Source organism: Caenibacillus caldisaponilyticus, from assembly GCF_002003465.1.
Lineage (GTDB): Bacteria > Bacillota > Bacilli > Bacillales > Sporolactobacillaceae > Caenibacillus > Caenibacillus caldisaponilyticus.
In genome coordinates, this window is the sequence record NZ_BDDQ01000032.1 from 1 (window position 1) to 49,561 (window position 49,561).

General features: G+C 54.8%; 40 protein-coding genes and 1 pseudogene. 1 reads left to right on the plus strand and 40 read right to left on the minus strand.

From position 1 onward, the window contains the following. Positions 1-441: 441 nt before the first annotated feature. The 40 genes and pseudogenes from glnA to dpaA form a co-directional block, all read right to left on the minus strand. Positions 442-1,776, minus strand: coding sequence for a type I glutamate--ammonia ligase (glnA, locus tag CCB157_RS10150; RefSeq protein ID WP_077615789.1), 1,335 nt, complete (start codon positions 1,774-1,776; stop codon positions 442-444). A 43-nt stretch (positions 1,777-1,819) separates the two neighbouring features. Beyond that, positions 1,820-2,248, minus strand: a complete 429-nt coding sequence (locus tag CCB157_RS10155; RefSeq protein WP_077615790.1) for a MerR family transcriptional regulator — start codon at positions 2,246-2,248, stop codon at positions 1,820-1,822. 206 nt (positions 2,249-2,454) lie between these two features. Next, positions 2,455-3,735 carry a methionine gamma-lyase family protein gene (locus tag CCB157_RS10160; RefSeq protein ID WP_077615791.1) on the minus strand — a complete coding sequence of 427 codons (1,281 nt, stop codon included), beginning with the start codon at positions 3,733-3,735 and terminating at the stop codon, positions 2,455-2,457. Next, on the minus strand, positions 3,728-4,978 hold the full coding sequence (hflX, locus tag CCB157_RS10165) for a GTPase HflX (protein ID WP_077615792.1): 1,251 nt from the start codon (positions 4,976-4,978) through the stop codon (positions 3,728-3,730). Before hflX ends, CCB157_RS10160 begins: the two co-directional genes overlap by 8 nt. An 85-nt stretch (positions 4,979-5,063) precedes the next feature. Further along, on the minus strand, positions 5,064-6,047 hold the full coding sequence (gene spoVK / locus CCB157_RS10170) for a stage V sporulation protein K (RefSeq protein ID WP_077615793.1): 984 nt from the start codon (positions 6,045-6,047) through the stop codon (positions 5,064-5,066). 797 nt (positions 6,048-6,844) lie between these two features. Continuing rightward, positions 6,845-7,075 carry an RNA chaperone Hfq gene (gene hfq, locus CCB157_RS10185; protein WP_077615796.1) on the minus strand — a complete coding sequence of 77 codons (231 nt, stop codon included), beginning with the start codon at positions 7,073-7,075 and terminating at the stop codon, positions 6,845-6,847. 2 nt (positions 7,076-7,077) lie between these two features. Beyond that, on the minus strand, positions 7,078-8,040 hold the full coding sequence (miaA, locus tag CCB157_RS10190; protein ID WP_077615797.1) for a tRNA (adenosine(37)-N6)-dimethylallyltransferase MiaA: 963 nt from the start codon (positions 8,038-8,040) through the stop codon (positions 7,078-7,080). Between the two features lie 284 nt (positions 8,041-8,324). Beyond that, a complete protein-coding gene (mutL, locus tag CCB157_RS10195) occupies positions 8,325-10,556 on the minus strand; it encodes a DNA mismatch repair endonuclease MutL (protein ID WP_077615828.1) in 2,232 nt (743 codons plus the stop codon). Between the two features lie 164 nt (positions 10,557-10,720). Next, the gene (mutS, locus tag CCB157_RS10200) at positions 10,721-13,477 is read right to left on the minus strand and encodes a DNA mismatch repair protein MutS (RefSeq protein ID WP_077615798.1); all 2,757 of its coding nucleotides are present in this window, start codon (positions 13,475-13,477) and stop codon (positions 10,721-10,723) included. 152 nt (positions 13,478-13,629) lie between these two features. Continuing rightward, complete coding sequence (cotE, locus tag CCB157_RS10205; RefSeq protein ID WP_077615799.1) at positions 13,630-14,175, minus strand: outer spore coat protein CotE; 546 nt, start codon at positions 14,173-14,175, stop codon at positions 13,630-13,632. A gap of 303 nt (positions 14,176-14,478) precedes the next feature. Beyond that, entirely contained in the window at positions 14,479-15,528 is a 1,050-nt protein-coding gene (locus CCB157_RS10210) for a M42 family metallopeptidase (RefSeq protein ID WP_439951318.1), read from the minus strand. A 303-nt stretch (positions 15,529-15,831) separates the two neighbouring features. Then, positions 15,832-16,239 carry a YlbF/YmcA family competence regulator gene (locus CCB157_RS10220; protein WP_077615802.1) on the minus strand — a complete coding sequence of 136 codons (408 nt, stop codon included), beginning with the start codon at positions 16,237-16,239 and terminating at the stop codon, positions 15,832-15,834. Next, entirely contained in the window at positions 16,236-17,738 is a 1,503-nt protein-coding gene (gene miaB, locus CCB157_RS10225; RefSeq protein WP_238594662.1) for a tRNA (N6-isopentenyl adenosine(37)-C2)-methylthiotransferase MiaB, read from the minus strand. The genes CCB157_RS10220 and miaB overlap by 4 nt, the downstream gene beginning before the upstream one ends. 174 nt (positions 17,739-17,912) lie before the next feature. Beyond that, positions 17,913-19,091 carry a glycine C-acetyltransferase gene (locus CCB157_RS10230; protein ID WP_077615803.1) on the minus strand — a complete coding sequence of 393 codons (1,179 nt, stop codon included), beginning with the start codon at positions 19,089-19,091 and terminating at the stop codon, positions 17,913-17,915. A 217-nt stretch (positions 19,092-19,308) separates the two neighbouring features. Beyond that, positions 19,309-20,232: a dipeptidase gene (locus CCB157_RS10235; RefSeq protein WP_077615804.1), complete on the minus strand. Its 924-nt coding sequence runs from the start codon at positions 20,230-20,232 to the stop codon at positions 19,309-19,311. A gap of 133 nt (positions 20,233-20,365) precedes the next feature. Continuing rightward, entirely contained in the window at positions 20,366-20,626 is a 261-nt protein-coding gene (locus CCB157_RS10240; protein ID WP_077615805.1) for a stage V sporulation protein S, read from the minus strand. Positions 20,627-20,724: 98 nt separating this feature from the next. Further along, complete coding sequence (locus CCB157_RS10245) at positions 20,725-21,537, minus strand: TIGR00282 family metallophosphoesterase (protein ID WP_077615806.1); 813 nt, start codon at positions 21,535-21,537, stop codon at positions 20,725-20,727. A 401-nt stretch (positions 21,538-21,938) separates the two neighbouring features. Further along, a complete protein-coding gene (gene rny, locus CCB157_RS10250; protein ID WP_077615807.1) occupies positions 21,939-23,498 on the minus strand; it encodes a ribonuclease Y in 1,560 nt (519 codons plus the stop codon). Between the two features lie 271 nt (positions 23,499-23,769). Next, the gene (gene recA, locus CCB157_RS10255) at positions 23,770-24,822 is read right to left on the minus strand and encodes a recombinase RecA (protein ID WP_077615808.1); all 1,053 of its coding nucleotides are present in this window, start codon (positions 24,820-24,822) and stop codon (positions 23,770-23,772) included. An 87-nt stretch (positions 24,823-24,909) separates the two neighbouring features. After that, a pseudogene (locus CCB157_RS10260) lies at positions 24,910-26,167 on the minus strand (competence/damage-inducible protein A). Positions 26,168-26,236: 69 nt separating this feature from the next. Beyond that, positions 26,237-26,815, minus strand: a complete 579-nt coding sequence (gene pgsA / locus CCB157_RS10265) for a CDP-diacylglycerol--glycerol-3-phosphate 3-phosphatidyltransferase (protein ID WP_077615809.1) — start codon at positions 26,813-26,815, stop codon at positions 26,237-26,239. 320 nt (positions 26,816-27,135) lie between these two features. Further along, positions 27,136-28,032 (minus strand): helix-turn-helix domain-containing protein, encoded by an 897-nt coding sequence (locus tag CCB157_RS10270; protein WP_158077280.1) that lies wholly within the window; start codon positions 28,030-28,032, stop codon positions 27,136-27,138. 17 nt (positions 28,033-28,049) lie between these two features. Continuing rightward, positions 28,050-28,826 (minus strand): DUF3388 domain-containing protein, encoded by a 777-nt coding sequence (locus CCB157_RS10275; protein ID WP_077615811.1) that lies wholly within the window; start codon positions 28,824-28,826, stop codon positions 28,050-28,052. A gap of 537 nt (positions 28,827-29,363) precedes the next feature. Then, positions 29,364-29,633: a DUF3243 domain-containing protein gene (locus CCB157_RS10280; RefSeq protein ID WP_077615812.1), complete on the minus strand. Its 270-nt coding sequence runs from the start codon at positions 29,631-29,633 to the stop codon at positions 29,364-29,366. 144 nt (positions 29,634-29,777) lie between these two features. Further along, entirely contained in the window at positions 29,778-30,518 is a 741-nt protein-coding gene (gene ymfI / locus CCB157_RS10285; RefSeq protein WP_238594663.1) for an elongation factor P 5-aminopentanone reductase, read from the minus strand. Next, entirely contained in the window at positions 30,515-31,804 is a 1,290-nt protein-coding gene (yfmH, locus tag CCB157_RS10290; RefSeq protein ID WP_077615814.1) for an EF-P 5-aminopentanol modification-associated protein YfmH, read from the minus strand. The genes ymfI and yfmH overlap by 4 nt, the downstream gene beginning before the upstream one ends. Further along, on the minus strand, positions 31,785-33,077 hold the full coding sequence (yfmF, locus tag CCB157_RS10295) for an EF-P 5-aminopentanol modification-associated protein YfmF (protein WP_238594664.1): 1,293 nt from the start codon (positions 33,075-33,077) through the stop codon (positions 31,785-31,787). The genes yfmH and yfmF overlap by 20 nt, the downstream gene beginning before the upstream one ends. Positions 33,078-33,286: 209 nt before the next feature. Next, complete coding sequence (locus CCB157_RS10300; RefSeq protein ID WP_077615816.1) at positions 33,287-34,252, minus strand: ABC transporter permease; 966 nt, start codon at positions 34,250-34,252, stop codon at positions 33,287-33,289. Continuing rightward, complete coding sequence (locus CCB157_RS10305; protein WP_077615817.1) at positions 34,249-35,310, minus strand: ABC transporter permease; 1,062 nt, start codon at positions 35,308-35,310, stop codon at positions 34,249-34,251. The genes CCB157_RS10300 and CCB157_RS10305 overlap by 4 nt, the downstream gene beginning before the upstream one ends. Then, the gene (locus CCB157_RS10310) at positions 35,288-36,832 is read right to left on the minus strand and encodes an ABC transporter ATP-binding protein (RefSeq protein WP_077615818.1); all 1,545 of its coding nucleotides are present in this window, start codon (positions 36,830-36,832) and stop codon (positions 35,288-35,290) included. Before CCB157_RS10310 ends, CCB157_RS10305 begins: the two co-directional genes overlap by 23 nt. A 173-nt stretch (positions 36,833-37,005) precedes the next feature. Continuing rightward, positions 37,006-38,070, minus strand: a complete 1,065-nt coding sequence (locus tag CCB157_RS10320) for a BMP family lipoprotein (RefSeq protein ID WP_274519632.1) — start codon at positions 38,068-38,070, stop codon at positions 37,006-37,008. A gap of 109 nt (positions 38,071-38,179) precedes the next feature. Next, positions 38,180-40,477 (minus strand): DNA translocase FtsK, encoded by a 2,298-nt coding sequence (locus tag CCB157_RS10325; protein ID WP_077615820.1) that lies wholly within the window; start codon positions 40,475-40,477, stop codon positions 38,180-38,182. Positions 40,478-40,729: 252 nt separating this feature from the next. Then, positions 40,730-40,975 carry a YlzJ-like family protein gene (locus tag CCB157_RS10330; protein WP_077615821.1) on the minus strand — a complete coding sequence of 82 codons (246 nt, stop codon included), beginning with the start codon at positions 40,973-40,975 and terminating at the stop codon, positions 40,730-40,732. Next, positions 40,975-41,703, minus strand: coding sequence for a ClpP family protease (locus CCB157_RS10335; protein WP_077615822.1), 729 nt, complete (start codon positions 41,701-41,703; stop codon positions 40,975-40,977). Before CCB157_RS10335 ends, CCB157_RS10330 begins: the two co-directional genes overlap by 1 nt. A 383-nt stretch (positions 41,704-42,086) precedes the next feature. Then, positions 42,087-43,751 (minus strand): ribonuclease J, encoded by a 1,665-nt coding sequence (locus tag CCB157_RS10345; RefSeq protein ID WP_077615831.1) that lies wholly within the window; start codon positions 43,749-43,751, stop codon positions 42,087-42,089. A 400-nt stretch (positions 43,752-44,151) separates the two neighbouring features. Further along, positions 44,152-45,024, minus strand: a complete 873-nt coding sequence (gene dapA, locus CCB157_RS10350; RefSeq protein ID WP_193432286.1) for a 4-hydroxy-tetrahydrodipicolinate synthase — start codon at positions 45,022-45,024, stop codon at positions 44,152-44,154. 20 nt (positions 45,025-45,044) lie between these two features. Then, on the minus strand, positions 45,045-46,283 hold the full coding sequence (gene dapG, locus CCB157_RS10355; RefSeq protein ID WP_077615824.1) for an aspartate kinase: 1,239 nt from the start codon (positions 46,281-46,283) through the stop codon (positions 45,045-45,047). Between the two features lie 16 nt (positions 46,284-46,299). After that, complete coding sequence (locus CCB157_RS10360) at positions 46,300-47,355, minus strand: aspartate-semialdehyde dehydrogenase (RefSeq protein ID WP_077615825.1); 1,056 nt, start codon at positions 47,353-47,355, stop codon at positions 46,300-46,302. A 116-nt stretch (positions 47,356-47,471) separates the two neighbouring features. After that, positions 47,472-48,065 (minus strand): dipicolinate synthase subunit B, encoded by a 594-nt coding sequence (gene dpaB, locus CCB157_RS10365; RefSeq protein WP_077615826.1) that lies wholly within the window; start codon positions 48,063-48,065, stop codon positions 47,472-47,474. Beyond that, the gene (gene dpaA, locus CCB157_RS10370) at positions 48,062-48,961 is read right to left on the minus strand and encodes a dipicolinic acid synthetase subunit A (protein ID WP_077615827.1); all 900 of its coding nucleotides are present in this window, start codon (positions 48,959-48,961) and stop codon (positions 48,062-48,064) included. Before dpaA ends, dpaB begins: the two co-directional genes overlap by 4 nt. A 391-nt stretch (positions 48,962-49,352) precedes the next feature. On the opposite strand from dpaA, the gene CCB157_RS10375 reads away from it, so the two are divergent. Continuing rightward, on the plus strand, positions 49,353-49,561 hold a 209-nt coding region (locus CCB157_RS10375), incomplete at its 3' end, for a transposase (RefSeq protein ID WP_143287006.1).

Genomic DNA, 49,561 nt, shown 5'->3' on the forward strand with positions numbered 1-49,561 from the left:
GACGAAAAATGGATATCGGGACGCAAATACCTGGATATGTCCGACTATTGGCAGTGGCGGAAAACGAAAGAGTTAGGCGTTCAAACGATGAATCAGGAAGTTTCGGCGATCAAGAAAGTGGGATAATTTCTTCGACGTGTCAAGGAGAACGTGAAATACCTCGGAAGCGAGGAGTTGCCGCGAAAGCGCCTTGACACACCTGTACTTTGACAACAATGATCATTAGTCCGGGAAGGCGACCGGCAGGGAGACTTGCCGGACTTACCTGCCATACGTCAGGTCATCAGGTCCATCTTTCTATCAAAGGGAAATTTACACAATAAAATGGACTTGACCTTTTTTTGGGCAAATTTTGGGCAAAAGCGTCGATGAACCATCTTTGATGATTTTGCCCAAAAAACGGAAACCCCTCGATGCCTTGTGCATCAAGGGGTTTAGCTCTTAATACATCATCAAATATTGATCGCGTTCCCATTGGTGAACTTGTGTGCGGAACATATCCCATTCGATTTCCTTCGCCTCAATAAAGTGGCTCAGCGCGTGGGAACCGAGGGCGTCGGTGATCACCTTGTCGGTTTTCATGACGTTTAAGGCTTCGTACAACGTCGCCGGCAAGTCCGGGATACCGGCCGCTTCGCGATCCGCTTTATCCATGACGTAGATGTTGCGGTCGATCGGAGCCGGCGGCTTCAAACCGCGGCGAACGCCGTCCAAACCGGCCGCCAGCATGACCGCCATGGCGAGATACGGGTTGGCGGAAGGATCGACGCTGCGCACTTCAATGCGCGTGCTCATGCCCCGTTTCGCCGGCACGCGGATGAGCGGGCTGCGGTTCCGGAGCGACCAAGCGACATAGCAAGGCGCTTCATAGCCCGGGACGAGCCTCTTGTAGGAGTTGACCGTCGGGTTCGTGATCGCCGTAAAGGCGCGGGCGTGTTCCAAAATGCCGGCGATAAACTGCATGGCGGTTTCGCTCAACATATGTTCGCCGTTCGGATCGTAAAACGCGTTTTCGTTGCCTTTAAAGAGTGACATGTTCGAGTGCATGCCGGAACCGTTCACGCCATAGAGCGGTTTGGGCATGAACGTCGCGTGCAGCCCGTGTTGGCGCGCGATCGTTTTGACGACAAGTTTGAACGTTTGGATGTTGTCGCACGTCGTGACGGCATCCGCGTACTTAAAGTCGATTTCGTGTTGACCGGGCGCGACTTCGTGGTGGGACGCTTCCACTTCAAAGCCCATGTCTTCGAGTTCGAGAACGATGTCGCGGCGACAATTTTCGCCGAGATCGGTCGGTGCAAGGTCAAAATAACCGCCGTTGTCGTTCAACTCGAGCGTCGCTTCGCCTTTTTCGTTCATTTTGAACAAGAAAAATTCCGGTTCGGGACCGATGTTAAAGCTCGTAAAGCCGAGCTTCCGCATCTCTTCCAGCTGCCGCTTCAATATCCGGCGCGGATCGCCTTCAAACGGGGTCCCGTCCGGATTGTAGATGTCGCAGATGAGCCGGGCGACTTTTCCTTTGCCCGACGTCCACGGGAAGACCACCCAGGTGTCGAGGTCGGGATAGAGGTACATATCGGATTCTTCGATGCGCACGAAGCCTTCGATCGAAGAACCGTCGAACATCACTTCATTATTTAAGGCTTTCGGCAACACGTCGACGGGAATTTCGACGTTTTTGATGATGCCGAGCAAATCGGTGAACTGCAGCCTTACAAATTTGACGTTTTCTTCTTCAGCTAAGCGGAGGATGTCCTCTTTTGAATATTTCCCCATCTGATCCTAAGCCTCCCATGATTTGGCGGAACGGGGAAGCGCCTCAATGGAAGAACCGCGAAAGTTCTCCTTGGATGAGTGTCGTCCGGCCGTGCCTTCCCGCCATCGTCAGCTCTTGTTTCAACAGCTTTAACAATTCCTCGTCGGTTAATTCCGGTTTATCTTCCGAGAAGAGCGGCTGGCTGTTCATGTCCGGTCGTTCCACTTCATTCCGACGGGCATCCAACAGCCCTTTTTCGCTCAGGACGTGCTTGATGCCGGCGAGATTCATGCCTTTATCAAGCAGCGCTTTAATCTCAAGCAACCGCTCGACGTCGTTAAACGAAAACAAGCGGCGGTTGCCCTTCGTCCGTTCGGGAAAAATCAGGCCTTGCTCTTCATAATAGCGAATTTGCCGGGCCGATAAACCGGTCAATTTACCGACGATGCTCATGGAAAAAAGCGGGGTATTGCGACGGATGCCATCATCCACGGACGCTCCCTCCTCCCTTTTTAACTTGATTATATGCAACCGTCATTTTTCTGTCAACACATGTTAGGTTTTATTACATAAAAAGAAATATCACATGACGTTACGAGAGGCACGCGGTTTTTATTGTATTCAGTTCGATGGGATTGCGGCGAATTTTCGTTGCATCCATATCGGTGATCAAATTTTCGAGGACGGTGATTCATCGGTCAAATCGTTTCCCCCGTCTGAGCGATCCAGCCCTTTTCAAAGAAAGCGTCGAGAGCGGTGAGAATGGCGATTTTCACATGGGCATACGTCAAACCGCCTTGCACATAGGCGATATAAGGCGCGCGCAGCGGGCCGTCGGCCGACAGCTCAATGCTGGAGCCTTGTACGAACGTCCCCGCCGCCATGATGACGTCGTCCTCGTACCCCGGCATCGGGCTCGGATACGGCACGACATGGGCATTGACCGGTGAAGCCGCTTGGATCGCCTGGCAAAAAGCGACCATCTTGTCGGGATCGCGGAAAATGACGGACTGAACGAGGTCGGTTCGTTCGGCATTCCATACCGGATCCGCTTCAAGCCCGACCTTCTCGAGGATGTTAGCCGTAAAAATCGCGCCTTTTAAAGCCTCGGCCGTGACGTGCGGGGCGAGAAACAGCCCTTGATACATCGGGGCGAGCGCCCCTTGCGTCGGCCCGACTTCCCGGCCGAGGCCGGGCGCCGTCAAGCGCTCGGCGGCTTGCTCGACGAGGTCCACGCGCCCGACGATATAACCTCCCGAAGCGACGAGGCCGGCCCCCGGGTTTTTGATCAGCGAACCGCAGACCAAGTCCGCGCCGACGTGGCACGGTTCCCGGTCTTCGACGAATTCGCCGTAACAGTTGTCGACGAACACGATGATCTCCGGAAAACGGGCTTTGATCGCCTGGATCGCCGCCCCGATGGCTTCGATGTTCAACGACGGCCGTTCATCGTAGCCGCGCGAACGTTGGATGGCGACCATCTTCGTCCGCGGGCCGATCGCCTGAATCACCCGATCGATGTCGATGCCGCCATCTTTCAACGGAACAACCCGGCAATCGATGCCGAAATCCTTCAAAGTGCCGCTGCCGCCGGCGCGCAGCCCGATGACCGCCTCCAGCGTATCGTACGGTTTCCCGGATATGTACAACAGTTCGTCGCCGGGGCGCAGCACGCCGAAGAGCGCGATCGTGATCGCGTGCGTGCCCGAAACGATCTGCGGGCGGACGAGGCCGGCATCCGCGCCGAACACATCTGCGAAAACGGCCTCCAACGTCTCCCGCCCGAAATCGTCATAACCGTAGCCCGTCGACCCATGGAAATGGGCATCGCTGACGCGACGGTCGCGAAAACTTTTTAAAACCCGCATTTGATTTTTTTGCGCCGTTGCCTCGATTTGCTCAAAAAGAGACCGCACGTCTTGTTCCGAGCGGTCTGCCAATTGTTTTAACGCATGGCCGTGCTTAAACCATTCATACATTGCCTGCTGGATCTCCTTTACCTCTTAGCTGTATATAAAGCGGCGAAGCGGGCCACACATACCCGCTGTATAAAAACGCTTGTTCCTCGTCTTGCCACGTTTTCGAAGCGACGATCGTCCCGGTTTCGAGCCGCGCCATCAACCCTCCTTCCGCCGCGGGAACGACGGTCCGATACGGCCGGCACTCCGCAACGATCGCGTCTTCAATCATCCGTTTAATCCGGTCGATATCGGCCTCGTCCAAGGCCGAAACCGCACGGTCGCCTTCGACGGCGCCATACGGATCAGAGCAAAGATCCCTTTTATTAAAAATCATCAGCTTGGGGATCGCCCCGGCGCCGAGATCGCCAAGCAGCTCGTCCACCGTCCGGATGTGCTGATTGCGATTGGGATGGGAAAGGTCGACGACGTGAACGAGCAAATCGGCCTCTTTGACTTCTTCCAGCGTGGAGCGGAACGCCGCGATCAGCCCGGTGGGCAGCTGCTGAATAAATCCGACGGTGTCCGTCATCAGCGTGGTAAAACCACTGGGCGTGCGAAACCGGCGGGTCAGGGGGTCCAGGGTGGCGAACAGCAAATCTTCCTCATAGGCATCCGCCGATGTCAAGCGATTGAACAGCGTCGACTTTCCCGCGTTCGTATAACCGACTAAGGCGATGCGGAACCAATCGCTTTTTTTCCGGCGCGCGCGATACAAGCCGCGATGCCGGACGACATCGGCCAGTTGCTTTTTGATTTCGCCAATGCGGCGCCGGATGTGACGGCGGTCGGTCTCCAGCTGCGTCTCGCCCGGCCCGCGCGTGCCGATGCCGCCGCCGAGCCGCGAAAGGGACTCGCCCATGCCAGAAAGCCGCGGCAACAAATATTCCAATTGGGCCAACTCGACTTGAAGGCGGCCTTCGCGGGAGCGGGCGCGCTTTGCGAAGATGTCGAGGATCAGCTGCGTGCGGTCGATGACTTTCACGTTTAACAGCTCGGCGAGATTCGCCTGTTGGGTCGGCGACAGTTCGCCGTTGAAAATGACCGTCTCCGCTTCGGTTTCTTTGCAGAGCGCCGCGATCTCTTCCGCTTTTCCGCGCCCGATGTACGTGGCCGGGTCCGGCTTCGGCCGCGACTGCGTGACGACCGCCGCGACCTCCGCCTCCGCGGTTTTCGCCAAATTCTTCAATTCTTCCATCGCATAGTGGAATTGTTGACCGTCGGAGCGCAGATCCGAACAGCCGACGAGAATGGCTCGTTCCATGTGCGACCCCCATTCCTTTATAATCATGAAAAGACCCGGATGCCGCTGAACCGTCCCGCCGGCGGGCATCCGAGCGCCGTAAACCTTAAAGGATCGATTCCATGTTCAGATCATCCACCGTTGGTCTTGCCGTTTTTTCTCTGCCATCTTCAATGGTAATGTCGGCAGCCCGGATCGTCAACAAAGCCTCGCGGTCCGGCACGCCTTCCCTTAACAAGCGGACGGCCTGCTGGCGGATGCTTTTTTCGATCAGATTGCGGACGTACCGGCCGTTGCTGAACGAACGCTCGTTTTCGCTCACCTTATTTTGCAAATGGCGGCTTAACTTGCGGCGCGCTTCCGCGGTGAACTTATACTCCCGTTCGGCCACCATCTGTTCGGAAATCGCGAGCAGCTCTTGGTCGGTATAGTTCGGAAAGGTAATGATGATCGGAAAACGCGACGGCAAACCGGGATTCATGCGCAAGAAGCGATTCATTTCATCCGAATAGCCCGCGAGGATGAGAATGAATTCGTTGCGCAGATCTTCCATATGTTTCACAAGACTGTCGATTGCTTCCTTTCCGAAATCTTTTTCGCCGCCGCGCCCGAGCGAATAGGCTTCGTCGATAAAGAGAATCCCGCCTTGCGCCTTCTTGATGAGATCTCGGGTTTTTTGAGCGGTCTGGCCGATGTATTCGCCGACAAGATCAGCACGCTCCGCCTCGATGAGATGGCCCTTGGAAAGGACGCCCATCTCGGCAAACAATTCCCCCAACAGGCGGGCGACGGTCGTCTTCCCCGTTCCCGGATTGCCTTTGAACAACATGTGCAGCGTTTGTTCCTCCGCTTTCAGCCGGTACTGCTGCCTTAACCGGTTGACGCACAGCAACGCGTAAATTTCCCGCACCGTTTTTTTGACTTCTTCCATGCCGATCAGGCGCGAGAGCTTCTCCTCGACTTGTTCCAGCGAATAGTGAAGACGGGCTTCATCGGGTTGGACGGCGATCGGCTCTTCGGCATCCTTCTTGTATTGGTTCAAAACGACGTTAATCCGGCCTTTATGATTAAAAGTCAACGCCTCCGACACAGCGGCTCACCTCTCCGTTTTATGGCGAACAGACACCTTACCAAGGGCGCGCTGAGCGAATCGCCCTTTGCGAAGTTCTTTAGGCTAATATACGCTTTTTAAAGCCCGTACGTGACATTCGCCCATTTTTGGGGTCCGAAAATCATGCTTCCATCGAACCGAGTTTCGGGAACGCCTCTCCTTCGCGCGGATCCACGGAAGCCGCAATGGACCGCGGCCGTGACCCGTCCGCCGGTTGTTCAAGCAAAAACTGCCGGGGAACTTTTAAGACAAGCAATAAACCTTGGTCCGACGCGAAACACCGACCGCTCAAAAAACGCCGTTGCATTTAAATATATGTCAGCGGGAGGCGTTTTACAAACAGCTGCGGAAGGCCGAAGTTTCAGGATCAGGCTTGGGAGGCGAGGCAAACGGTGAGCCGCTGGCCGAAGCGGAACGCCTTGAACCGACCCGCGCAAGTCGTCGGTGTCTCAAACGGCATAGAGGTCTGTCCGCCACAGGCGATGACGGGGGCGCCGAGGACTTGTCATCTAATGCTCATGCCCCGCCATCCGCTGAATCGTCCCTCTAAAAACCATCGCGGGTTGTCGGAGAGTCCCGTTCAATCGGCAAAAAAGTCCTTCACGGATTTCGCTGCCAAGCGGTTTTATGCGTGCTGGTTTTACCGTTGCATGGTTGCGCTTGGCATCGGCTTTCTCATCTTCACCCTAGAATTCGGGCGGTTTCCTTGAGCGGATGGGCGCTTTCAATCGCCTACTAAACCAACAATCTCCGGCCGGGCCGGAGATTGTATCGTCTTATTCTTCCTCTTGGTTAAAATGAACGGGACGCGACGGGGCAAAAGTCGATATGGCATGCTTGTATATAAGCTGTTGCTTGCCATCGCTTTCAATCAACACCGTGAAATTGTCAAAGCCTTTGACCAAACCTTTCAACTGAAAACCGTTGAGCAAAAAGATGGTGACGAACGTGCCGTCTTTACGCAACTGATTCAAAAAACTGTCTTGAATATTGACTGTTTGTTTCATGTTCAGCGCGATCCTCCTCTAATCTCTATATCTGTTGTATTCGACTTAAACTTTAACTTTCCTGCAACGAATTGAAGGATTTTAAAAAAGTTTGTTTCGACATCTTTAGCGTCAAACCAAGTGACGTCCATTTGCCGGCGAAACCAAGTATATTGCCGTTTGGCAAGCCGCTTCGTGTTGCGCTTGATGAGTCCGATCGCTTCATCGAGGCTGTACAGGCCTTGAAAATATCCGAACAATTCCTTGTAGCCGATCGACTGCGTCGATTGGGCGTCCGCGAGGCCGCGATCGTACAATTGCCGGGCTTCATCGACCAAACCGGCGGCGATCATCTTATCCACGCGGTCCTCGATGCGCCGATACAACGCGTCGCGGGGCATCGTCAGCCCGATGACGGCCGCCTCATAAAGCGGGCGGGAAGCGCCTTCGGCGGCGGACGGCGGCCGGCCCGTCAGATGGTATCTTTCCAGGGCGCGCACGATCCGTTTGACGTTGTTCGGATGCACGCGGTGGGCATATTCCGGATCGATTTCTTTAAGGCGCTCGTAAAGTTTATCGGTGCCCTCCCGGACGGCGCGTTCTTCCAGGCGGCGCCGCAACTCGGGGTCGGGCGCCGCTTCATCAAAACGGTAGTCATAGATCGCCGCCTTGATGTACAATCCAGTGCCGCCGACGAGAATCGGCAACCGGCCGCGCGCCGCGACGTCCGCGATCGCTTTGCGCGCATCGCGTTGAAAATCCGCCGCTGAGTAAGACGCCTCCGGCGGGAGAAGGTCGATAAGATGATGCGGGACGCCGTCGGCCTCCTCGGGTGAAATTTTTGCGGTCCCGATATCCAAACCTTTATATACTTGGGAAGCGTCTCCATTGATGACTTCACCGTTCAACGCCTTGGCCAGCCGGACGCCGACCGCCGTTTTGCCGACGGCGGTCGGGCCGACGACGACGCAAAGTTTCACGTTCACGACAACACCACGCTTTGGTTGGTTGGTTTAATTTTACAAAACGGAATGAAAAAGCGCAAACCGCCCAAGCTTTTCTAACGATTTTCTGTGTGTATTTCTTTTCAGCGCGCCTCCCGCTATCTTGGCGCGCTGACCCTTCCGCTCCGCAACGGGTGGTGGCGTTCTATAAATAAGCGCTCCCATCGCCGCCACCGCACAGTCCGGTCCGCCGGATTTCGGAAAAAACGTTGGCCATGCCGCGGATGTCCAACCAGAGTCTCGCGGCGGGCACCGCCAAGACGGTTTCACATGACGCGCTTGAACATTTTCTCCAGCTCGTACGTGGAGATGTGCACGATGACCGGGCGCCCGTGTGGACAAGTAAATGGATCTTCCGCTTTCGCCAAATCGGCCAGCAGCGCCTCGATTTCTTCCGGGCGCAGATGGTGATTGGCCTTGATCGATTTTTTGCACGCCATCATGATGGCGAGGTCTTCGCGCAATTCCTTGACGGACACGTTGCCGCGTTCCAACAATTCTTGGACGATCGCCTCGATCATTTCCTTTTCCCTGCCGCGCGGCAGCCAGCGCGGATGGGCGCGGACGATGACGGAGCGCGGGCCGAACGGTTCGACCGCAAAGCCGAGGCTTTTCAGAAACTCGAAATGTTGCTCAATGATGGCGTATTCCGCGGCGGAAAATTCAAAGGTCAAAGGCAGAAGCAATTCCTGCACTTCAGGATCGGTTTCCGCGACCTTTTCGCGAAAGTATTCATATTTAATCCGCTCTTGGGCGGCGTGTTGGTCGATCAAATACAAACCGCTTTCGTTCTGAGCCAAAATGTACGTGCCGTGCAGCTGTCCGATCGGATACAGAACGGGCATGCGCCCGCCCCGCCTTGCTTCCGTTTTCGGCCCCGTTCCGGCGGTGTCTGGCAAGCCGTCCGGATCGACCGCTTCTCTTTCCGTTTCGTCCGCAAGGTCCTTGGCAAAACCGTTGGCCGGCCTTTCCTCCCCTCCTAGGCCAAATTCCGGCGGGTGCAGAGAGGCGGTGTCGTGCGGCCTTTCATGGAAAACAGGGCAGTCGCTTCCGGTCGAAGAAACCGTTTGCGCTGCGCCGTCGCCGTCCGGCCGCGCCGACTGATCGTCGGGCTCAACGGGGCGTGGCCGGGAAGCCGCCGGCCGCTCCGCTTCCGGGACGACTTGTTTTGCCGGGGCTCCGGACCGGTCGAAGCCTCGCTCATCGCCATGTGGAGCCGCGTGCTTGCGATCCTCGCCCGCGGGTTTCCCGAGTTCGGGCATTCGGGCGTCCCCGCCGGTCTCGCGCTCACCAGCCGCCGGCCGCCGGTCTCCATCGGGGGTCCCGGGCGCGGAAGCTTTCTTTTCCGCCCCTCCTTCCCCGTCCGTCCAAAGGGGGGACGCTTCTTTGACGTAGTCGCGCGCGTTCGGTTCCGCCGCGGCGGAACCGTCGGAGAAAGTCTCGAAGCGGAAGGCCTGTTGTTCCGAACGCCCTTTTTCGCCCTTTGGCCTTGCCCCGACCGACGGAATGAGCCGCTCCTTGTGGAACGTTTCCCGGATCGCCCGTTCGACGAGCTCGCATAGCTCTTTTTCTTTACTGATCCGGGCCTCAAGCTTCGCCGGGTGGACGTTCACGTCGATCAACGCCGGGTCGGTTTCGATGTGGATGACGGCGATCGGATAACGGCCGATCGGAAGCAAGGTGTGGTAACCCCTCAACACGGCGTTGAACAGTCCATAGTGGCGGATGAAACGCCCGTTGATGAACAGGTAGACGTATTGACGGCCGGCGCGGGTGATCTCCGGTTTGACGAGCCGGCCGTACACTTTGAAATCGAGCGATTCTTCGCTGAACGAAAGCGACGCCTTGGCGGTGCGATAGCCGTAAATGGCCGCCAGCACTTGGGCCAGATCGCCGTTGCCGTTCGTGCGCAGCAAGATTTTCCCGTCATGTGTCAACAAAAAGCGCACGTCGGGGGACGCCAGCGCGAGCCGGTTCACGACGTCCGTAATATTAGCGAGTTCGGTATGTATCGTTTTCAAATGTTTGAGGCGCGCCGGCGTATTATAAAACAATTGCGTGACGGTCATTTCCGTTCCCCGGTTGGAAGGCGCCAACCCGGATTCGAGAATTTCGCCGCCCTGTATGACGAGGTAGCGCCCGGGGCCTTCGCCCGTTCCGGTCAATAGCTCCACCCGGGAAACCGAGGCGATGCTCGGCAGCGCTTCGCCGCGGAAGCCGAGCGTCCGAATATGAAAGAGGTCGTGTTCATCGCGGATTTTGCTCGTCGCGTGCCGTTCAAATGCCGCTTCGCAGTCTTCGGGCAAAAACCCGTGGCCGTTGTCGGTGACCTTGATCTTGCGCAGGCCGCCTTCTTCCACTTCGATTTGTACGGACGTCGCGCCGGCGTCAAGGGCGTTTTCGACCAATTCTTTCACGATGGACGCCGGCCGTTCCACGACTTCGCCGGCGGCAATCTTGTTGGCCAGACGCTCGTCCATTTTTTTGATCCGTCCCATGACCGCCACCTCCAAGGCATAGGATATCAACGAAACAACTTGAGCCGATTGCCGGCTCTTCCACATCGCCACCGCCGTCCGCACGTCTTTCCTTCGATAGATTTTGAAAGAAACGATCCCGCCTTTTCGCGTGATGCGCCGATGGCCGCAAAAAATGGGGCGCGTTAATCTTTCAGCTTCTGTTGCAGTTCGTACAGGCGGTTCATCGCTTCCATCGGCGTCATGTCCAACAAATTGAGCTGTTTCAGGCGCTTGATCACGTCGCGTTCCTTTTTGGCCAGCGGCGGCGCGGCGGGCGCCGCTTCTTCAAACAAGCTGAGCTGTTCGCCGGCGCCGCCCGCCTTGAGATCGCTTGGTGGCCGCTCATTTCGATCCCCGTCCGCATCGGCGCCCGTTGACAACGTTTCCTGCGTGCCGCCGGCCATTGGCTCCGTCCCGGAGGCTTGACGCGCCGAGCCGTTGCCGCCCGGTTTCTGCGAATCCGGCGCGGCAGCGCGGCCCTCCGCCTCTTTTGGCAGATGCGAACCGCCCGCTTGACGAATAGAAACGGAAGGCGCATGTTGCTCCAATTCCTCAAGGATGGCCGTCGCTCGCTCAATGAGCGGCTTCGGAAGCCGGGCGAGTTCGGCGACATGGATGCCATAGCTTTTGTCGGCATAGCCGGGCATCACTTTATGCAGGAAAATGAGGCGGCCGTCTTCTTCGATCGCGCCGACGTGGACGTTTTTCAGCCGGGGTAGCGTCGCTTCCAAGTCCGTCAGTTCATGATAGTGAGTGGAAAACAACGTCTTCGCTCCGACGCGGTCGTGGATATATTCAATCATCGCCCGCGCGATCGCGATGCCGTCATAGGTCGACGTCCCCCGCCCGATTTCATCTAGGAGGATCATGCTTTGGGGCGTCGCGTGCGATAGCGCGTCCTCCGCTTCGGACATCTCGACCATAAAGGTGCTCTGGCCTGAAACGAGATCATCCGCCGCCCCGATTCGCGTAAAGATTTGGTCAAAGATCGGCAGCACCGCCTCGTCGGCCGGGACAAAACAACCGATTTGCGCCATGATGGCGATCAAGGCCGCCTGACGCATGTACGTGCTTTTTCCGCCCATGTTCGGTCCGGTGATCAACAAAATGTCGCATGCTTCATCCATGACGATGTCATTGGCGACAAAAGACTGATCGGTGAGGACGCGCTCGACGACAGGGTGGCGGCTGTTGATGAGCCGCAAGCTCTTGCGCTCGGTAAACGTCGGACGGGTATAGCCGTATTCGTCGCTGATGGTCGCGAAGCTTTGCAGGACGTCGATTTCGGCGATGACGCGCGCCAGCTTCTGCAAGCGTTCGGCGTAGCTTTTGATCTGCTCCCGTATCGTCTGAAACAGCTGGTATTCCAGACTGGAGATTTTCTCCTCGGCTTCGGTGATGAGCTGTTCTTTTTCTTTCAATTCCGGGGTAATAAACCGTTCCGCGTTGGTCAACGTTTGTTTGCGTTCATAACGGCCTTCCGGCAAATATTTCAGGTTGGGCTTCGTCACTTCGATATAGTAACCGAAGACTTTGTTGTAGCCGATCTTCAACGATTTAATGCCGGTGGCTTCGCGCTCCTTCTGCTCCAATTCGGCGAGCCACGATTTGCCGTTTTTTTGGATGTAACGATATTCGTCGAGTTCAGGGTGAAAGCCGTCCTTAATCATGCCGCCGTCGGTCACGGATGCGGGCGGATCGTCGACGATCGCCTCGTCGATGATCGCGTGGACTTCGCCGCACGGATCGATGGCGTTCACGAACTCGTGAATGGCCCTGTGATCGATGTTTTTCAGAATGTCGATGATCTCCGGAATCTCGGCGAGCGAGCGCTTCAGCTGATTGAGTTCCCGGGCGTTGACGTTGCCGTAGGATACGCGGCCGACGAGCCGTTCCAGATCATAAACGCGGCGAAGCGATTCCCGCAATGCCTCGCGTTCGATGAAATGCTCTTTCAAAGCTTCCACCGCGGACAACCGCTTTTCAATGGCCTCTCGGTCAATGAGCGGCTTCTCAAGCCATTGCTTGAGCTTGCGCCCGCCCATCGCCGTCATCGTGCGATCCAAAATCCAGAGAAGCGAACCGCGCTTTTTCCCTTCGCGCAGCGTTTTCATAATCTCCAAGTTGCGGCGCGCGCCGGCGTTGAGAACCATATAGTCGAAGACGTCGTACGGTTCGATCGCCTGCAAATGGCCGAGCGACGACTGCCGGTTCTTTAATAAATACTGCAAAAGTTTTCCGGCGGCCCGCCTCGCTGCCTCGTTTTCGAGGCGGCGGGTCACCGCGGCGAGCTCATCAGGAATCGCCTCGCCGTCTTCGCGGGAAAACGTGATCCGTTCGCCCGCGAGCGCCGGGCGCAGTCCGGCTTCTGACGACTCGTCGACGACGATTTCGCGGCAATGAAAACTGGCGATCTCGCGCGCGACCTCGCCGGGCTCTCCAACGACCGTCGACCGCCCTTCGCCCGTCGTCAAATCGAGAAAGATGAGCCCGTAAGAACGGCCGTCAAACGCGACCGCGCCGATATAATTGTTTTCCTTAGGGTTCAAGGCGCCTTCGTCCATGACCGTTCCGGGCGTGATCACCCGGATGACTTCGCGCTTGACGACGCCTTTGGCGAGCTTCGGATCTTCGATTTGTTCACAGATCGCGACTTTATATCCTTTTTCTATCAATCTTTCGATATAGTGGTTGGCGGAATGATAGGGAACGCCGCACATCGGGATGCGTTCGTCTCCGCCCCCGTCGCGCGACGTCAGCGTGATTTCAAGCTCTTCGGCCGCTTTTTTCGCATCATCGAAAAACATTTCATAAAAATCCCCGAGCCGAAAAAAGAGAAAAGCATCTTGGTAGTCCTTTTTGATGGCGAGATATTGCTGGATCATCGGGGTATACGGCATCGATTTCTTCATCCTTTATCCGTGCATATTCGAGAACATTATAACATAGATCATGACAGAAAACGGCGCGCGAAGGCGCCCGCGCCTGAAGCCGCCCTCCGGCTTTCCGTCCGCCAAAAGATAAAAAAACTAGGAAGGATGCCTTCCTAGTTTTATTCTTCGATCTCGCTGACCAAAAACTCCGAGTCGAGGTCTTCAAAGGCTTCGTCGATTTCTTCTTCCCATTCGTCTTCATCGATCACATCGTCTTCATCGACCGTCACCCGGACCTTTGTTTCGCCGATGACTTCGACGATGAATTCCCGCTCCACTTGGACGACGATTTTATTCCCATTCGGTGAAACGTTGGCTTCCAGGCTGTTCGGCTCCTGAAGCGTGCGAGCGTAAACCTCCAGGCGGTCGGAAATCACTTTTTTATCCTTAATGGTGAGGGCAATTTCGTCGCGGTAGGTGACGCTTTCGCTCACGACTTCGGTTTTGGTGTTATTGTTATAAGAATACCATACATTGATGTCGTAGCTGCCTTCTACGACGACGACGTCCTTTTGATAGGTGGTGCGGAATTTATGGTTGATGACCCAACAGCCGAGAATGCTTGACGGTTTGTGAAGCGGCGATATGGTGTGAGCGCTTTGACTGAATTTCTTGCCTTTTCCGCAAACGGCTTTTGTGATGATTTCCCGGTAGTTCTTTTCCATAACAGGCACGGGGCCATGACCTCCTTTGCTTTCTTCCCTGTCATGGTATGCGGGGCGAATGACCAGTGTGCCAAACTTTTGTGCCATCGCCCGCCCATCCCCGTGCGGTTGTCGCCGTGCGGCATGCGCTTTCCGAGACTCGTCCCGAGATTGACGAAAACCGTTTTGCCACCCGGCTTACGGTTTACGAAGCCTTGCCATGAGCCGAACGCAAGAGAAGAGGCACGAACGATATAAAGGACCGCGCTTGATGCTCAGGAAAGCGCAAGCCTTCCTTCTTTCCTGCCGTTTAATATGAACCGTTTAGTCTTCGACGGCCAGGTGCGATTGCAAATAGTGGTAAATGAGCGTGCCGGTATGGACGAGCGAATCGCGATGGGTGCGTTCGAACGCATGCGAGGCGTCGATTCCCGGACCGATCAAGCCGTGGACCACGTCGGCGCCGGCGCGCATCGCGGCGGACGCGTCGGAACCGTAATACGGGTAGATGTCGATTTTATAAGGAATGTTGTGCTCTTCCGCCAAGGCAACGAGATGTTGTCTCAAGGCGTAATGATACGGACCGCTCGCGTCTTTCGCGCAGATGGATACGGAATATTCGTCGGTCGCCTGGCCGTCGCCGATCGCCCCCATGTCGACGGCCAAATATTCGACGGTTTCCGGCGGTATGTTGGAATTTCCGCCGTAACCGATCTCTTCATTATTCGAAATGAGAATATGCGTCGTGTACGGCAACTCGACCCCGTTTTCCTTCAGCTTCGCGACGACGTGGAGCAAAATGGCGACGCTCGCCTTATCGTCCAAATGGCGCGATTTGACAAACCCGCTCTCGGTTACGGCGAAACGCGGATGGAAAGAGACGAAATCGCCGACCCCGATGCCGAGGGCTTCCGTGTCTTCGCGGCTCTTGACTTTCTCATCGATGCGCACTTCGATATTCTCATCGTTTCGTTCGGCTTTGCCGGCGTCTTTATAGACGTGCACGGACGTCTGATGCATCAAGATCGTCCCGGTATAGCGCCGGCCCGTCCGCGTTTCGATTTCACAATACTCGCCTTCGACCATATTCCACGGAAAACCGCCGATCTTTTCGAGCTTCAGGCGGCCGTCGGCTTTGATTTCTTTCACCATCGCGCCCAACGTGTCGACGTGCGCGGTCAAGAGCCGGTGTTTTCCGTCATCCTTTCCTTTTATCGTCGCGATCAGGGCGCCTTTATTCGTCCGTTGGGTCGGCATGCCCAATGACTTAAAAACGGCTTCGGTGTAAGCGATCGCCTTTTCGGCCCGGCCGGACGGGCTGGGAATGTTGACCAAATCGCCGATCAAGCGGATGATTTCGTTGCCATCTACGATGTGTGCCATATGTCAGTCCCCCGTTATGTATTTTATATCCATAAATATATTCAACAGGCCAAGCGCCGTCTCCTGCCTTTTGCTCGGAAATGCATCGACGAACAACGGTTTTGCGGCCGGCTTTTACAGGGCGGCGGCCGATCGCATGCGCCATCTCCAGAGGAAGTTGCGGCTTCAACAAGCCGTTCGGTTGTGTTGCGGTTCGCCTGACAGGCAGGATGGCGGGCGCCGACAGGATGCCGCGGATGAAAAAGGAGAAATTTTGTTGCCATGAAAAAACGCCGACACTAAGGTCAGCGCTTTTCAATGGCGGCCGTTTCCGGTCTGGCCGGACAACACGTCGCCGCCGGTCGATTTGGTGATCTCTTCGGTCACGCGTTCAGAAATCGTCCGGGCGATATACTGCAAAAGATCGTTGACTTCCACTTGAGACTGCTTAAATTCTTTGACGATCGGAATTTTGTCGAGCTCGTCCATCAATTGGTCGATTTTCTTTTCGTTTTCCCGATAAGCTTCTTCTTTGTGATAATGCTGAAGATTGACGGACTCTTTTTGCAAAAGCTTGATCTGCTTGATCAGTTTTTGCACCTTTTCGTTTTGGTTGATCGCCGCCTCGGCCCGTTTAAAAAAATCGACCTCTTCCGTTTCCGCGATCATTTTCGCCAATTCGCCGGCTTTTGCCAAAATGTCTTCGCGCGTGTATTTGCTCATTGATTCGCAGCCTCCTGCTCGGCGACGATCTCACCGTCCAACGTCCACGTTTTCGCTTTCGTCACGCGCACGTTGACCAACTGGCCGATGAGCGATTTCGGCCCGCGGAAGTGGACGACTTTATTCGTCCGGGTATGTCCCATTAACACGTCCTCGTTTTTCTTGCTCGCGCCTTCGACGAGCACTTCGACGATTTCGCCTTCCAAGCGCGCGTTGCTCTTATACGCCAGCTCGTTCACCAGCTCGTTTAAACGCTGCAGGCGATCTCTTTTCACTTCCATCGAAACGTTGTCTTCCATGCGCGCCGCCGGCGTCCCCGGCCGCGGCGAATAAATGAACGTGTACGCGCCGTCAAACTGGCATTCTTCAACGAGCGAAAGCGTGTCTTGGAATTGCTCTTCGGTTTCGTTCGGAAAACCGACGATGATGTCGGTCGTAATCGCCGCGTGCGGAATCGCTTTTTTCAGTTTGTAAAAAAGTTCCAAGTAGGACTCTCGCGTGTAATTGCGCCCCATGATTTTCAAAATCGCATTGTTCCCCGATTGAACGGGCAAATGAATGTGCTCGACAAGGTTGCCGCCCTTGGCCAACACTTCGATCAAATCGTCCGTGAAGTCCCACGGGTGGCTGGTCGTAAAGCGGACGCGCGGGATGTCGATCTTGCGGATTTCATCCATCAAGTGGCTGAGCCGGTAAGAGCCGTCGTTCAAGTCTTTGCCGTAGGCGTTCACATTTTGGCCGAGCAAGGTGATTTCCTTATAGCCTTTCCGGGCCAGCTCACGCACCTCTTGAATGATTTCGTGCGGATGACGGCTGCGCTCTTTGCCGCGCGTATACGGCACGATGCAATACGTGCAGAATTTGTCGCATCCGTACATGATGTTGACCCAGGCGCGGACGTTGCCTTTGCGCGCTTTCGGCAAATTCTCGATGACGTCGCCTTCTTTCGACCACACCTCCATGACCATTTCTTTGCTGAACATGGCTTCTTTCAGGAGCTGCGGCAAACGATGGATGTTGTGCGTGCCGAAGATGAGGTCGACGTGCTGATACTTCTGCAAAATACGGTTGACGACCGCCTCTTCCTGGGCCATGCACCCGCAGACGCCGAGGATGAGATCGGGATTTTCCCGCTTCAATTGTTTCAGGTTGCCGAGTTCCCCAAACACTTTGTTTTCCGCGTTTTCACGGATGGCGCACGTGTTGAGGAGGATGATGTCGGCTTCTTCCTCCACATCAGTCGATGTATAGCCGATTTCCTCGAGAATGCCCGCCATCACTTCGGAATCATGCTCATTCATTTGGCAGCCGTACGTGCGGATGAGATATTTCTTCCCCGCGCCGATGCCTTTTATATCATCAGGAATGCTGAAATCGTTCAAATGTCGGACCGCCTGTCTGCGGCGACGGCGCGCCTCTTTCAGATTGGGCGCCACAAACGTTCTTTGGAAATAGACGGAATAGTCCTTCTCTGGCTTCGTTTGTTTGATATCAGCCATACCTCCGCGCCTCCTTTCAAAGCGTACCATTCTGAAATTATAACATACGGCGCTGGGAATGTTAACAAAATCATCCGTCAAGCAAACAGGTGCCCGTTTCCCGTGCCGCGATGCTTCCGTCCGGCTAAAAAAAAACGTCCCCCAACGCGACCTGCATTGGGGGACGTCGGCCCTTTATAGGACGCCAAGCGCTTTGCCGGCTTTCTCGAAAGCGTCCAGCGCTTCCTGCAATTCTTCTTTCGTATGCTGCGCGGTCACGATCGTGCGGATGCGGGCGGTGCCTTTCGGAACCGTCGGATAGACGATGCCTTGGGCGAAGACGCCGTACTCGAACAGCTTGTCCGAGAACTGAAGGGCCTTGGCTTCGTCGCCGATGATCACCGGTGTGATGGGCGTTTCGCTTTTACCGGTGTCGAAGCCGAGCGCTTCCAAACCTTTTTTGAAGAAATTCGTGTTATCCCACAGCCGCTCGATCCGTTCGGGTTCTTCCAATAACACGTCGATCGCGGCCGAACAGGCGGCAGTCACCGCCGGCGGATGCGACGTGCTGAACAAAAACGGACGACCTTTATGGATCAAATAATCGCGCAGCGTGTTGGTGCTCGCGACATATCCCCCGAGCACGCCGATCGCTTTGCTGAGCGTTCCGACCTGGATGTGAACGCGGCCGTCGAGCCCGAAATGGTTGACCGTCCCGCGGCCGTTTTGGCCGAGCACGCCGCTGGCATGAGCGTCATCGACCATTACCATCGCGCCGTACTTCTCGGCGAGCTCGACGATCTCCTTGAGCGGGGCGATATCCCCGTCCATGGAAAAAACGCCGTCGGTCACGATGAGGCGGACGCGGTATGACGCTGAGTCTTTTAAGGCGTCTTCCAACGAGTCCATGTCGGCGTGTTTATAAATTTTACGCGCCGCTTTCGTCAAGCGAATGCCGTCGATGATCGACGCGTGGTTCAGTTCGTCGGAAATCACGACGTCTTGGTCCGAAAGGATGGCGGACAAAACGCCCTGGTTCGTTGTAAATCCCGACTGGAAGACGAGCGCGGCTTCCGTATGCTTGAAATCGGCGAGCTTTTCTTCCAATTGGTCGTGCATCGTGAACGTTCCGGCGATCGTCCGGACCGCTCCCGTGCCCGCGCCGTATTGCTCGACGGCTTCGATGGCCGCTTTTTTCAATTTCGGATGATCGGTCAAACCGAGATAGTTGTTGGACGACAGCTGAATGACTTCTTTGCCTTTGATCCGAACGCGCGAACCTTGTTTAGATTCAAGCTCCGTGAGTTCGCGAAACGTCCCTTTTTCCCTCATTTCATCAAGCTCCGCTTGCAAATAGCGGAACGCTTCTTTCATGTTGCAAACCCCCTTCACGGCAACGCGGGTCGCGGCCTCTGGGCGGGCAGCCGGCTATTATCCGGCAAAAAGGGACTCCCCGCTTCGGACGGCCGCCGTTTCTCCGCCGCCTGTCAAGAAACCGATTCCATTCTATCACGTCGTAAAATGAAATGTAAACCGCCGCCGGCGCGCATCCGTCCTTTTCGACGGGGCGGCCAGGCACGGGGAGATCCGCTCATTCCGGCAGCGCGCGCACGAAATTGTCGAACAACAAGCCCTTGACAAACGCTTCGCTGTAATGTTTTTGCAAAGCGTCGATGAGCACGGGATAGCGGCTGTAATCCGTCAATTCCTTCGGCGTCGTTTCGATGCCGTCGAAATCGGAACCGAGGCCGATTTTGCCTTCTCCGCCAAGGCTCGCGATGTGATCAATATGTTTTAAAATATCGGCGATGGACGCTTCTCCCGATTCGTTTAAAAAGCTCGGAACAAACGTGATGCCGATCACTCCGCCGCGTTCGAAAAGCGCCCGGATTTGCTCATCCGTCAAATTGCGCGGGTGATCGCACAGCGCACGGGCGTTCGAGTGGGATGCGATGGGATATTGCGCCGTTTCCATCACGTCCCAAAACCCTTTTTCCGCGATGTGGGAAACGTCCGTCCACACCTTATGTTTATTGTTTTCTTCAACGACTTTTCGTCCGAAATCCGAGAGGCCGGCCCCGCGCGATTCCTGCGCGCCGTCGGCGGCGGCGTTGGCGTTGTTCCACGTCAAGCCGACCGAGCGGACGCCGAGGCGGAAGAGCGTGCGCAATTTGACGAGATCTGTATCAATCGCGTCACACCCTTCCAAAGTCAACATGATCCCGATCTCATCGTCTTTTAAACGCTCGATGTCCGCCTTCGATTTCACGAGCCGGATGTCGGGATGCTTGTCCAATATCTCACGATGCAGCACATCGATCATATCGAGAGCGGTTTTGAACTTGATTTCTTGGGGCAATTCTGCAGGGATGAAAAGGGCAAAACATTGCACTTTCGCCCCTGCGGCTTTTAAATGGTCATACGTGATGTGCAGCCCGTTGTTTTCGGCGAACGACAACCCCTTCTCAAAGTGCAGCCTGTACAAAACGTCGCAATGCGCATCAAAGATCGCCACGAATCGAACACCTTCTTTTTCCAGTCTCTTATCGTTTTTCTGCGTCGGTCACTGCGCGACTCATCTTTATCGGAATGGGCGCATTCAAAAAAAACCTGCTTGCTCCGCCCGAACAAACAGGAGTGTGCTTTTGTCAGCGAGGTTCCACGATTAATTTTATGGCCGTTCTTTCTTCCCCCTCAATGATGATATCGGTAAACGCGGGAATGCAGATGAGGTCTATGCCGCTCGGTGCCACAAACCCTCTTGCAATCGCTACCGCTTTCACCGCTTGATTCAAGGCACCGGCACCGATGGCCTGGATTTCGGCGGAACCGCGCTCGCGCAAAACGCCCGCCAACGCACCGGCAACGGAGTTCGGATTCGATTTTGCTGAAACTTTTAATACGTCCATTCCTGTACCTCCTTTAAGAATGGTTATCCCATAATAACTATATTCCCTACAGGAATGGGGTATTCCTTCAAAAAAGCGGCGTTTTTCATACTTTTCCTTTAAGAAAAGTCCGCGCGATCGTTATCGAAGGGATGATCTTCATTGATCAGGCAGCGGAAGATTTTGGTCGCCCGCCCCGTCGCCTCATCGACATCGATGATCACTGAAGAAAGTTGGGGGCGGCCGGTTTCGCTTTCAAACCGGACGGGAAGCCCCGTTAAAAATTTGCGGATCACCGCATCGCGCTGAACGCCGATAATGCCGTCATACGGACCGGTCATGCCGGCATCGGTCAAATACGCCGTCCCTCCGGGCAAAATCCGTTCATCCGCCGTCTGCACATGGGTATGGGTGCCGATGACAGCCGAGACGCGGCCGTCGACATACCACCCCATCGCCATTTTTTCGCTCGTCGTTTCCGCATGAAAATCGATAAAAATAACAGGCGTGCGCGCGCGCGCCGTTGCGATCAATTCGTCGGCTTTGCGGAACGGGCAATCGATCGTCGGCAAAAAGGTCCGCCCTTGCAAATTGATGATCGCAATTTCCACGCCATTGCGATTCAAATAGGTTAAACCGCGCCCCGGTGTGCCCGGCGGATAATTCGCCGGCCGGACGAGATGCGGCGCGCGATCTATGAACTCAAAAATCTCTTTATTGTCCCATGCGTGATTGCCGAGCGTGATGGCATCGGCGCCGGCCTCCATCATCATTTTGTAAATTTTTTCAGTGATGCCTTTGCCGTGAGCGCTGTTTTCCCCGTTCACGATTGTCACGGTCGGTTTAAACCGCGCCTTGAGTTTCGGCAAATAGTCGCCAAGCATCGTGCGACCGATTTTTCCATACACGTCTCCCACAAACAAGATTCTCATCGTTGTCTTCTCCTCATCATTGGCGGTCCGCTCCCGCTGGCATCCGCCCACGGGAATCTGGACTTTAAATATAGTATAACCGATGCGGGTCCGGGTTGGTAATTGAAAGGAAATATTTTACATACACACTGAGAAGGAACCGTTCAATGAACACCGGCGCCACAAAACGGGCGGCGAAGACCCGCATTTCGAGCTCTTGTTTTTTAATTTATTTGACTCGGATGAACCCGATGCGCATGCGTGCGAAAAACCTAGCGCCGGCACTCCCTGCGCGTGCAGACTCCGCCGCGAAGCTGCCGCTCATGAAACGTCCCGGCGGCTTCAAACGGCGGAAGCGCGGTCCGTTCGGCCGTCATGCCGTTTGCGGGAAAATAAAAGAAACGGCCCAAAGGCCGTTTCTTTTATTTGGCGTATTCGACGGCCCGCGTTTCGCGGATGACCGTTACCTTAATATGTCCCGGATAATCGAGCTCGCTTTCAATTTTCTTCGTGATGTCCTTCGCCAATTGATACGATTTGGCGTCGTCTATGACATCCGGTTGAACCATGATGCGCACTTCACGCCCGGCTTGGATGGCATAGGATTTTTCAACGCCTTCAAACGACTCGGAGATTTCTTCGAGTTTTTCCAGGCGGCGAATATACGTCTCAAGCGTCTCTCTTCTCGCTCCGGGACGGGCGGCCGATAAAGCGTCCGCAGCGGCTACAAGCACCGAGATCACCGAAGTCGCCTCGGTATCCCCGTGGTGAGAGGCGATGCTGTTGATGACCACGGGATGTTCGTGGTACTTCGTCGCCAATTCCACGCCGATTTCCACGTGGCTTCCCTCGACCTCGTGGTCGATCGCTTTGCCGATGTCGTGGAGCAGGCCGGCGCGGCGCGCCAACATGACGTCTTCGCCGAGTTCCGCGGCCATCAGCCCCGCGAGAAAAGCGACTTCTTTGGAGTGCTTGAGCACGTTTTGGCCATAGCTCGTACGGAATCTTAACCGCCCGAGGATTTTGATCAAATCCGGATGTAAGCCGTGAATGCCGACTTCAAACGTCGTTTGTTCGCCGTAGTCCCGAATCATTTCATCGACTTCACGGCGCGCTTTTTCCACCATTTCTTCGATGCGCGCCGGGTGGATTCGGCCGTCTTGAACGAGCTTTTCGAGCGCGATCCTGGCAATTTCGCGGCGGATCGGATCGAATCCGGAGAGGATAACGGCTTCAGGGGTGTCGTCGATGATGAGGTCGATGCCCGTCAGCGTTTCGAGCGTGCGAATGTTGCGGCCTTCCCGGCCGATGATGCGCCCTTTCATTTCGTCGTTCGGCAAATTGACGACGGACACCGTCGTTTCGGCGACATGATCGGCCGCGCAGCGCTGGATGGCGAGCGAAAGAATGTTTTTCGCCTTCTTGTCGGCTTCCTCTTTCGCGCGGGTTTCAATTTCCTTCGCCAGCTGCGCCGCTTCGTGAACCGTTTCCTGCCGGACTTGATTGAGGATCCATTCCCTCGCTTCCTCTCTCGTCAAGCCGGAAATCCGTTCAAGCTCCGCTTGGTGCTGGCGGAGCAATTCCTCCACTTTGCTCTCCATCTCTTTAAGTTGTCGTTGTTGTTTTTCCAGAGAATCCTCCCTTTTCTCAAGTGACTCTTCTTTCTTATCTAGCATCTCACTTTTTCGATCAAGGAGATCTTCTTTTTGAAGCAGTCGATTTTCTTGCCTTTGAAGTTCGTTACGCCTTTCGCGAATCTCGCTTTCGGCTTCGGTTCTCATACCGTGAATTTCGTCTTTCGCTTCGAGAAGGGCCTCTTTTTTTACGGCTTCGGCTTCCCTTCTCGCTTCCTCCACGATTTGCCGCGCTTGTTGTTCAGCGGTTGCGATCCTGGCCTCAGCGATGGATTTGCGCACAAAATAACCGACAAATAAACCAACGACTACAGAGATGAGCGCAATGGAGATGACGGTGAGGTTCATGCGTTTCACCTCCTTGCTCTCAACAAGTCGTTACGTTCCGACGTGCTGAAGCCGCTTCAGGCTATTGAATGCAATAACACCCTCTTAAAAGGACTTGCAAGGCAAATAAAAATAAAGAGACACTTCCATTGTATAGTTGGAAAAAATAGTTGTCAACATGGACGACTTAATTATCAAAAGAAATGCGAATTTTTTACTATTTCAGCACGCCCGCCCTTCGCTTTTCGGCCGGACGAAAAAAAGCGCCCGGGGTTCCCGGACGCCGTTCCGATTATAACAGTTCCTCTTGTTTGAGGAGATCCGCGTCGGCCGCCTCGTCGTCAGCCGCCGCTTCTTCATGATCCAAGCCGTAATGGGCGCGAATCGCCTTTTCGATGGCATTGCGGACCGCCTCATTTTCCTGTAAAAACTGTTTGGCGTTTTCCCGTCCTTGTCCGAGCCTTTCGTCGTTAAAGGAATACCAGGCGCCGCTTTTTTGGATGATGTCGAGCTCCGAACCGATGTCGAGGATTTCGCCTTCTTTGGAAATGCCCGTGCCGTACATGATGTCCACTTCGGCTTGTTTAAACGGCGGCGCCACTTTGTTTTTGACGACTTTGATGCGCGTGCGGTTGCCGACCATGTCGTTGCCTTGCTTCAGCGTTTCCGCGCGGCGGACTTCCAGCCGAATCGTCGAATAGAACTTCAGGGCGCGGCCGCCCGGGGTGGTCTCGGGATTGCCGAACATGACGCCGACTTTTTCACGGATTTGGTTGATGAAGATCGCAATGGTCTTCGATTTATTGATCGCGCCGGACAGTTTGCGAAGCGCTTGCGACATCAGGCGCGCCTGCAGGCCCACATGCGAATCGCCCATCTCGCCCTCGATCTCCGCCTTCGGCACGAGCGCCGCGACCGAGTCGATGACGATGACATCGATCGCCCCGCTGCGGACAAGGGCTTCGGCAATCTCGAGCGCCTGTTCGCCGGTATCCGGCTGGGACAACAGCAATTCGTCAATGTTGACGCCGAGCTTTTCGGCATAAACGGGGTCCAGGGCGTGTTCGGCATCGATGAACGCCGCCTGTCCGCCCGCTTTTTGCGCTTCCGCGATGGCGTGCAAGGCGACGGTCGTTTTCCCCGACGACTCGGGGCCGTAAACTTCAATGATCCGCCCGCGCGGATAACCGCCGACGCCCATCGCGATGTCAAGCGCGAGCGAGCCGCTCGGCAGGACGGAGATTTTCCTTTCCGCCTGCTCGCCGAGGCGCATGATGGAGCCCTTTCCGAACTGTTTTTCTATTTGTCGTAACGCCATGTCCAAGGCTGCTTTTCGATCGCTCATTTCATTACCTCTTTTCTTCAAAGGCTATGCTTTCTTACCTTTATGATAGACGTTTTGCCGCGGTTTCTCAACCGTTTTATCGAACATTTATTCGTTTTTTTTACCCAGCGGAGAAAGCCCGAGCAACCGCCTTCTGATCAAATCGAATCCCGTCAAAACCGAACGGCGGCGGATCGCCTCCCGATTGCCGACAAAGCGGTGAAGAGTGGCTTCGCAGCCCGCGGCGTCCGCCAAACCGATGTAAACCGTGCCGACTTCCTTGCCTTCGCTTCGCGTCGGTCCGGCGACGCCCGTAAAGCTGACGGCGAGGTCGGCCCCCGTCAACCGCCGAATGTTGGCCGCCATTTCTTCGGCGCAAACGGCGCTCACCGCCCCATACCGGCTTAAAACGTCGGCCGGAACGCCGAGCAAGCTTTGCTTGACCGCATTCGTGTAGGAAACAACGCCCCCGGCAAAGACGGCCGACGCCCCCCGGGAGATCGGTCAACCGTTCCGCGAAGAGGCCGCCCGTCAAGCTTTCGGCGCTCGCGATGGTGAGCCCGCGTTCCCGCAAAAGCCGGAAGACGGTTTCCGCCAGCGACGTTTCGCCATATCCGTACAAATAATCGCCGACCCGGGCGCGGATTTCGGCTTCCGCCTCATCCAAAAGGCGCTGCGAGACGTGGGCGTCGGCGTGCTTCACGGTCAAGCGCAAGGTCACCTCGCCTTCTTTCGCCAGCGGCGCGATCGTCAGCCTCGATTGCCGGTCGATCAGATCGGCGAGCCGCGTTTCCAAAGCCGATTCGCCGATCCCGAAAAACCGGAGCACGCGCGAGACGATCGGTTCATGCACCTTGGAGGAAAGATACGGCTTGACGGCGTTCGTAAACATCGCTTTCATTTCGGAAGGAACTCCGGGCATTAAAATATAGATGACGCCGTCCGTTTCCAGGATCATGCCGGGCGCCATGCCTTTTTCATTCGGCAAGACGCGCGCGCCTTCCATGACGAGCGCTTGCTTTTTGTTGTTTTCCGTCATCGGCCGGTTCGTCTTTTTAAAATGCTCTTCAATGGACGAAAGCGCCGCGCGGTCGATCACGAGTCGTCTCCCGAGCATCTCGCTGATGACTTCTTTGGTCAAATCGTCCTTGGTTGGACCGAGGCCGCCCGTAAAAATGAGAACATCCGACCGCGACCGGGCGATTTCAACGGCTGCCCGCAACCGTTCGGGATTGTCGCCGACCGCCGTGTGATAAAATACGTCGACGCCGATTTCGGCCAACTGTTCCGAAATAAACTGTGCGTTCGTATTGGCGATCTGGCCGAGCAACAGCTCGGTGCCGACCGCCACGATTTCCGCTTTCATCGTGCGCGATCCCTCGTTTCCCCAACTGCCCTCATTACATTATTATCCGTTCGCTTGCAAATTCCTGCTTTATTTTGATTTCAAAAGAATGGCGCGGTTTTTCCAGAAATAATCCACGCCGGAGACCACCGTCAAAATGACGGCAATCCATAGAAAGATATCCGCGAGCGGGAAGCCGTCCGGTCCGAACGGCGGATTGTTGAACAGCCACAGAATGATGGCGACCATTTGAAAAGCGGTCTTCCATTTGGCGATCCGGCTGGCGGCGATGACTTCTCCGTCCTCCACGGCAATGAGGCGGAGACCGGTGATCGCAAATTCCCGAGCAATGATGAGAATGACCATCCACGCCGCGATTTGGTCAAAGGCGACGAGCGAAATGAACGCGCTCGTCACGAGCAGCTTGTCCGCAAGCGGATCGAGAAACTTGCCGAAATTCGTCACCAATTGGTACTTGCGGGCGTAATAACCGTCCAGCCAGTCCGTGCACGACGCAATAATAAAAAGGAAAGCAGCGATCAGCCGTTCGACGGACAGGCTCGCTGCACCGAGCGTCACGGTGCCGAGCGACATCGGCACGAAGAGAAAAACGACAAAAATCGGAATGAGAACGATCCTTGAAAGCGTGAGCTTATTTGCGATATTCAACCTACATACCTCCTGATCGATTCCGCGCGGCACTGTCCGGTTCGGCTGCCGGATGCACGCCGCGCCTTTTCCGAACGCTTCCGCGGCGATGAAAAAACGTCAAATAGGATTGGACAGGCTTGCCGATCGCGAAACCGGAGTATCTTCGTTTATTATAAGGCGTGAAAAGGCGGGCTGTCATCCCTAATATCGGAGGGATTCGCCCGCTCCCGATCGAACGGCTAAGGGGGCCGCGCCGCATCCGCCGCTACGGCCGCGGCGTTCATGACAACAAATAAAAAAGCCGTGACGCACGGCTTGTCCGTAAACGGAGGAGGGCATCACGGCTTTTTAAACGTGAAATATAAGGTTTGCACCGTTCCGTTATCAGGAAATTCAAAGGGTTGTCCATTAATTTTAATGATCGTGTTCGGAACGTTGCCCACTTTTACGTAGACGGTACCGACATCGGTCAAGTCTTTATGGAAGGACTGGTCAGGCTGACCTTGGACGCCTTTTGACACCATGGCGTAATAGAGGCGCTCACCGTTCGCATCGTTTTTTGCCGCCGTAATCCAAGCGTTTCCGCCGTCCTTCGCTTCGATGTCCAAGACGAAATGATCCGTGTTCGTGATCGTATAACGGGACGTGTTCCCCGATGATTGTTCAAGGGTGATTTTCGGTTTGTCTTGTTCGCTTTGATCTTGTTGGTCGTTTTGTTTTTTCGTTTCGCTGCCGGTCGTAGACGTCTTCGCGCCTTTATGTTTTCTGTCGCCGATGTCGCCACTGTCTTTGATGACAACGCCGCTGTTCGGCTGATCGGTTCGCTCGGCGTTGCCCGTGGCCATCAGCTTTTGCACGCCGATCCATACCCCGATGAGCACGGCGAGCACCACGGCGATAATGATAATCTTGGGCAATGTGGCGAGCAATTTGGAATCGGTTGACTTGACCGCGCGCGTTTGCATCCGGCTCGGCGTCGGTTCCGCATCGATCTCCGAACGCGGAGGAAGTTCCGAAGCGTATTGATTAAACAGTTCCTTCGGATCGAGACCGACGGCTTCGGCATAGCTCTTTATGAACGCCCTTGTGTAAAAATGGCCGGGCAGCCGATCGAAATCCCCGTTTTCTATGGCGATGAGATAGCGTTTCTGTATTTTGGTGATCTCCTGTACGTCGTCGAGGCTTAGTCCTTTTTCCTCGCGCGCGGCTTTTAATGCTTCGCCTAGCTCACTCAATGTCAACACCTGCCCATTTAATTTATATCGCCGAAGGGGGCGAAATCTTCGTCGATCACGTCGTAAGTGATCTCCTCGTCCTGATGATTGCGAAGCTCGATGATGTAGTCAAAATCGTCCATCTGATATTCGCTGTTCCTTACAAATATATCCGGATGTTCGACGATTTTTGTGACCGGCATGCGCATGACCGTCCTCACCAATTCCCAGTGGCGTTCAGTCGCTCTGCGCGTCGAAACGATGCCATCGATGATGTAAATGTGATCATCGGACATTTCATCGTCCGCCAATTGGTTGCGGACGGTTTGCTTGAGCAGTGTCGAAGAGATGAAAACCCAACGCTTGTTCGCACAGACGCTCGCCGCAACGATGGATTCGGTTTTGCCGACGCGCGGCATGCCGCGTACGCCGATGAGGCGATGGCCATCCTTTTTAAACAATTCCGCCATAAAATCGACGAGAAGGCCGATTTCGTCGCGGACGAACCGGAACGTTTTTTTGTCATCCGCATGGCGTTGAATATAGCGGCCGTGGCGAACGGCGAGCCGATCCGTCAGTTTCGGTTCCCGTAATTTCGTGATGGTGATGTTGTCCATCTTCTTTACCGTCGCCATCAGCCGCTCGATCTGAACGTCATCTTCCGTGACCAACAACATGCCGCGCCGGCCGTCTTCCACACCGTTGATCGTTTCGATATTGATGTCCAGCATGCCGAACAAAGACGCGACATCCCCGAGAAGTCCAGGGCGGTCTCTATGTATTTCATATTCCAAATACCATTCTTTTTTTCCCATCTTCTCGACCTCTCGGTAAGCTTGGGGAATATTATGCAAAGCGGAGTATGCGTGTCGAGTCGGTGCATCGCGACAGGCAGATCGGTGTGACACTGTCCGACCGATCGATGATATAGAAATGGTTGCTGATCATGAAAATGGCTGAACAGCTAATGCGGGTTTGACAATCAAAAAAAGCATATGTCATTCATTATAAATAATAATACAAAAGTAGGAGTTAGAAAAGAGCCAATTCGCGCAAGGTTAGTTCCATAACGCCAGAACGCCGCGCGCCGTCAATCGGATCGTTTTTTAAAAAGTCTTAGCAGAACCGGCTGAGGGACTTCCGACCCAATTCTTCAAATAAATGACATAATAAATTTTATGTAAACAAAAATTTTCGCAAACCAACGTGCCTTGAACCCTTTTTTTCGTGACGTTACGAATAAAACCGCGGTCTCTCCAGGTTGCGAAACCCTCGTTACCGATTGGACGCCGGCGCGGAACCACAGCTTTTTGAGAGAATCTAAAAGGGTGTCGATTGACACCCCCGCTTGCTCAATGCGCCGGCCGGCCTGTTGCATCGCTGCGGACGAGCTTGATCATCATATTGGCGATGGCACGCTGTTCATCTTTATTGGCCACGCGCCAAAGATCGGACAAGATGCGCTGCTCGTCATTCTTCGGGTCCACGTGTTCGGCAAGATAACCGCCGATTTCCGTCGCGAATTTGTTGATCGTGTCTTCGCTGACCCCCTTCTCCTCGGCTTGATGCAGGCGATCGGCCAAAAAATGCTTCCATTGATCCCAATTTTCAAGAACAGACATGTCTTTTCCCTCCTTAAGGATCCTGCATGATTTAGGATGCCTGCCGGAAGGGATAATATGCGTGGAACCGGCTTCTTGAACGGTGCCCCGCCCCGCGCGGCGGCGCCTTCCGCCAGCGAAAGGCACAACGGACCCGAGCCGCATTCAACAATGCCACGCGCCGTTGATCGAGATGATCTGCCCGTTGATGTAGTCCGATTCAGGGCTCGCCAAAAAGCGGACGAGCGCGGCGACTTCTTCGGGACGGCCAAGACGGCCGGCGGGAATTTCTTGTTTTAAAATTTCCAGCGATTCCCCGTCGAGGTCCGAAAGCATCGGCGTATCGATGGCTCCCGGAGCAACGGCGTTGACCGCAATGCCGCTCGGCGCCACTTCCTTGGCGAGCGCTTTGACAAATCCGTTTTGCCCGCCCTTCACCATGGAATACAGCGCCTCGGTCGCCGCTCCGGTCACGCCCCAAATCGACGTAATGAAAATGATTTTCCCCGACCGCCTCCTGATCATCTCCGGCAAAAGCCGCTGCGTCAACAGAAACGGCGACGCGAGATGCAACTGCAAAAACTCTTGCACCGTGGCGCGCGGCACGTCCTGAACCAAACCGATGTGGCTCGTTCCCGAATTATGGACGAGCGCATACACGCCGTGGTCCAGATGGGATAGCAAGCGGTCGACCCCGTCGGAGCGGCTCAAATCGGCCGGCACCGCGTGAAACGTTTGCCCGGGATGGCGCGCGGTGAGCGTCGTCCGCAGCGCTTCGGCCGCCGTCTTATTTTTGTGATAATGCAAATAAAGCGAGTAGCCGTCCGCCGCCAAAGCGGCCGCGATCGCCCGGCCGATCCCGCCGCTCGCCCCGGTGATGAGCGCCCATTTTTTTTCGGCGTTCACGCCCGCCTCACCACTTGGCATTGGGTAAAGGCGCGTTCGTCAAAATGCTCGTGCAAAACGGCTTCGAGTTCCTCCGCGCGAAGGTCTTCCAGCACCGCCACGATATCGAACAGATTCGCTCCGTTAAACAGATAGCGCGTGTATTGATTGGCGATATACTCCGGCGAATTGAGCGCCTTCAAAAAGGAACCGAGCCGCTTTTTCCGCGCGCGCTCAAGCGCCTCCTCCGGAATCGGCCGCTCCTTCTGGGCCATGATCATTTCAAACAAGCGCGCGGCCAAGCGGTCGGGATCTTCGGTGTTGCCGCCGATCGCGGAAAATCCGTATTCATGCTCCTCGGTATACTCAAAGGAAAAGCTTTCATCGATCAGCTTTTCATCGATGAGTCTCCGGTAGTTGTCGGAACTCTTGCCGAAAAGGAGCTCCAACAAAATTTGAACGGACAGTTCATGTTTCAAGTAATCTTGGCCGCTGCGGTGCACGCGGGCCGCCTTAAAACCGACCATGCTTTTCGGCGTTTCAACGCCCATTTTTAAGACCGATTTCGCTTTGGCCACGCCCGCCGGCTCTTCGGGATAACGCCGTTCGACGGGCGCTTGTTTGGTGTAGTTTTTTCTCGCCTGGTTTTCCGCAACGAGATGAATCATTCTTTCCGGATCGACCGGGCCGACGATAAACAACACCATATTGCCGGGATGATAAAAGGTATGGTAGCACTCGTACAGCGATTCCTTCGTGATTTGTGCGATTGATTCAATCGTGCCGGCGATGTCGATCTTGACCGGATGGGCGTGGTACATGTTCTCGATCAGCCCGAAATAGACGCGCCAGTCCGGCGTATCGTTGTACATGCGGATTTCCTGGCCGATGATGCCTTTTTCCTTCTCGACGCTCTGATCCGTAAACGCCGGCGTCTGCACAAAGTCGATCAGCGTTTCGACGTTTTTCTCGACGTTGGCCGTGCTCGAGAACAAATAAGTCGTGCGGGTAAACGTCGTATACGCATTCGCCTCCGCGCCCTGGCGGCTGAAGGCGTGAAACACGTCGGTGCCGTCGGGCTGTTCGAACAGTTTATGCTCGAGAAAATGGGCGATGCCGTCCGGCACGCGCACCCAATTCTTGCTCGTCAGCGATTTAAAATGATTGTCGATCGAGCCGTATTTCGTCGCAAACGTCGCATACGTTCTTTGGAACCCTTTTTTCGGCAACACGCACACCGTCAGCCCGTTCGGCAGCACTTCGCGATAGACGGTTTCCTGAAGCCGGTCAAACCGTTGGATTTCCATGCGGATCCCCCTCTTTTCCATGCAAAAAATAGATGGTGTCCAATACCGTTTGTTGCGCCACCCGAACGATGTCGTCGCGGGAAACGCGATCGATTTCGGTCAGCCAACGGTCGAGATCGTCCGCAGATTTGACGAGTACGGAGCGGTACAATTGTTCGATCAGCGAAAACGGGCTGTCGAGCGCCTCCAATACGGCGTTTTTCAACAAGGCTTTCGTCTGATCGACGGCGACGTCATCGAAATCGCCGCTTTGCACGCTTTCCAATTGCTGACGGATGATCGCAACGGTTTTGTCAAAATTGGAAAACTCAATCCCCGACATGACGAGGATTAAACCTTTATAGCTGTCGTAGCGCGACGCCGCGTAATAAGCGAGGCTCGCCTTTTCCCTTACGTTCATGAACAGCTTGGAATGGGGAAATCCGCCGAACAAGCCGTTGAACACCTGTGCCGCATAATAAAGCGGATCGCCGATGACGATGTTCGTCCGGTAGCCCAAATTCAGCTTCCCTTGTTCAACGTCATGGCTTTCTCTGATCGTTTTCGGTGCGCCGACTTCAACGGGCACAAACCGGAACGGATGCGCGACGGGCTGGCGGCCGCGAAAGGCAAACGCTTTTTCGATGATGCCGACAATCCGATCCGGATCGACATCTCCGATGACGTAGAGATCGATTTCATCTTCCTTTATCATCTGTTGGTAATAGTCGTAGAGATCAACGGGCGAGATCGCCTCCAAATCTTCTTTATAGCCGTATGTATGAAGCGCATACGCTTCGCCGCGGCACATTTCGTCGATGAGGCGGATATTCGCGTATTGCATCTTGTCATCGATGATGGATTCCAGGCGTTGTCTGAGCGCGCGTTTTTCTTTATTCACCGTCTCCTCATCAAACGCGCCGTCCTTAGCGTGGGGGGCGAGAATCGCTTCCGCCAAGAGTTCCAGACTGTCTGCCGCCAAGGTGGACGTTTCGCTCAAAAAGCGGTCGCCGGCGGTGTGAAGCAAAAAGGATAAGATATGATCCTCGCCGCGCTTATGGATTTGCGACGTCAACGACGCCCCGTACAAATCATCGAGGCGCTGCTGCAAAAGTTGGGTAGACGGCGATTTGGCCGTCGCACTCTTTAAAACGTAAGCAAGAAGCGCTCGCTTCGTCACCGTTTCCCGCTTTAAACGCCCGCGGAACTGAACGGCGAACGTCAAAGTCTTAAATTTATCGGTCGGTACGATATGAACGGTGATGCCTTCGATGGGTCGAATGATTTCCGTCACAAGCCGCAATATGCGTCACCCCTTGGTTTGCTTTCTTCTCCCATTTTACCCGAAACCTTTCCCGGTCACCACGAAAATCGTTCTTGCTTGCGCTGGCCGGGTGCCCGGCCCGATCACGTGAAAATGAGCGGCGGATCGCGCCAAGACGTTTGGCGTCACGAAGGCCTAAATCGGTTAATAAAAACTCCCCGCCAAGCGGGGAGCAACGCTTATCGACGCCCTTTTATATACGGCACACCGTCCGCTTTGGGCGGCTCGGCGCGGCCGACAAAGCCGGCCAATGCCAGGATCGTCAAAACGTAAGGCGCGATGAGCAAAAAGACATTGGGGATATCTTTCAGGAACGGAATCGATTCGCCCGTAATGCTGAGCGACTGGGCAAAACCGAAAAAGAGCGCGGCTCCGAGGGCGCCGAGCGGATTCCACTTGCCGAAGATCATCGCCGCCAGCGCCAGGAACCCTTGGCCGGAAATCGTCATCGGGCCGAAGTTGGTCGCGATCGTCACAACATAGACCGCGCCGCCGAGACCGCCGAACGCCCCGCTCAACGCCACCGCGATGTAGCGCATGCGGATGACGTTGATGCCCAACGTATCCGCCGCCAGCGGATGTTCCCCGACGGAACGGAGCCTTAAGCCGAACGGCGTTTTATAAATGACGTACCAGACGACCACCGCAAGGATCACGGCGAGATATGACGTGTAGGTGATGTGCGAGAAAAACAGCGGTCCGATGATCGGGATGTCGTGCAAAATCGGCACATTGGTTTTATCGATGCGGTAATCGATATAGGGCGTTTGTCCGCTGCCTTGATACAACTTTTTCACCAAAAAGACGGTCAAGCCCAAGGCGAGGAAATTGATCGCGACGCCGCTCACGACTTGATCGGCGCGGAACGTGATGCTCGCCAGCCCGTGCAATAGCGAAAAGGCGGCGCCGGCGACCACGGCGACCAAGAGCGACAACCACGGGGAAGCGGCGCCCAAACCGAGGTGTTCAAACCAGATCGTGAAGACCGCGCCGATGAATCCGCCGATGATCATCAAACCTTCCAAGCCGATGTTGACGACCCCGGAGCGCTCGCTCAACACCCCGCCGAGCGCGGTGAGGATGAGCGGCGTTGCGGAGAGAATCGCGCTCGGAATGATGATTTCAAGAATTCCCATCACACTCATCGGGCCGCCCCTCCTTTCTTAAAGCGGTCAAGCGTCCATCGGATCATGTAATGGGATGCGACGAAGAAAATGATGAGCGCAATGATGATTTCCACGAGATCGTTCGGAATGCCGAGCGACTGCATGCTCACCTCGCCGGTTTCCAACGCAGCGAACAGCGCCGCGCCGATGACGACGCCGGGCGCCGTATTCACGCCGAGAAGCGCCACGGCGATGCCGTCAAAACCGATGCCCGTAAAGCTGGCGTTGATCGACATGTAATGGTACGTGCCGAGCCCGAGCATCGCGCCCGCCACTCCGGCGAAGCCCCCCGCAATGGCAAAGCTGGTGATTATATTGCGCGCGACGTTCATGCCCGCGTAACGGGAAGCGTCGGGATTAAAGCCGATCGCCCGGAGTTCATACCCCAGTGTTGTCCGCCATAATAGAAACCACATGATGACGGCCCCGAGGAGAGCCACGAGGATGCCCCAATGCAAACGGCTGCCGCCCGTTATATTCGACAAAAAGTTTGACGACAGGGAAGCCGAGTCCGGAATCAGCGGCGTGCGTTCGCCGTCGGCATATAAAAATTGGCGAATGATGGCGTTGGTGGAATATAGCGCGATATAGTTCATCATGATCGTTGTAATGACTTCATGGACGTAAAAGCGCGCTTTCAACAAACCGGGGATGAGCCCCCACAAACCTCCCGCCAGTGCCGCAACGAGAAGGCACAGCGGGATTAAAACCAGCTTCGGCCAATCAGCAAAGTGGATGGCGAAAGCAACTGAGGCAAGCCAGCCGACCAACAGCTGTCCTTCCACTCCGATATTAAATAGGCCGGTGCGGAAAGCGAAGGCGACGGAAAGCCCTGACAATATTAAAGGGATCATCGTCACGATCGTCTCGCCCGCGTAATAAGGGGTCAGAAACACCATTTGAAAGATCGAGCCGTAAGCTTCAAAAGGATTGTAACCGCTGATGACCATGATCACGGCACCGACGAGAAGCCCCAAAATGACGGCGATGACGGGGACGAGGGCGTTTATCCATTTATTCGCCCGCTTCGTTTCCATGGGAAGCTCCCCCTTTCCGCTTATGACCGGTCATCAAGAGACCGAGTTCATCCTCATTGGTTTCGCTCGGTTTGACCATATCGATGATTTTTCCATTGTAAATCACGGCGATGCGGTCGCTCAAATTCATGATTTCATCAAGCTCCAAAGAAATGAGTAAGATCGCTTTGCCTTTTTTGCGCTGTTCGATCAAGCGCTTGTGGATGAATTCGATCGCGCCGATATCAAGCCCGCGCGTCGGTTGACTGGCGATAAGTAGATCGGGATCGCGGTCGATTTCACGGGCAATGATTGCTTTTTGTTGGTTGCCGCCTGAAAGCGCTCGGGCGGGCGTATCGATGCTCGGCGTGCGCACGTCGTAATCGCCGATCAAGCGGCGGGCGTGTTCGCGGACTTTATCATGGTTCATGATGCCGGCCCTCGCAAATGGCGGGCGGTAATACGTTTCCAGAACCATGTTGTCACCGATGGAAAAATCGAGGACGAGACCGTGTTTGTGGCGGTCTTCGGGAATATGGCCGACGCCCAGTTCGATGATTTTGCGCACCGGTTTATTGGTAATATCGATGTTTTTTAAAAAGATTTTCCCGCTTTCCGCCTTGCGCAAACCGGTGATCGCTTCGATCAGTTCCGTTTGCCCGTTGCCGTCGACGCCGGCGATGCCGACGATTTCACCGGCTTTGACCGTCAAGTTCAACCGATCGACCACTTTCACCCTGCGGTTGTCGATGACGGTCAGATCGACAATCTTCAATACTTCTTCCTTCGGTTGATAAGGCTCTTCGTTGACCGTGAAGGCGACGTCGCGCCCGACCATCATGCTGGCCAGCTCCGTCGGATTCGTTTCGGCGACGTTGACCGTCGCGATCGCTTTGCCGCGGCGAATGACCGTGCAGCGGTCGGCCACCGCCATGATTTCTTTCAGTTTATGGGTGATCAAGATAATGGATTTGCCTTCCTGAACGAGCCGTTTCATGATCTTGATGAGTTCCCGGATTTCATGCGGCGTTAAAACCGCGGTCGGCTCGTCGAAAATGAGGATATCGGCCCCGCGGTAAAGCGTCTTCAAAATTTCGACGCGCTGCTGCATTCCGACCGAAATGTCCCTGATTTTTTTGTCCGGATCCACGTTCAATCCGTATTGTTCAGATAAGGCGCGCACTTTTTCCCTCGCGGTCTTGATGTCGATGCGGCCGCCGGACCGCGGTTCGGCGCCGAGAATGATGTTTTCGGTGACGGTAAACTTGTCCACCAACATAAAGTGCTGATGAACCATGCCGATGCCGAGTTCGCCCGCGACATTCGGGCTCGTGATCTTCACCGGTCGGCCCTTGACGACGATTTCTCCCGCGTCGGGTTGGTAAAGCCCGAACAAAATGTTCATGAGCGTCGATTTTCCGGCGCCGTTTTCCCCTAGGAGCGCATGAATTTCCCCTTGCTTGACTTGCAGCGTGATGTCGTCATTGGCGACGATCCCGGGAAATTCCTTGCGAATGTGGCGCATCTCAATGACATAGGACAAGGATGAATCCCCCCATCAAGCAAAATCCCGCGTTTGCCAAGCCCGAGGTCGCTTTCGTTGCCTTTCACAAAGGCCCGTCCCTCTATCTTCGACCCATCAAATCAATGCGGTTGTGGCATGCTGCGAAATTCGGTATGAATAAAGGCCGCATGACACGGCCTTTATTCATCCGCTTATTTGTTTAAATTCGCAACAAATTGTTTGTATTCCTTGTCGGTTTTCGGCGGTGTGATTTCGCCGGAGATGATTTTGGATTTATATTCATCCACTTTTTTCAGGACATCCTCGGGGATGTGCTGATGATGTTCGGAAAGGCCGACCGCATCGTCTTTCAGACCGAATTCGAGCGTCTTGCCGCCCGGGAATTTGCCGTCTTTCACCATTTTGGACACGTCATAAACGGCGCGGTCGACGCGTTTCACCATCGAAGTGAGGGTGACGTCTTCCGGCAAGCCGGCGTCATATTGATCGCGGTCGACGCCGATCACCCAAACGTTTTGTCCATTTTTCTTGCGGGTTTTGGCTTCGGTAAACACGCCGTTGCCCGTCGCCCCGGAAGCGTGGTAAATGATGTCTGCGCCTTTGCCGTAAAACGTCGCGGCGATGGCTTGCCCTTTGTCCGCGGCGTCAAAGGAACCGGCATATTGCGTAAAGATTTGCGCTTTAGGATTGACGGATTTGACCCCGGCTTTAAAGCCGTTTTCGAACTTTTTGATCAAAGCGGAATCTATGCCGCCGATGAAGCCGACTTTGTTCGTCTTCGTCATCAAGCCGGCGACGACGCCGACAAGAAACGAACCTTGTTCTTCTTTGAAATTGATGCTCACGACGTTCGGCGCATCGACCACAGAGTCGACGATCGCCAAGTGCGCGTTTTTATTCCGCTCCGCAACGTTTTTGACGGCATTCTGCATGAGATAGCCGATGCCGAAAACAAGGTCGTATTTTTGTTGGATGAGTTGGGTCAAATTAGGTTCATAATCGTTTGAACTTGTCGATTGCAAATATTTATAATCCGTGTTTTGCTTCAGATTGAAGTCTTTTCCGAACTTCTGCAATCCTTCCCAAGCGGATTGGTTAAAGGACTTGTCGTTGACACCGCCGACGTCGGTCACCATCGCGACTTTGACGCCGTCTTTTTTGCCATTGCTGGTTCCGCCTCCGCTTGTTCCGCAGGCCGCAAGCACGGTGCCGAAAACGAGCATGGCGGCGAACAGGAAGAGCACGCGTTTTTTCACAGAAATCCTCCCCTAATCAGCTATTAGATTAGATTGACACCTTTATAAATATAACGCAAACATTGTCATTTTAAAATAACAATTTTTGTCGTAAAAATTTGCCGGAACTTTACGACGTTTTTTCCTCATCGATCTTCGAGATCAACACTTCGCGCGGGCGGCTGCCTTCATACGGCCCGACGATCCGCCTCGCCTCCATGGCGTCGATGAGCCGCGCGGCCCGCGTGTAGCCGATGCGGAAGCGGCGTTGAAGCAACGATACCGATGCCGTTTGTTTTTCAACGACAAATTTGACGGCTTCATCGAAAAGTTCGTCGTCAATGTCGCCGGCCCCGTCCTCATCTTCATCGGCCGGAATCATGTCTTCCCGGTATTGCGCCTTTTGTTGGGAAATGACGAAGTTGACGACGCGTTCGACTTCTTCATCGGCAAGAAACGCCCCTTGAATCCGCGTCGGTTTGGCGGCCCCGATCGGCAAGTACAGCATGTCGCCTTTGCCGAGCAGTTTTTCGGCGCCGGCGCTGTCCAAAATCGTCCGGGAATCGGTTTGCGATGAAACGCTGAAGGCGATACGAGACGGAATGTTCGCCTTGATCACGCCGGTGATGACGTCGACGGATGGCCGCTGCGTGGCGATGATCAAATGAATGCCCGCCGCCCGCGCCATTTGGGCGAGGCGCGCGATCGAATCTTCCACGTCCTTCGGAGCGACCATCATGAGATCGGCGAGTTCGTCGATGATCACGACGATGTATGGCAGAACGGCTCCTGACGTCCCCTCTTCTCCTTCACGCCGCATCAAATTGTTATAGCTTTCGAGATTCCGCGTGCCGGTTTCCGAAAACAATTCATAACGCCTTTCCATCTCGTCGACGACCTTCTTCAAGGCTTGCGATGCCTTTTTCGGATCGGTGACAACCGGCGTGAGCAAATGAGGCACGCCGTTGTAGCCGCTCAATTCGACCATCTTCGGATCGATCATCAACAATTTGACTTCGTGCGGTTTCGTGCGCATGAGCAGACTGACGATCATGCTGTTGATGCAGACGCTCTTGCCGCTCCCCGTCGCCCCGGCGACGAGCAAATGCGGCATCTTGCTGAGATCGGCCATGACCGGAAAACCGGATATGTCGCGGCCGAGCCCGATCGCCAGTTTGGATTTTTCGCGAAGGGCGACGTCCGATTCCAACACTTCCCGCAAGCTGACCATGGCGATTTCCTTGTTCGGCACCTCAATGCCGACCGCCGATTTGCCGGGTATCGGGGCTTCGATGCGGATGCCTTTGGCCGCGAGCGCGAGGGCGATGTCGTCGCTCAGGCTCACGATGCGGCTCACCTTTACCCCGACGTCGGGATAAACCTCGTATTTGGTCACCGCCGGGCCGAGATGGACTTTCTTCACCTTCGCTTTGACGCCAAAGCTTTCAAACGTTTTTTCCAGCTTGCGGACGTTCGCAGCGATGTGCTGGCGTTCGTTCGACTGATTGTTGGCAGGCGGAACGTTCAACAAATCAATGGGCGGCAATTCGTAATCCGCGTTTTCGGTTTCGTCGACGAAAAATGCCGGGGCGGTTTTGTCCTGGTCGCCTCCCTTTTGTTCGCCGAGCGGACGGATCGGCTCGACGGTTGCGGGCGCCGGCGATTCTTTTTGATCATTGAAATTGGTAATGACGGGGATATCCGCGTCGCCCGGCGCTTCGAACGCTTCTTCATCGGCGGGCTCGTCCGCCGCCATTCCCAAACGTTTGCGCCTCCGGCCGCTGGCGCTGTCTTTTAACGCCGCCACTTTCGATTTTTGTTTTTGGACGACGAAGCGAATGAACGGGCGCACACGGTTCAGCCCTTTTTGCAAGGTGTCCTTCAGCGAGCGCCCCGTGATCAACAGAACCGCGATGACGATTAAAAAGAAGGCCATGAATTCGGCGCCTGAAGCGGAGAACAACAAGAAGAAAAACGCGAATTCCACCGCGCCGATCATGCCGCCTCCCAACGTTTTCGTCGCGATGTCACCGGTCAGTTGGCCGCGGTAAAGCTCCCATGTGTTCTTGATCACGGAAGCGTGTTCCCATCTTTCATGGCCGGTCAGCATTTTAAACAAATGAACGTGATCCAATAACAGCAGCGCCAAACATAAGAGATAAATGCCAACGAGGCGCCGTTTAAAAAAATCGGGCTGACGGCGAAACCATATGTAATATATGGAAAGGGCAAGCGTGCCGATGAAGAGGATAAAATACCAGTCGCCGGCCAGGAACCGCGCCGCCTGGACAAACGTCCAGCCCATCACCCCCATCCGGCCGATGCCGATACAGGTGAGCGCGAACAAAATCAAACCGATGATTTCAAAGACGAGCGACTGTCTCCATCCGTTTTTTGCACGCCCCTTTTTGTTTTTTTTCTTCGCCACGCCTCATCCCCCTTTCTCGCGACCCGCCGGGCGGCCGATCGGGTCAAACAGCGAACAAAATGAGAAGGTTTTCGGTAGAGAAGCGCCGCCGCAGCGGCGCCCGTATTTTATTGTATTTTGTTTTTATTATACCCCAACCGGCACTCTTTAAGGATGCCGCATGATCATCCGCGGCAAAAAGAATGAAGGTCGGAAGCGTCACGGCGCAAGGTCAGTGCCGGACCGCAGACTTCGCACCGCTTGTTCTTCGCCTTAATGCGGCGTTTCCCCGAAACCGATCAACGGGTACATGGCGATTTTCCTCCCGGGTTGATACTTTTCGTTTAAGTAATCGCTCGGGTTAGAGCTGATCAGCCGAATGATTTCATATTCATTGGAGGCCGACTGTTCGACCTCGAGCTTCACGCCGCCGACGTCCAACGTCAGCCGCGATTTCGCCGGGCGCTCCTCGTCATCGACAAAAACGATCTCCAGCGGCACGATCGTATACATGACCATTATTGGAACACCCGCTCTTCCATCGGTTTACCCTTTTGCTGATCGATCAGCTCCTGCAGCTTTTGAAGCGCGCTTCCAACGCCGCCGACTTCATCGATCAAACCGTATTCGACCGCTTGCCTGCCGACGAGATTGGTGCCGACGTCCGTCGTCAAACTCGCCTTGCTGTACATCAGTTCCTTAAATTTTTCTTCGGAAATACGGGAATGTTCCACGACGAAGCGCGTGATGCGCTCTTGAATTTTTTCGATGTAATCGAAGCTCTGCGGCACGCCGATGACGAGCCCGCTCATGCGGACGGGATGAATCAACATCGTCGCGCTTTCGGCGATGAACGAGTAATCCGAAGACACGGCGATCGGCACGCCGATCGAATGGCCGCCCCCAATGACAAGGGTCACCGTCGGTTTCGTGAGCGTGGCGATCATTTCCGCGATCGCCAAGCCCGCTTCGACGTCGCCGCCCACCGTATTCAGCATGACGAGCAGCCCTTCAATCTTATCATTCTGCGCGATCGCGACGAGCTGCGGGATGAGATGCTCATACTTGGTCGTCTTGTTTTTGGGCGGCAGCGCCAAATGCCCTTCGATTTGCCCGATGATCGTCATACAATGAATGTTGGAATCGGTGCTCGGCACATTGGTTTGCCCGAGCTTTTGAATCTGTTCAAGAAGGGAGCGCTGCTCGGATTCCTCTTCATATTTTTCTTCTTCTTGTTCTTCGGTCATGTCGCACCAACTCCTTTCCTAGCCGGATGTCAGCCTTCCATAGTATTTGATGGCCGCGGGTTTTTGATGCAATCCATCGCGAGATGCGCTTGTCCTCTGCCGGACCAGCGGTTTGATATACCTCTTATCGATTCACCGTTCTTTCATTTTTTGGTGTCGGAAGCCGGCGATAAACGAAGGCGCCCAGCGATCTGAAGGAACATGGAGCGATGAAAATGGACGAAACGCCCGCGGAAATGGCCGTATACTTGCCGGGTTTCTGCGCGCCGCCGCCTTCCTTTTTCTTCCTCAGACAGCGGCAATAAAAAAAGGCGCCCTTATTAAGCGCCATTTTGAAAGGACAGCGATCGATCGTATATGGTTATTTGTGTTGCGCTGCGTTGTTAAATTTCCATGATGATCGGTAATATCATCGGGCGGCGTCTGGTTTTATCGTACAGATAGCGGCTTAACGAATCGCGAATGTTGTTTTTCAGCGACGACCATTCCGACACGTTTTGCGTCAAGGATTTCGCCAAGACTTCCTTCACGATTTCGGTCGCGTCAATGATCAGTTCTTCAGACTCGCGCACATAGACGAACCCGCGAGTGATGATTTCCGGCCCTGAAAGAATCTTTTTCGATTGCTTTCCGAGGGTTACGACGACGATGAGCGTGCCGTCTTCGGCAAGCAAGCGCCGGTCGCGCAAAACGATGTTGCCGACATCGCCAACGCCGAGACCGTCGACGAGCACTTGGCCGGCCGGCACTTTTTCCGCATCGCGCGCCTCTCCATTGACAAATTCGACGACATCCCCTTTGTCCAAAAGGAAGATGTTGTAGAGCGGCATCCCGGTCGCGGCGGCGAGATCCATGTGGGCCTTCAGCATGCGGAATTCCCCGTGGATCGGAATGAGATATTTCGGACGGGAAAGCTCCAACATCAGTTTTAAATCTTCACTCGACGCGTGGCCGGAAACGTGGACGTCATCCCCATAGACGACTTCAACGCCGAGGCGCATCAAGGCGTCGATCGCCTTCGTCACGTCGGTCTCGTAAGCGGGTTGTGCCGACGAGGCATAGATAAACAAATCGTTTTCCTTCGGCTGTATCTTTTTATGGGTGTGGCTGGCAATCCGAGTCAACGGCGTGATCGGATCGCCTTGCTGGCCGGTTGTAATGATGCAAATTTCGCGATCTTTGCGATGGCCGATTTTATCGATATTCACAAAGGTATATTTCGGCACTTTGAGGTATCCGAACTTCGTCGCGATGCCGACGAGGCGTTCGAGATAGCGGCCGTCGAGCGCCACCTTGCGATTCGTTTGGACCGCGGCGTTGATGACTTGTTGGATGCGATGGATGTTTGAGGCGTAAAGCGCCGTAATGACCCGACCTTCGGCAAAATAAAAATAATCTTCCAGGCGACTGCCGAGCACGGATTCGGAGGGCGTGTTCCCTGGACGGTCGGCATTTTTGCTGTCGCTTAACAAGCAGAGAACGCCTTCGTCGCCGAGGCGTGACACTTTGCTCAGATCAAATTTCACACCATCCACGGGGGTGTAGTCAAACTTAAAGTCACCGGTGTGGATGATGACGCCTTGCGACGTATGAAACGCGATCCCGATGGAATCCGGAACGCTGTGATTCGTCCTGAAAAAGCTGATCCGATGCGGTCCGATCCTTAAATCCTTGTCGGGATCAATCCTTTTGAGGTTCGCTTTTTTCGCCAAATTCATGTCTTTCAACATGAGTTCCAATACGGCGAGGGTAAAAGTCGTTCCGTATATCGGGGCGTTGATCTTGCCGATCAAATATGGCAATCCGCCGATGTGCGCCTGATGCGCATGCGTCAGCAAGATGGCTTTGATCCGATCCCGGTTTTGCTCAAGGTACGTGGTATCCGGAATGACCCGGTCGACGCCCAACATTTCGTCCTTTGGATGCATCAGCCCCGCATCGACGATAAAAATGTCTCCGTTCAATTCGATGACCGTCATGTTATTGCCGATTTCGCCAACGCCGCCCATCGCATAAATCCTGATTTTATCTTTCGGATGATTTTGCAATGAGCATTCCTCCCAGTATTCACTTATCAGAGAACGATCGATCCATCCGTTCCAATCATTGGTCTTATTATAACCGAATCCGCGAGGAACCGACAACCTTTCCGGGAAAATGGCGCACATCGTGCAAAACGGCGGGCTTTTGCCGGTTCCGGCGCCCGCAGGCTTGTCATCGTCTTGGACGATCATGCGCCAATATTTCCTATGCGTTCCCCGTTCGGACAAAGCGCTTCGAAACAAAAAAGAGGTGGGGCGCACCCGCCAAATGGAAACATCGGCTGAACCGCCAAGCGCCTAAGACGCGGCATGAAGCGGGCGCGTTAAGGGGCTTTTCAAAAAAGAACGCCTTAACGGAGAAATAAATGATAAAAAAACGAAAGAAGCCGTTCGAACAAACGGCTCCTTATTGATACTCGGCAAAAATCCGTTCCAGCTCGCGCAGCTCGGCTTCGGTCAGTTCCACCATGGGCGGACGGACGCCGCCAACTTCAACGCCCATTTTATTGAGCAAAGCTTTGGTCGGTACCGGGCTCGGCGCCGCAAACAATTGCCGCATCAGCGGGAGCAGCCGGCGATGCATTTCGGCGGCGCGCTCGATGTCGCCCTCTAAAAACCGTTGGATCATCTCCTGCATATCTTTGCCGACGACGTGGCTTGCGACCGAAACGACGCCGTATCCCCCGATCGCCAAGACCGGCAGCGTCAAACCGTCATCGCCGCTGTACACGGCGAAGTCGTCCGGCGTACGCTCGATGATGTCGGCCATTTGATCGAGATTGCCGCTCGCTTCTTTCACGCAAACGATGTTCTCGATCTCAGCAAGCCGCACGACCGTGTCCGCCGAAAGATTGACGCCAGCCCGTCCCGGTATGTTATAGAGCATGACCGGCAGGTGGACGGATGTCGCGATCGTCTTAAAATGCTGGTACATCCCTTCCTGGTTGGGCTTATTGTAGTACGGCACGACGAGCATGACGCCGTCGACGCCGATCTTTTCGGCTTCCTTGGTCAATTCGACCGATGCGGCGGTGTCGTTCGAGCCCGTGCCGGCGATGACCGGCACCCGGCCTTTTGAGGCTTCGAGCACGTCCGCGAAGAGCTGCAGTTTTTCATCGTGCCCCAACGTCGGCGATTCCCCCGTCGTTCCGGCGACGACCAACCCCTCGGTACCGGTATTGATCAAATGGTCCACCAGTTTTACCAGCCGGTCGCGATCGATCGCCCCGTTCTCATCAAAAGGGGTGACCATAGCGGTCAATAACCGCCCAAAAACCATGATTCGCTCGCCTCCCAAAATTAATAAAAGAAAACCGTCTCATTCGTCTTTTCTTTATCGAGTTCAAACGCGCGATGCAGAGCGTTCACCGCGTCTTTCAAATGGGCGCGGTCGATGAGCACCCAGATGGTCGTATGGGAATCCGCGGATTGCAGAATTTGAATGCCCAAATCGGTCAACGCGCTCACGATTTTCGACATGACACCGGGCACGCCGGCGATGCCGGCGCCGACCGCCGAGACTTTGGCGCATCCGCGCTTGCATTCCGGTTCAAATCCAATGGCGCGCAAGGCCGCCACCGCGCGGTCCGTGGCGTCCTCACTGACCGTGTAGACGACGTCCTGCGGGCTGATGTTGAAGAAATCGACGCTGATGTGTTCCGCGGCCATCGCCTTAAAGACTTTCGCCTGGAAATCGTATTCGCCCTTTTTCGCTTTCACCTTGATCTGTGTGATGTGATCCATATAGGTAATGCCGGTGATCAAGCGATCTTGTATCTCACGGCCTTTAGGCTGCTTTTTAATCGAAGTGATCAGCGTGCCGGGTTGATCGGAATACGTGGAACGAATGCGGATGGGCACTTTGGCGTTCATCGCGATTTCCACCGCACGCGGATGGATGACCTTCGCTCCTTGGTATGCCAAATTGCACACTTCCGTATACGTCAACACCCGAAGTTTTCGGGCTTCGGCCACCATGCGCGGATCCGCGGTCATGACGCCGTCCACATCGGTAAATATATCAATCCATTCCGCACCGAGAGCGGCGCCCAACGCCGCCGCCGACGTATCGCTGCCGCCGCGGCCGATCGTCGTGATTTCGCCGGATTTCGTCCGACCTTGAAAACCGGCGACGACGACGGCATCCAAGGTGCGCAAGGCCCGCTCGATTTTTTCCGTGCGCATTTCCAAAATCTTGGCTTCCATATGCTGGTTGCTCGTGATAAAACCGGCTTCTCCGCCGGTAAAAGCTTCGGCTTTAATGCCCGCGACTTTCAACATGTTGGAAAACACGACCGAGGAGATCGTTTCCCCGCACGACATGATCAGATCCATTTCCCGTTTGGACGCCGCTTCAGGGCGAATGAGGCCGAGCAGCGTATCCGTCGCGTAGGGATCGCCGTTTCGTCCCATCGCGGAAACGACGACGGCCACCTTGTAGCCCTGGTCAATGGCGCGCTTCACATGTTGAAGGGCGCGGTTCCGTCCTTCTTCCGTTTGCAGAGACGTCCCACCGAACTTCTGCACAATCGTTTTCATGCTGCATCCAGTCCTTTTATTTTTTCTGAACGAGTCCCATTTGATAAAGGCTTTCCGCAATTTGTACCGAATTCCACGCAGCGCCCTTCAATAGGTTATCGGACACGATCCACATATGCAAGCCGAAAGCGACGTCCGGGTCTTTGCGGAGGCGACCGACGAACACATCCTTTTTGCCGGCGGCCCGAATGGGCATCGGATAAAGCTGCCGGCTCGGATCGTCCTCGACCGTCACGCCCGGCGCCTCTCTCAGGATATTGCGGATGGTCTCGACGTCGGGGAGCGTTTCCTCGGTTTCAATATAAACCGACTCGGCATGGCCGGTCACAATCGGCAGGCGCACGCACGTCGCGGCGACCGAAATCGTTTCGTCGCCCATTATCTTCTTCGTTTCATTCATCATTTTTATTTCTTCAAACGTAAACAGGTTTTCTTGAAAAACGTCGATTTGCGGGATCGCATTAAAAGCAATGGAATAATGGTTTTTTTCTTTTTTGACGGGAAGCAGCTTCGGTTCCGGCGGCTCGCCGTTCAGCGCTCTTCTGGTTTCTTCCAGCAATTCTTCAATAGCGGATTGGCCGGCGCCCGACACCGCTTGATAGGTGGAGACGATCACCCGTTTTAAACCAAAAGCTTTGCGCAGCGGCTCAAGCACCGCCACCATTTGGATCGTCGAGCAGTTGGGATTGGCGATGATGCCGCGATGATCGCGGAGCGCCTCGACGTTGACTTCGGGCACGACAAGCGGCACGTCGGGATCCATCCGGAAGGCGCTCGTATTGTCGATGACGATGGCGCCGCGGCGAACCGCTTCCGGAGCGAGCCGTTTGGACACCGCTCCCCCGGCGCTGAACAAGGCGAGGTCCACGCCATCAAATGAGGGAGGGGTGGCAGCTTCCACGGTCACCGCCCGGCCTTTAAACGTCATCGTCGAGCCAGCTGAGCGTTCGGATGCCAAAAGTTTTATGCTGTTGATCGGAAGCGTCGTTTTCTCCAAAAGCCGCACCATTTCGTTGCCGACCGCTCCGGTTGCGCCGACAACGGCGACGGCTAGACCGTTACCGTTATCCAAAGCAGTTCCTCCTTACCGATTGAACCATAATGGAGGGAGAAGCGCCTAGAGGCGCCTCTCCCGTCGATATCCCGATTCCATTTTATCATATACCCATGCGTCTGTAAGCGAAAGGGCTAATCACGAAATTTTTCAACCAATAGCGGCTGCAGCTGTCGGCCTTCAATCGCCGCCTCAACGGCGGCCGTCAGACGGTCCATGTGCGCGACGAGCGAGGTCGGCTTCCCTTCGGGGTCATCTTGCCCGAAGGGAATGAAATAAATGTGTTTGGCGACGAGAAGTTTCGCAAGATTGGCCGCATTCAACCCGAGACCGTCATTCGTGGAGATGCCCAAAACGACCGGGCGGCGATTGCGCAAGGTCGCTTTGGCGGCCATAAGAACGGGGGAATCCGTCATGGCATTGGCGAACTTGCTCAAGGAATTGCCGGTCAAAGGAGCGATCACCATGCAATCGAGCGGCGTTCTCGGGCCGAACGGTTCGGCTTTCACGATGGAATCGATCACTTCCCGCCCCGTCATTTCTTCGACTTTTTTTACCCAATCGCGTCCGTCCCCAAACCTTGTCACCGTATTTTTCACCGTATAAGTGACAAACGCGGTCACCTCGGCGCCGGCTGCCAACAAGGCTTCCACCTGGGGAACCACTTGATCGTACGTGCAATGGGATCCCGTCAGTCCGAAACCGATATGTTTGCCTTCAAGCGTCATGCTTCTTCGCTCTCCTCACCAAATTTTTCTATTAAGAGATCGGTCAACACATTGGCAATGATGCGGCCCGCCGTCTTCGGAGCGACGATGCCGGGCAGACTCGGCGCCAGAATCGCCTTGATCCCCCGCTTTTCCGCATAGCGGAAATCGGTGCCTCCGGGTTTTGACGCGATGTCGACGATCAACGCTTGTGCGGGCATTTTAGCGATCACTTTACCGGTCAGAACTTTGGCGGGAATCGTATTCAAACAGATATCGACATCGCCGACGTGCGATTCGAGATCATCGATATGAAAAGGGCTAAGCCCCATCTCCGCGATGCGGGCCAGATGTTCCGGCCGCCGCGCCGCCACTTTCACTTTGGCGCCGAGGGCATGAAAAATTCGCGCCAACGTCATCCCGGTACGGCCAAGGCCGAGAATAAGGACATTGGCCCCGTGAATGGTAAAGTCGGTGTTTTGGATGACGAGCATCAGCGTCCCCTCCGCGGTCGGCACCGAGTTGTAGATCGCCAAATCATCGCGTTCGAAAAGTTTGACGAGCTCCCGGTTGGCAGATCGCAGACAGCGTTCAAGGTACGGGGTGCCGATGCCTGAATACACCGAGCAATGGGCAGGGGTCTTCTCCAGCCACTCTTCCGTGAGCTTTACCGGCTTATTGCTGAAGATCGTTTCAATAAAACCGTTTTCATCTGTGCCGTTCGCCGGGAGCACGATGGCGTCCACTTTGGCGGCGTCAATATCATCGATGTCCGCTTTGACCGCCCCGTTAAAATATTGGTCGAGCTGATCGAATCCGATGAGCGTCAACTGCGCATCCATTTCGTTCAATTTGCGGATGACCTCGAGGTAGCGGGCATCACCGCCCATAATGACGATGTTGAGACCGGTTAACATGCACTTCTCCCCTCCAGCCGCGCTTCAACCCGCGCGGGGTGACTCCCGGGCGTATGCCCAGCATATTGTATGTCGGGGCACCGGGGATGGTGACGGCCGCCACGCCGGGGAAAAGCAAAAAGCCGCGCAAAGGCGCGGCTCATCCCTCTATTTGGTGCCCCCGTCTCTTTCAAGCACGCGAAGAAAGGCGCATCATCCTTTCCGCAAACCGGTGCCATAGAAAGCAAGAAAGAGGCTGGGACAAAACCCAGTAGGCTAAATTGAAAAGAGTGGTACCCACCAAAACATGTTGGTGAAGGTACCACTCTTTTTTATTGGTTTTCAGAAGTCAAATAAGGATACCTTCTGATAAAATTAAAATATAGCCAATTTACTTATCGGAGGTATCCTTATGTTTCAATATTATAACATGAATCAAGTGGTTTTGCCCCTAGATTTAGAAATTAAATTAAAAGAAAATGACATCGCCTTTCATATTCACCACCTCATCGAACAGATTCCTGATGAAGCGTTTGAAGCCTTCCTGCGTGATACGGGTCGTCCTTCCTATCATCCTCGTATGATGATGAAGATTATTCTGTGTGCCTACAGCCAATCCGT

Excerpts from the sequence above, each read along its gene's own strand:
- glnA (WP_077615789.1), bottom strand. The coding sequence starts at position 1,776 with ATGGGGAAATATTCAAAAGAGGACATCCTCCGCTTAGCTGAAGAAGAA.
- CCB157_RS10160 (WP_077615791.1), bottom strand. The coding sequence starts at position 3,735 with ATGTATGAATGGTTTAAGCACGGCCATGCGTTAAAACAATTGGCAGAC.
- hflX (WP_077615792.1), bottom strand. The coding sequence starts at position 4,978 with ATGGAACGAGCCATTCTCGTCGGCTGTTCGGATCTGCGCTCCGACGGT.
- hfq (WP_077615796.1), bottom strand. The coding sequence starts at position 7,075 with ATGAAACAAACAGTCAATATTCAAGACAGTTTTTTGAATCAGTTGCGT.
- mutL (WP_077615828.1), bottom strand. The coding sequence starts at position 10,556 with ATGGGACGGATCAAAAAAATGGACGAGCGTCTGGCCAACAAGATTGCC.
- mutS (WP_077615798.1), bottom strand. The coding sequence starts at position 13,477 with ATGCCGTATACCCCGATGATCCAGCAATATCTCGCCATCAAAAAGGAC.
- cotE (WP_077615799.1), bottom strand. The coding sequence starts at position 14,175 with ATGGAAAAGAACTACCGGGAAATCATCACAAAAGCCGTTTGCGGAAAA.
- CCB157_RS10220 (WP_077615802.1), bottom strand. The coding sequence starts at position 16,239 with ATGAGCAAATACACGCGCGAAGACATTTTGGCAAAAGCCGGCGAATTG.
- miaB (WP_238594662.1), bottom strand. The coding sequence starts at position 17,738 with ATGGCTGATATCAAACAAACGAAGCCAGAGAAGGACTATTCCGTCTAT.
- CCB157_RS10230 (WP_077615803.1), bottom strand. The coding sequence starts at position 19,091 with ATGAAAGAAGCGTTCCGCTATTTGCAAGCGGAGCTTGATGAAATGAGG.
- CCB157_RS10240 (WP_077615805.1), bottom strand. The coding sequence starts at position 20,626 with ATGGACGTATTAAAAGTTTCAGCAAAATCGAATCCGAACTCCGTTGCC.
- CCB157_RS10245 (WP_077615806.1), bottom strand. The coding sequence starts at position 21,537 with ATGAGAATCTTGTTTGTGGGAGACGTGTATGGAAAAATCGGTCGCACG.
- rny (WP_077615807.1), bottom strand. The coding sequence starts at position 23,498 with ATGAACCTCACCGTCATCTCCATTGCGCTCATCTCTGTAGTCGTTGGT.
- recA (WP_077615808.1), bottom strand. The coding sequence starts at position 24,822 with ATGAGCGATCGAAAAGCAGCCTTGGACATGGCGTTACGACAAATAGAA.
- CCB157_RS10275 (WP_077615811.1), bottom strand. The coding sequence starts at position 28,826 with ATGGGAAAAAAAGAATGGTATTTGGAATATGAAATACATAGAGACCGC.
- CCB157_RS10280 (WP_077615812.1), bottom strand. The coding sequence starts at position 29,633 with ATGTCTGTTCTTGAAAATTGGGATCAATGGAAGCATTTTTTGGCCGAT.
- yfmH (WP_077615814.1), bottom strand. The coding sequence starts at position 31,804 with ATGGAAATCCAACGGTTTGACCGGCTTCAGGAAACCGTCTATCGCGAA.
- CCB157_RS10300 (WP_077615816.1), bottom strand. The coding sequence starts at position 34,252 with ATGAGTGTGATGGGAATTCTTGAAATCATCATTCCGAGCGCGATTCTC.
- CCB157_RS10305 (WP_077615817.1), bottom strand. The coding sequence starts at position 35,310 with ATGGAAACGAAGCGGGCGAATAAATGGATAAACGCCCTCGTCCCCGTC.
- CCB157_RS10330 (WP_077615821.1), bottom strand. The coding sequence starts at position 40,975 with ATGGTCATGTATACGATCGTGCCGCTGGAGATCGTTTTTGTCGATGAC.
- CCB157_RS10335 (WP_077615822.1), bottom strand. The coding sequence starts at position 41,703 with ATGACCGAAGAACAAGAAGAAGAAAAATATGAAGAGGAATCCGAGCAG.
- dapA (WP_193432286.1), bottom strand. The coding sequence starts at position 45,024 with ATGGTTTTTGGGCGGTTATTGACCGCTATGGTCACCCCTTTTGATGAG.
- dapG (WP_077615824.1), bottom strand. The coding sequence starts at position 46,283 with ATGAAAACGATTGTGCAGAAGTTCGGTGGGACGTCTCTGCAAACGGAA.
- dpaB (WP_077615826.1), bottom strand. The coding sequence starts at position 48,065 with ATGACGCTTGAAGGCAAACATATCGGTTTCGGACTGACGGGATCCCAT.
- dpaA (WP_077615827.1), bottom strand. The coding sequence starts at position 48,961 with ATGTTAACCGGTCTCAACATCGTCATTATGGGCGGTGATGCCCGCTAC.